The organism is Caballeronia sp. LZ032 (genome assembly GCF_031451315.1).
GTDB lineage: Bacteria > Pseudomonadota > Gammaproteobacteria > Burkholderiales > Burkholderiaceae > Caballeronia.
Genome location: NZ_JARUXP010000007.1, coordinates 1 through 57671 on the forward strand (window position 1 = coordinate 1; position 57671 = coordinate 57671).

Annotated in this window: 49 protein-coding genes and 2 pseudogenes (1 of these 51 running past the window's edge); 23 read left to right on the forward strand and 28 right to left on the reverse strand. The window is 59.8% G+C overall.

All coding sequences use genetic code 11. The features are described from left to right. Positions 1-1213: 1213 nt before the first annotated feature. Together QCE69_RS36490 and QCE69_RS36495 are read right to left on the reverse strand one after the other, a co-directional pair. Positions 1214-2011: a hypothetical protein gene (locus tag QCE69_RS36490; protein ID WP_309935784.1), complete on the reverse strand. Its 798-nt coding sequence runs from the start codon at positions 2009-2011 to the stop codon at positions 1214-1216. Between the two features lie 377 nt (positions 2012-2388). Further along, positions 2389-2754: a hypothetical protein gene (locus tag QCE69_RS36495; RefSeq protein WP_309935785.1), complete on the reverse strand. Its 366-nt coding sequence runs from the start codon at positions 2752-2754 to the stop codon at positions 2389-2391. Between the two features lie 456 nt (positions 2755-3210). Between QCE69_RS36495 and QCE69_RS36500 the strand changes: the two genes are divergently transcribed. The 14 genes from QCE69_RS36500 to QCE69_RS36565 all read left to right on the forward strand — a co-directional run bounded on the left by QCE69_RS36500 (position 3211) and on the right by QCE69_RS36565 (position 20150). Then, complete coding sequence (locus QCE69_RS36500; RefSeq protein ID WP_309935786.1) at positions 3211-3783, forward strand: hypothetical protein; 573 nt, start codon at positions 3211-3213, stop codon at positions 3781-3783. Continuing rightward, a complete protein-coding gene (locus tag QCE69_RS36505; RefSeq protein ID WP_309935787.1) occupies positions 3780-5144 on the forward strand; it encodes a hypothetical protein in 1365 nt (454 codons plus the stop codon). Before QCE69_RS36500 ends, QCE69_RS36505 begins: the two co-directional genes overlap by 4 nt. Positions 5145-5511: 367 nt before the next feature. Then, positions 5512-6135, forward strand: a complete 624-nt coding sequence (locus tag QCE69_RS36510) for a hypothetical protein (protein WP_309935788.1) — start codon at positions 5512-5514, stop codon at positions 6133-6135. A 73-nt stretch (positions 6136-6208) separates the two neighbouring features. Beyond that, entirely contained in the window at positions 6209-7021 is an 813-nt protein-coding gene (locus tag QCE69_RS36515; RefSeq protein WP_309935789.1) for a TnsA endonuclease N-terminal domain-containing protein, read from the forward strand. Further along, positions 7018-9201, forward strand: a complete 2184-nt coding sequence (locus QCE69_RS36520; protein WP_309935790.1) for a hypothetical protein — start codon at positions 7018-7020, stop codon at positions 9199-9201. Before QCE69_RS36515 ends, QCE69_RS36520 begins: the two co-directional genes overlap by 4 nt. Continuing rightward, positions 9201-10667: an ATP-binding protein gene (locus tag QCE69_RS36525; protein ID WP_309935791.1), complete on the forward strand. Its 1467-nt coding sequence runs from the start codon at positions 9201-9203 to the stop codon at positions 10665-10667. Before QCE69_RS36520 ends, QCE69_RS36525 begins: the two co-directional genes overlap by 1 nt. A 114-nt stretch (positions 10668-10781) precedes the next feature. Continuing rightward, on the forward strand, positions 10782-12587 hold the full coding sequence (locus QCE69_RS36530) for a TniQ family protein (protein ID WP_309935792.1): 1806 nt from the start codon (positions 10782-10784) through the stop codon (positions 12585-12587). Between the two features lie 445 nt (positions 12588-13032). Further along, positions 13033-14370: a Na+/H+ antiporter NhaA gene (gene nhaA, locus QCE69_RS36535; RefSeq protein WP_309935793.1), complete on the forward strand. Its 1338-nt coding sequence runs from the start codon at positions 13033-13035 to the stop codon at positions 14368-14370. Positions 14371-14779: 409 nt separating this feature from the next. Next, entirely contained in the window at positions 14780-16264 is a 1485-nt protein-coding gene (locus tag QCE69_RS36540) for a SulP family inorganic anion transporter (RefSeq protein ID WP_309935794.1), read from the forward strand. A 362-nt stretch (positions 16265-16626) separates the two neighbouring features. After that, positions 16627-16998 carry a response regulator gene (locus QCE69_RS36545; RefSeq protein ID WP_309935795.1) on the forward strand — a complete coding sequence of 124 codons (372 nt, stop codon included), beginning with the start codon at positions 16627-16629 and terminating at the stop codon, positions 16996-16998. A 578-nt stretch (positions 16999-17576) separates the two neighbouring features. After that, positions 17577-17840 (forward strand): hypothetical protein, encoded by a 264-nt coding sequence (locus QCE69_RS36550; RefSeq protein WP_309935796.1) that lies wholly within the window; start codon positions 17577-17579, stop codon positions 17838-17840. A 564-nt stretch (positions 17841-18404) separates the two neighbouring features. Beyond that, positions 18405-19226 (forward strand): CsgG/HfaB family protein, encoded by an 822-nt coding sequence (locus tag QCE69_RS36555; RefSeq protein WP_309935797.1) that lies wholly within the window; start codon positions 18405-18407, stop codon positions 19224-19226. Positions 19227-19324: 98 nt separating this feature from the next. After that, positions 19325-19519 carry a hypothetical protein gene (locus QCE69_RS36560; protein WP_035510755.1) on the forward strand — a complete coding sequence of 65 codons (195 nt, stop codon included), beginning with the start codon at positions 19325-19327 and terminating at the stop codon, positions 19517-19519. Between the two features lie 238 nt (positions 19520-19757). Further along, positions 19758-20150: a hypothetical protein gene (locus QCE69_RS36565; protein ID WP_309935798.1), complete on the forward strand. Its 393-nt coding sequence runs from the start codon at positions 19758-19760 to the stop codon at positions 20148-20150. Between the two features lie 120 nt (positions 20151-20270). On the opposite strand, the gene QCE69_RS36570 is transcribed toward QCE69_RS36565, so the two are convergent. Then, positions 20271-20981 (reverse strand): SOS response-associated peptidase family protein, encoded by a 711-nt coding sequence (locus QCE69_RS36570; protein ID WP_309935799.1) that lies wholly within the window; start codon positions 20979-20981, stop codon positions 20271-20273. Positions 20982-21175: 194 nt separating this feature from the next. Here QCE69_RS36570 and QCE69_RS36575 point away from each other — a divergent pair, with 194 nt between their 5' ends. From QCE69_RS36575 to QCE69_RS36595, 5 genes are read left to right on the forward strand one after another with little or no spacing between them, the layout of a single operon-like run. Beyond that, positions 21176-22120, forward strand: coding sequence for a Ku protein (locus QCE69_RS36575; protein WP_309935800.1), 945 nt, complete (start codon positions 21176-21178; stop codon positions 22118-22120). A 1-nt stretch (position 22121) separates the two neighbouring features. Continuing rightward, positions 22122-22946 (forward strand): tetratricopeptide repeat protein, encoded by an 825-nt coding sequence (locus tag QCE69_RS36580; RefSeq protein ID WP_309935801.1) that lies wholly within the window; start codon positions 22122-22124, stop codon positions 22944-22946. Between the two features lie 9 nt (positions 22947-22955). Continuing rightward, a complete protein-coding gene (locus tag QCE69_RS36585) occupies positions 22956-24260 on the forward strand; it encodes a cation:proton antiporter (RefSeq protein ID WP_309935802.1) in 1305 nt (434 codons plus the stop codon). Between the two features lie 57 nt (positions 24261-24317). After that, positions 24318-24527 (forward strand): hypothetical protein, encoded by a 210-nt coding sequence (locus tag QCE69_RS36590; RefSeq protein ID WP_035967815.1) that lies wholly within the window; start codon positions 24318-24320, stop codon positions 24525-24527. Positions 24528-24585: 58 nt separating this feature from the next. Then, positions 24586-25095, forward strand: coding sequence for a hypothetical protein (locus QCE69_RS36595; RefSeq protein ID WP_309935803.1), 510 nt, complete (start codon positions 24586-24588; stop codon positions 25093-25095). Between the two features lie 54 nt (positions 25096-25149). Here QCE69_RS36595 and QCE69_RS36600 read toward each other — a convergent pair whose 3' ends face one another. From QCE69_RS36600 to QCE69_RS36610, 3 genes are all read right to left on the reverse strand, one after another. Beyond that, a complete protein-coding gene (locus QCE69_RS36600) occupies positions 25150-25671 on the reverse strand; it encodes a hypothetical protein (protein ID WP_309935804.1) in 522 nt (173 codons plus the stop codon). 625 nt (positions 25672-26296) lie between these two features. Continuing rightward, the gene (gene ligD, locus QCE69_RS36605; protein ID WP_309935805.1) at positions 26297-28246 is read right to left on the reverse strand and encodes a DNA ligase D; all 1950 of its coding nucleotides are present in this window, start codon (positions 28244-28246) and stop codon (positions 26297-26299) included. Positions 28247-28701: 455 nt separating this feature from the next. Further along, entirely contained in the window at positions 28702-29028 is a 327-nt protein-coding gene (locus tag QCE69_RS36610) for a hypothetical protein (RefSeq protein ID WP_309935806.1), read from the reverse strand. Positions 29029-29226: 198 nt separating this feature from the next. On the opposite strand from QCE69_RS36610, the pseudogene QCE69_RS36615 reads away from it, so the two are divergent. After that, positions 29227-29932 (forward strand): annotated as a pseudogene (locus tag QCE69_RS36615) (MASE4 domain-containing protein); the annotation flags it as partial. 30 nt (positions 29933-29962) lie between these two features. Then, the gene (locus QCE69_RS36620; protein ID WP_309935872.1) at positions 29963-30598 is read left to right on the forward strand and encodes a GGDEF domain-containing protein; all 636 of its coding nucleotides are present in this window, start codon (positions 29963-29965) and stop codon (positions 30596-30598) included. Here QCE69_RS36620 and QCE69_RS36625 read toward each other — a convergent pair. Next, positions 30588-30860, reverse strand: a complete 273-nt coding sequence (locus QCE69_RS36625) for a hypothetical protein (RefSeq protein WP_309935807.1) — start codon at positions 30858-30860, stop codon at positions 30588-30590. The genes QCE69_RS36620 and QCE69_RS36625 overlap by 11 nt on opposite strands. 230 nt (positions 30861-31090) lie before the next feature. Between QCE69_RS36625 and QCE69_RS36630 the strand changes: the two genes are divergently transcribed. Beyond that, positions 31091-31348, forward strand: a complete 258-nt coding sequence (locus QCE69_RS36630) for a hypothetical protein (RefSeq protein ID WP_309935808.1) — start codon at positions 31091-31093, stop codon at positions 31346-31348. 36 nt (positions 31349-31384) lie between these two features. Here the strand turns inward: QCE69_RS36630 and QCE69_RS36635 are convergent, their stop codons facing one another. From QCE69_RS36635 to QCE69_RS36650, 4 genes are all read right to left on the reverse strand, one after another. Then, positions 31385-33289: an ATP-binding protein gene (locus QCE69_RS36635; RefSeq protein WP_309935809.1), complete on the reverse strand. Its 1905-nt coding sequence runs from the start codon at positions 33287-33289 to the stop codon at positions 31385-31387. Between the two features lie 135 nt (positions 33290-33424). After that, entirely contained in the window at positions 33425-34696 is a 1272-nt protein-coding gene (locus tag QCE69_RS36640; protein ID WP_309935810.1) for a hypothetical protein, read from the reverse strand. Positions 34697-34963: 267 nt separating this feature from the next. Continuing rightward, a complete protein-coding gene (cadR, locus tag QCE69_RS36645) occupies positions 34964-35395 on the reverse strand; it encodes a Cd(II)/Pb(II)-responsive transcriptional regulator (protein WP_244797922.1) in 432 nt (143 codons plus the stop codon). A gap of 118 nt (positions 35396-35513) precedes the next feature. After that, positions 35514-35834, reverse strand: coding sequence for a hypothetical protein (locus tag QCE69_RS36650; protein ID WP_309935811.1), 321 nt, complete (start codon positions 35832-35834; stop codon positions 35514-35516). Positions 35835-35990: 156 nt separating this feature from the next. Here QCE69_RS36650 and QCE69_RS36655 point away from each other — a divergent pair. Then, a pseudogene (locus tag QCE69_RS36655) lies at positions 35991-38059 on the forward strand (heavy metal translocating P-type ATPase). Positions 38060-38074: 15 nt separating this feature from the next. Here QCE69_RS36655 and QCE69_RS36660 read toward each other — a convergent pair. The 17 genes from QCE69_RS36660 to QCE69_RS36740 form a co-directional block, all read right to left on the reverse strand. Continuing rightward, on the reverse strand, positions 38075-38524 hold the full coding sequence (locus tag QCE69_RS36660) for a DUF2933 domain-containing protein (protein ID WP_244797920.1): 450 nt from the start codon (positions 38522-38524) through the stop codon (positions 38075-38077). 2 nt (positions 38525-38526) lie between these two features. After that, positions 38527-38823 carry a hypothetical protein gene (locus QCE69_RS36665; protein WP_244797919.1) on the reverse strand — a complete coding sequence of 99 codons (297 nt, stop codon included), beginning with the start codon at positions 38821-38823 and terminating at the stop codon, positions 38527-38529. Between the two features lie 128 nt (positions 38824-38951). Continuing rightward, positions 38952-39305: a hypothetical protein gene (locus tag QCE69_RS36670; protein ID WP_244797918.1), complete on the reverse strand. Its 354-nt coding sequence runs from the start codon at positions 39303-39305 to the stop codon at positions 38952-38954. A gap of 438 nt (positions 39306-39743) precedes the next feature. Continuing rightward, on the reverse strand, positions 39744-40094 hold the full coding sequence (locus tag QCE69_RS36675; protein WP_244797917.1) for a copper-binding protein: 351 nt from the start codon (positions 40092-40094) through the stop codon (positions 39744-39746). Beyond that, on the reverse strand, positions 40091-43297 hold the full coding sequence (locus QCE69_RS36680; protein WP_244797916.1) for an efflux RND transporter permease subunit: 3207 nt from the start codon (positions 43295-43297) through the stop codon (positions 40091-40093). The genes QCE69_RS36675 and QCE69_RS36680 overlap by 4 nt, the downstream gene beginning before the upstream one ends. Further along, positions 43294-44844, reverse strand: coding sequence for an efflux RND transporter periplasmic adaptor subunit (locus tag QCE69_RS36685; RefSeq protein ID WP_244797915.1), 1551 nt, complete (start codon positions 44842-44844; stop codon positions 43294-43296). Before QCE69_RS36685 ends, QCE69_RS36680 begins: the two co-directional genes overlap by 4 nt. A gap of 11 nt (positions 44845-44855) precedes the next feature. Then, on the reverse strand, positions 44856-46151 hold the full coding sequence (locus QCE69_RS36690) for a TolC family protein (protein WP_244797914.1): 1296 nt from the start codon (positions 46149-46151) through the stop codon (positions 44856-44858). A gap of 92 nt (positions 46152-46243) precedes the next feature. Next, positions 46244-46606, reverse strand: coding sequence for a hypothetical protein (locus QCE69_RS36695; protein ID WP_244797913.1), 363 nt, complete (start codon positions 46604-46606; stop codon positions 46244-46246). Between the two features lie 157 nt (positions 46607-46763). Next, positions 46764-47147 carry a DUF6262 family protein gene (locus tag QCE69_RS36700; protein ID WP_244797912.1) on the reverse strand — a complete coding sequence of 128 codons (384 nt, stop codon included), beginning with the start codon at positions 47145-47147 and terminating at the stop codon, positions 46764-46766. Beyond that, on the reverse strand, positions 47144-49198 hold the full coding sequence (locus tag QCE69_RS36705; RefSeq protein ID WP_309935812.1) for a hypothetical protein: 2055 nt from the start codon (positions 49196-49198) through the stop codon (positions 47144-47146). Before QCE69_RS36705 ends, QCE69_RS36700 begins: the two co-directional genes overlap by 4 nt. Positions 49199-49210: 12 nt before the next feature. After that, entirely contained in the window at positions 49211-51733 is a 2523-nt protein-coding gene (locus tag QCE69_RS36710; RefSeq protein WP_244797909.1) for a hypothetical protein, read from the reverse strand. Between the two features lie 188 nt (positions 51734-51921). Next, the gene (locus tag QCE69_RS36715) at positions 51922-53352 is read right to left on the reverse strand and encodes a site-specific integrase (protein WP_244797908.1); all 1431 of its coding nucleotides are present in this window, start codon (positions 53350-53352) and stop codon (positions 51922-51924) included. Positions 53353-53444: 92 nt separating this feature from the next. Next, a complete protein-coding gene (locus QCE69_RS36720; protein ID WP_309935813.1) occupies positions 53445-53981 on the reverse strand; it encodes a hypothetical protein in 537 nt (178 codons plus the stop codon). Between the two features lie 66 nt (positions 53982-54047). Next, entirely contained in the window at positions 54048-54863 is an 816-nt protein-coding gene (locus QCE69_RS36725) for a hypothetical protein (RefSeq protein WP_309935814.1), read from the reverse strand. After that, positions 54860-55045, reverse strand: a complete 186-nt coding sequence (locus tag QCE69_RS36730; protein ID WP_309935815.1) for a hypothetical protein — start codon at positions 55043-55045, stop codon at positions 54860-54862. Before QCE69_RS36730 ends, QCE69_RS36725 begins: the two co-directional genes overlap by 4 nt. A 92-nt stretch (positions 55046-55137) precedes the next feature. Further along, complete coding sequence (locus QCE69_RS36735) at positions 55138-55524, reverse strand: hypothetical protein (protein WP_309935816.1); 387 nt, start codon at positions 55522-55524, stop codon at positions 55138-55140. A gap of 303 nt (positions 55525-55827) precedes the next feature. Beyond that, positions 55828-57671: the 3' portion of an SMC family ATPase gene (locus QCE69_RS36740; RefSeq protein ID WP_309935817.1), read on the reverse strand. Its footprint extends 478 nt past the window's final position; only the last 1844 of its 2322 coding nucleotides appear in the window; its start codon lies beyond the right edge, outside the window — the gene reads right to left on this strand; it ends in the stop codon at positions 55828-55830.

The window sequence follows — 57671 nt, forward strand, 5'->3', positions numbered from 1 at the left end:
CACAATCTCGGCCACTTTGGTTCCCGTCAAAACATTTAGTGGGAACCAAATTACCCCCGTTCACTGCTGCCCGGAGAACGGCCGACGTGAGACGCATACGCGATGTCCACTTACCCCGGCTTATCACCTACGGTCGACTAACCTTTCCTCACTCGGGGTCGGGACGTCTGACAAAGGTTCTTCAAGCGTCTCCGCCGCGTCGAGATGAGCTGCACAATGGCATCCGTTAGCGGCTCCCCGTTGGGCATCTTGCGTGACTCAGCAAAAGCACGCAAAACGTTAATCGCTGCCCGCAGATCAAGCGCCGGAGTCAAAGTGGACATGGTTGCTCTTCCGTGTTCAATCGGTGCGCCGAGTTGGTACGTATTTGCGCTCGATGACGCGCTCGCAAATGACGCCGCCAATCACAACGGCGACAGCCGCCGGCATACCGATCCACCACGACAACCCGGCGGCTCCGCACGCCCTCAAGGCCGCTCGAGCGGTGAAGCACCCGGCCAACGGCAACAGCAACGTCCACCAGGCGGCGGTCATCCGCCGGACGCACTAATAGCTAGATTGGGCGATATCCCAACCGCCCCATCCCCAAGCGGAAAGCGTCAAATGAATGAAAGTCGGATTCTCCTTGGTCACTTCGACGACTGTCTCCGATTTCGGTTTCGGACTTCCGAAGGTGCCAACAATCCGTCGCCCAACGGGCAGATACACCACTAAAACCTCTCCGTTCCCAATAGAGGCAATCTGCTTTCCATCGGAGTAGACCTGCAAGCGGTATGCATGCCCTGGCCAACTGTCCCGCTTGAAGATCACCTTTCCGGTATTGTCGTGCGGCGCGAGGACCGTCTTATCGAGGATATAGCTGCCCGACGTTTGCGTCGCTGTTGCGACATCTGGGACAGACGCGCATCCCCCTAAAAAAGTGCAAGCAACTGACAGTGAAGCGGCGACAACGATGTATCTCATTATTTTTGTTTTTCCAAAAAATGTCGGTAATGCACGACATGGCATTCCATCTACGTGGGATGTTGTTGGGTCTGTTGTCGTGCTTACGCGTCCTCTAGTCGCTTGAACAGCTCTCGGTGTTCAGCGTAGATGGAGGACATTCGTGATCGATTTTCGTCTCGCGCATATCGCTTAATTCCGGCGGCAAGCCCACGGGTCGAATACCACCGAGCCTGTCGCCTCTGGACCAGCTTTAGCCGTACGCGTTGTTTCATGGCGTGGATAACGCGACAGTGGAGGGGCCCGCGTCGGCCACTGACGTGACAACCGGCAGGCTCCGGGGTAGCGTCTGTGTAAGGAGGTCTAGTAGGTGTCGACGAGCCTTCGCCGCTTCAACCCCGGCCTTCCCCCTCCAGTTTGCCGGGTGTTGAATGCGGTAGCACAAAATCTTGCCGTACATCTCGAACTCCCAGAGCTGCGAATTGGGAACCCCCACGTCTTCCCAGTCTCTGCGCCCAACGCAGACTCTTCCGACTCCCTTGGTCGGAAAGAATTCACGCCTGACGGCAGCCGACGCTGAGCCGTGAGCGAAGATAACGACGTCTGGCTGGAAGTGATCAAACTGTACTTCCAGCAGTGCTTTGGAAAGGCGCTTGATCTCGGGAAAGTGTTCCGAGCCGCTGGGATCACCTCCGCGCGCATCGATGCAAAACAGGTTGGAGTAGATCAGTCCGCCGGAGTCGAACCGATCTGCTAGAGCACGCATGAAGTTGAAAAAGGTGGTGCCGCCGTCCCCACCTTTCTGAAGCCATTCGTCGAAGGATGCGCGATGCTTAGCAAGTGCCTTCGCCACGTATGCTTTGACTCCACCACCCTCCGCGCTTATGTGCCAATGTTTTCCGCCGAATTCCCTGCCGATCACCATAATGCGCTGTGCGCTCGGGTCTTTGGGACCGTTCACGAGAAAGGGCGTAGAAAGCCCTCGCGTCTTAGCTACAGAAGGATCTAGGAAAGATGGGTGCGTCGTCGCTAGGATCTCAGCGTAGCGCGCTTCAAGCTGTTCGTCCATATCGCGTCTTATGTTAGGGAAAGCAATTCAAAAAACGACACGCTTAACCGCGTTCGCGGAATCGGTGATGTCCCGCCCGAAACCGGCCACCGTATTACAAGCCGTCAACCAGCAAACCGCCGAAACAGCGGCCAACAAACATACAAGACCCCGGACCATTTCCAATCTTCCTTGTGCAGTGAATGTCGAAGCGCGCGCCCCGCGACCCGACGGCGGGTTCATTATTGCTTAGCGCGCTTCCGTTCGATACGTTTATCGGCCATCAAGAAAAATCACTTTAGTGCTTGTCGTCCCGCGCCATTACGGTGGGAACGTCGAAGGCGGCTGGCGCAAGATCTACAACTTGTTCGAGGGGTACTTCTCGAAGTCTGGTGCGATCAGTTTGCTGATTCCATCTGTCTCGACGGCGTCATCAATACGCTTACGGCCCTCAACGACGAAGCCAAGAGCAGCAATACCGAGAAGACGAAAGCGATCATCGACCACGAAAAAACCGATCGCGACGTAGCAGCTGCGTCAAGCATCCTTTCCACATCGCGCTCGCCCATACCCGATTTAGCGGTGATGGCTCCAATGCGTGTGGCGCGAGCGAGCCCCGCCTGTTTCATCCTTGCCGCACCGACGGTCGCAGCCAATGTTGCGTTCGAACTCGCAGAGAGCGATGCGACTGCTGTCGCTGCGCTGGCACCGGTTGCACCAACGGCGACCATCAAAGCGATCGCGACGACTCTATTTCCGACCATTTCCGCTCTGCCTCGTCAATCTGGGATTTCGCCTGCGCTTTCAAGGAGCGCAACGCCTGCTAACCCTGTTATCGGTCGTTTGATGCACATGCTTTAGCGACTATCCAAGCGTCAATGGCCGCCGGCTGCCCGATAACTAGACGGTACACCGCCGGCGCGTGTCACCTTGGAGCGAAAGGCGCTCCAAAAACGGCAGCTTTCGGCCGCGCAAGAACTAGCGTTCCCTTCACCATGCTCCTGCCGATCACGGCAGCGCGCCCGCTTCGAAGAACTCGGGCGCGCGGTGCATGACGGAAGCAGACGCCTCCGCTAAAGCTATGGGCGGCGAGAAGCAGTTCTACGTTGTGCCTGAGTGACGCTGACGAGCAGGCTGCTTCAGAAGCGGAATCAAGTTGTCTCGGAACATAGAGGCCCTGTGTACTTGCCTAGAAAGTACGCGATCGTTGGAGTCCCATTTTGCAAAAAAGCATTCTTTCACGCGCTGCGCTGCTGGCAACAATGACCGTATTCTTGAACGCTTGCAGTGGAGGCGGAGGCGGGTCGGGCTCCGGCAACGACCCGACATCACCTGGTGGCGCGGGGGCATCTGCTCCGACGGCGGCCTCTGGCACGTACACCACCAAGGGCAATCTGGTGACCGTCGAAGGCGTGGATTCGGAACGTCGCGGCTATCGGGATGACGTTAAGCAACTCATCATCGAGCAGTATTCGGGCAACCCGGCGGTAAGAAGCGCGGCAGAGGTTGCTGCCAGGAACTTCCAGACCAGCATCACGTCCGCTGTCCTAAATCAGGCCGACACGAGCGGCGTCGTCCTGGCGGCTGCTCAGAGCTCGGCATGCGCCGCTGACGCGGCAGGCCCAGCCAACGTCGATGCTGTCGTTGAAGCGGTGAACGGCGTCTACGCTCGCACTTTCAACACCCTCGAACGGCTGGCTGCGCGCAAGAAGTTTACGCAAGCCGCAAAGAACGCCGCAGTTCTGAAATACGACCTGTCGGCGTGCCCGAAGTCGGGAGGCGCGCAAGGATGAAGAAGATGTGGACGCACTTCGTTTCCTGCATCGTCGGATTGGCGGTTATGGCAACCGGACCATTCGCGCATGCCCTGCCTCGCGAACCTCAACCGTCATCGCAGTTCTATGTTTGCACGACTGCACCAAACGTCATGTATATCAACGGCATTTGGGGCGGTTCTCCCGATGCTGCGACAGGCTCATCCATCGCATTGCGCGACCGCATGGACGCGTATGGCATCCCGCACTGGCACGACGTAGTCGGGATCTGGAACAAATCGGAGGGCATGCTTGCTGATATCTTCGTCAAGCTTGTTCAGCAGAAGGTGGCTGAGGGACAGGCCGCGGACGAGGCATGGATTGAGCAGGTCACGCGCTACGCTAGTGGCTTGCAAAGCAATCTGTCCGACTCCGACAAGCAGCTTGTGGACAGCCAGCTAGGAGACTCCATTCTTGCTCAAGGCGCCCCGGATGATACGGATGCCGCCGCAACTCTCGACCAGGCGTCACAATACCTTTTCGTCACCAGTTCATTCGGCGGCAAGGTGATTCTCGTCGCTCACTCTGAAGGTAACATGTTCGCGCAGGAGTTGTATGCCCGAACCCAACTTCCCGTACCGAACAGCTACAACCGTTTCGCGAGGGTCGCCGCTAACGTCCAGGTGGTCAATGTCGCGACTCCCGCAATGGCGCCCAACACGGGCAAATACGTGACGCTTAAGCAAGACAACGTCATTAACGCGGCCCGGGCTCTCGCCGCAGCAACGAGGACGTATCAACCCGCTCCCGCAAATGCTGATGGAGGCATTCTCGCGTATTTCGGTGTCAACCACGCGTTCGTCGGCACTTACCTCAGCTCCAAGGTGCCCACGAACAATGCGAACATGGCACCGAATTTGGAAGCGGAGGTGATGCGCTTGGTACGCAACGCGCGCGATGATGCCGCCTCCTTCGGAACAGCCCCCGACGGTGAGCTGAAGGTAACCGGCACAGTCTCGCCGGGGACGGCGTCTTACACGGTCACCGCACCGGACGGCTCGCTTGCGACGACGCAGATGACCTCTTCCGCGACCACTGTCATTGCTTTGCCGTGCGACACCATTCAGACCGGCGTCTATCACATCGACATGGCAGCGACGTCAGGCAAGTTGGTCTCGTTCCCCGAGGTAACGTATGGATACTTTACGTCTCTTGCGGTGCCGACTGAAGGGGTCCTGACCAACATGTTTGAGCCGTGGGCATTCCTTGGCAGCGCTGGCGGCAGTCTCACGCCGTTCTCCGACAGCTCTGGGGCGCTTGACGTTCAGGTCGAAAAAGACGACCAGAGCAAAGGTTACCTAGTGCACTTATGGCACTATCGCGCGCTGCCGACCACGTAATCGCCAGCTGCTATCTCATCTATTACCGTTCGCAACGTTCTTGATGCCTTGCTCGTAGAGCAAGGCATTTTTTTACCTGCTCGGAAAAAAGAAGCTGCGATGAGGAGTCGTCGGGGCTTCAGCTGTGTCGGTGCCTATGGACGAGCGAGTTTCGCTCGCTCGTCGCGCGTCCTCAAGGCAACGTCGGGCCGCTCGGGCCTGCTATCGGCGTTTTGGCCGTTGCTAACCTGCGTTACTTCTTCGTTCGGCTTTCTCGCTTGGTCTGCAAGGATTGAGAAAGTCGGTTGCTTGACTTTGCCCTTGGCTCGCTAGTCTGGTTCGTGACGCGAATAGATCCGCGTCGCTATCGTCACTCAAGCGAGGTCCCATGGAACCCAACAAGAAAGAGCCCCTCGACGCGATGAAACTTATCAAGTCGCTCATCGACGTCATTCAAGCATCCATCGCGGCCGCGTGGAAAGCGGTCCTCCTTCTCGGCGGTGCGGTGTTGATCGCCTACTGCTATTTCGAAAGCATCGTGCCCGAGGGCTTGTCGCTCGGCGATGCCTTCTTCCTCGCCTCCGCCGCTTTCTCCTTCACTTGCATTGCGCTGATTGGCATCGGCTTCGGTGCCTTCGCGGCGTTGTGGGCGCTCAAGCTTGTCGTCGTCGCAAACAACTTCCGCCTCAAGCGCCGCGGGGAGCCACCGGCAGCTTCGTTGCATCGTGCAGTCGATAACGGAGCAACGGTCTTCATGTCGTTGATCGCAACACTCGCGTTCGCCTCCACGTTGGTTTTTCTGAAAGATCAATCGCCCGATGCGCGCATGCACGCGACGTTGTTGTTTTTCGCGGCAGCTGGACTGATAGGCGGGATCCTCCTGTTGATCGTCCCCACCACGGCACAGCGACCCAGCATTCGCCTGACCGTGAGCTTTCTTGCGATGACGATCTTCGGCTTGCTCGTAGCAACCCGCCCCGCCTTGTTGAATCTGGCAATGGTCAACCTCTGATGAGACAAAATAAAGTTGTATAGCAGAAAGAATAAAGTTGTATAGTGACGGCTTTTTGAGGGCGGTTTTCGTCGTGAGCAGATATCGTGCAGCCGAGACGCGAGAGGTTCGTGAACGACTGATCAGACAGGGTCGAGGACAAGGTCACGGCGCGGCCTATCAACCGTGGATCAGACTGGGCGAGTTCCCCAACCGCGGCAACTCGTTTCGCCTACAGTCACCGCTCACCGGCCGCACACATCACTACCTGTCGAATCTCGAATACCGGCATCACCTGCTCTGTGAATATCTGGGCAATGTGATCGACATCCGCGAGCAGTATCCGATCCATCCGATTACCGAGACGCTTGCGCTCGCCCATGAACTGGGTATCGCGCACCCGGAATTCGGCGGCCACATCTGTTCCGTGACGACAGACTCCCTGCTGACCATCGACGACGGCGACACCCGGCGTCAACTTGCGAGGAGCCTGAAATATACGAGCGACCTGACCGATGCCCGGGCGCTGGAGAACCTCGAGCTGGAGCGGCAAGCCTGGCTCATGCGCGGCACGACATGGGAACTGCTGACTGAGCACGACCTGCCAGACGTGCTGGGATTAAATTTGCGGTGGCTTCGCGGCTGGAATAAAGACGGTCGCGGCGCACCGTCCGCGGCGCTGCAACAGTACTTTATGGGCGCACTCGCCGAACAGTCCTTTTCAAAACCGCTCGGTTCGATCTTGGATCTCCTGGCCGACCGGTTTCGCATTGCCCGTTTCATGTCGATCCACGTATTTCGGTATCTGGCTTGGCAGCGGGTGCTAGAAGTTGACCTGTATGTGCCTCTACACCTGACCAGACCACATCCGGCGCTCGCGTCGAATTTCCGGAAGTTCGCCGCATGATCAGGCTGAAGATCAATGCAGTTCTGGTGCCGGCCGGCGACGAACCGCTGCGCGGACCGCATCGCATCCTCGCCCGGATCGCCGATGATCTGGTTCTGTTCAAACTCGACCGGCCGCACCGCAGGCCGTTCGTCGTTCCTCGCGCCGTCGTAGGCCAATGGGTTGCCGATCAACTTGTTTCGATCGGACCGGACCCTGCACCCGACTACATACGTCGTACCGATAACGAGATACCTACCATGCATCGCACGAAGCGTGACTCGCTTTGGGCAGCAATAAAGCCCCTCGTCACCGGCGAGGACGCCGACCTGATTTTCGACGAGGGCCATCGCTGGAAGGTCCTGACGCTGCGGGCGGCAGAGGTCAAGGTCACCGTCGCCTACCTGTACCGCGTGCTGCAGCGATACTGGCAGTTCGGGCAGATCCCCAATGCGCTGGTCCCCGCATATTCAAACAGCGGCGGCGCTGGCAAGGTTCGGGCATCTGTCGAGGGCAGCAAACGCGGGCGACCGCGAAAGGTGCTTTCCGCAGGGCACGACCCGGGCGCTGTCGGCGTCAATGTCACCCCCGACGATCTGAAATTCATTGCCCTGTCCGTCAAGGTCTTTCACCTGCGCCGCGGCATGACGCTGAAGGAAAGCTATGACGAAATGGTGCTGCATCACTATTCGACGCGCGAACTGGTTGACGGCGAGGTGCGCAAAATTCCGTTCCCTTCGAATCGGCTGATTCAACTTCCCACTTACCGCTACTGGGCGGCCAGGCTGATGGATGACATGAGCCTTCAACGGGAAGTGCTCGATGATCTGCTTTGGCGCAAGCGTCTTCGAGGGCGCGCAGGTCGCGCGCGGGACACTACGATCGGACCAGCCGACATTTTCGAGATCGACGCAACGGTCGGCAACTTCTATCTGGTTTCGGAATTCCATCGCAATCACCTCATCGGCCGACCCGTGATTTACTTCGTGGTCGACCGTCGCTCCACGATGATCGTAGGGCTGCACGTCGGCCTGGTAGGTCCATCGTGGAATGCGGCCCGCATGGCGTTGCACTGCGCATTCAGCAACAAGGTGAGTTTCTGCGCACAGTACGGCATCACGATTCGTCCTGAAGACTGGCCGGCGCAGGAACTGTGCAACCTGATCGTCGCCGACAATGCCGAACTGCTCAGCCGGCACGCCGAGAAGTCCTTGCAGAACCTGCTGCATATCGACTGCAACATCAATCCCGTTGGCCTGCCGGTCGCCAAGGGCACCGTCGAGAACAAGTTCGCCACGGTCAACGACTCCGTGGCCTGGGTGCCCGGCGCGTGGAAAGCGCGAGCGCTCGAACACGATGCGCGCAACGATCTCGATCTGCGCTGGGACGCCACCCTCACGCTTCGGGAATTTACACAAGTGCTCATCGACGAAGTTCTTTATCACAACAATGCAATAGCGATCCCGGATTTCCTCACCAAAGAGATGATCCAGGCCGGGGTGAAGCCGTATCGCCGGAACATCTACCTTTGGGGCCTCGAACACGAGTCCGGAGAACGGGCTCGCCATTCCGATCCGGCGGCGCTCTATCGGTGCCTTTTGCCATCCCGACGCTGTTCAATCACCGAGAGCGGCCTGAAAGTCGACGACATGCATTACCTGCCTGAAGGAGGTAGCCATGAGTTGCTGCTTGCGCAGGCGAAGCGATCACGCCGGTCAGTCACCATCCACTACGACGACAACTGTACAGATTTCGTCCATGTCATTGATGAGGCCGCGGGCAAATGGTCCCGCTGGCAACTGAACACATCATCCTCGGCGCGTTACGCCCGGCTGCGCTTCGAAGACATGCTTGAAGTGCAGGCATCGCTTCAGTTCGCAGCGCACGACGCAGCCGATCATGAGAACACGCAAAAGGCTGTCAGGAAACAGAAACAACAAGCCGTTGTGGCAGGCGCGAAGTCAGCGAAGCACAAGGCACCGCAACTTCCGACCAAAAAGGAATACCTGAACTCCACCAAAACCAACCGGCAGCGGGAAGTGGTAATGCAGAACGTCCTCCAGTCGACGGAGCCATCCACGCTGCAGAGTTTCGCGGCACGTGAACGCGAGGCTGCAACAAAGCACCGAAGCGAGATGCGCTCCCGGCGCAACAAGGTCGTCGCCCTGCGACGATCGATGCCGAAACCGGGGAAATCCTGATGCCGCGCGCACCATCGATTTCGGCCATCTACCGGCCCACTGGCGTGATTGCGTACGACGGAAATCCGCTGATCGAGGCACTGCCGCCGATCCATTCGACGACCGATATCGCATCGATGATCGAGTGGCTGCCACCAGCACCGCAGATCGGCGATCGCGAGACGCCCGCTGAGCTGCGTATTCACTCGCTGCCATCGATCAGAAAGCTCGTATATCTCTTGCCCGAATACGGGCTGTACAGTTCGATCTTCTCCGTTGTGCTGCGGGAGGGTTATACGACGCGCAACCCCGTGCGAACGGAAACCTGGCAGCACCTTCACTACGTCAACAGCGGCGGAAAAGCCGCCTATGGCGCTCCAGAGCCGGCGGCGCACAGATCATCTGGCATCCTGTTCTCCGGCTTGAGCGGAACCGGTAAATCAACGTTCATCAACCGGCTCCTCCAAACGTATCCGCAGGTTATCCAGCATACGCGGTACAACGACCAGCAGTTCATTCATCCCCAACTCGTCTGGATCAAGATCGACTGTCCACACAACGGGTCGCTCTCCGGCCTCGCACTGCGATTTTTTACGGCCGTTGACAAGGCACTGGGCACTTCATACGCCCGCAACAATTTTCCAGCAAGCGGTCGTTCGCCGAAGCTCGCGATGCTCCTTGAAGAGATGGCAGCGGTTGCCGCAAACCATTTTCTCGGCGTGCTGATAATCGACGAACTTCAGAATCTCAGTCGCGCGAAGACACAGGGCGATGAAGGGTTTCTGACGTTCCTGAGCAGCATGGTCGAACAGATCGGCATTCCGATCATCGGCATCGGAACGCCCGGCGTGACCAAGGTCTTCCGCAAGACACTGCAGGATGCGCGTCGTGCAGCGGCGATGGGCTACTATGAATTCCAGCGTTTTGCCGAAGATGAGGATGCATGGGACGACTTTGTGCGCACGGTTACCCAGTACAACTGGACGGACCACCCCATTTCAGACGATCCCGCCTTCAAGGCAGCGCTCTACTATCACACGCAGGGAATTGCGGCGATCGTCATCGCACTTTTCATCCTCGCCCAGTTTCGCTGCCTCGCAGCCGGCGAACCGCTGACAACCGACACACTCGACAGCGTATCGCTGGGCGAGCTTGCGCCTCTTCAGGCCGCACTGCGCGTGCTCCGCTCAGGCAGCGCCGATGGAATGCAAGAATTCGATGATCTTGCCACCGACAAGGCATGGGCCGAGGCGGTCGAAAACCTTGACCGTGCAGTTTTGGATTTCGTAATGACGCGAAAGCCGCGCAAGTCGTCAAAGCCGAGCGCGAAGAATACTGGTCCCAGGAAGGGTAAATCCCAACCATCGGACGATCCCCGCGATCTGCGGAATCTTGAAGACACCCTGAACCTGCATGAGCAGTTACGCGAACGCGGCCTGACACCCATCAACATTTTCGCACTGGGTAAGGATGCCAAGCCAGACTAGCTACAATGAATGCTCCCGCGAATCTAGGATCGATCGAGGTGCCCGTAAGCAACGTCCATCCGATGCTTTTCGGGTTGACTGTCAACTCCCGCCACTCACAGCCGTTTCCCGTACATGACTTCCGGTTCGGACCTGCTCCTCTTCCCCGCATCGCTGCCAGATGAAGCGCTCGTTTCCCGCGCGAGCCGCTATCACATTCTCACCCGCAACCGCAAAACGCGCGACAGCTTTATGCAGCTGTTCGGCAAGCCCCGGGTAGCACTCACTGACATCGTACCGCCCGATATCCCGTATCTGGCCTTGCGCCTGCCGGGCGACAGTGGCGACAACCTCGAACGGCTGCTCAACGACAACACGATGTTTCCGCTCGTCACGCTTTTCAACAGCTGGACGCCACCGACCGACTGGCTGAACGCCGCAGCGATGCCCACTGCGATGCGGCGGCGTACGCTTGGCCTCGCCGCCTTGACGAAGATGTGTGAGCACTGCCTGCGGGAAGATTTCAACGCCCTCGGATCGACCTATATTCACCGTGCACATCAGGCGCCGGGCGTGATTTGCTGCTGGAGACACGGGACGTTGTTGATCGAGCGGTGCCCGGAGTGTTCCTGCCCGTTCGAGCAACCTCGCGAGCTCCTTGAGGTTCCATGGCAGCGATGCGCGTGCGGCTACCGCCTTGGTAGCGATGTAGCTCCCCTAAACGAAGCCGCCAAAGCGGTCGACGCTGCGCGTGGCTATGCCGTATTCGCCAGGGATCTGTTGCTCGCAGCACCAGGCTCATATTCCACGCCGGTGATCGCCTCGACGTGCCGGAAAAAGTTGTTGGAGCTGGGGCTATTCCGTGGGCGTCAGGGAATCGACCGTAACGCAGCCGCCGCGGCACTGGAAGACTACTACGGCACAGCCCTGCTCCGGCAGATGGACCCCGCCTACGCCGCAGGCAAGCGCGATCAATGGTTTCGTGTGGGGAGCCGGAGTGGCACGCCGGACGTCCCGCTCAGCCGCCATCTGCTCACCGCGTATTTCCTGTTCGTCGACGTGAGCCGATTCATTCAGGCGCTCGACACGGCCGCAGCGGAAGCCCTCGCGCCACCGATGCCGGGGCAGGCCACCCTGGACCCTGACGGCTACGCTCAAAAGGCAAGTGACAAGGTTAGCCGCGCAGTCAACGAACTACGTCGGGCGCTCGAGGAAAATCCGCGCTATACCCTCGAAGACCTGTGGAGCCGGTATCGCGGCACGCTCACGCGTCTGTTGAAATGGGACCGCAAAGCTTTCGCACAGATTCGTGACTTCGCACAGAAGTCACGCAGCAAGCGGCCGATCGCCGCGCGGGTCGTCTCGCCGCACCGGCTCGACGGCGAGCGCGCCGACCAGCTTCGCCAAGCTGCGTTAAAACTCTATGGGAGCACCGATTGGCCCGCGAAAATTTCAAGGTACAGCATCGGGCGCGCAGCGAAACTCTCCAATGTCGTATGTGCCCGCGCAACTTACCCACAGTGCAATCAGGTGCTCGATGATTTTGCCGAGACGCAGTGGCATTTCTATGCGCGGCGCTACCTGTGGACGCTGGCGCATCTTCCTGCCCGAGCTTCGGCAACGGAAGTCTTGAACCGGGCTGGTATCTGGTACTACAAGTTTGTTGAACTGGACGCGTACTTTCGGGCGCGCTCACTCACACAAATAATGCGTCTTCGAGAAGGACAGATCGTCGCACTCCTGCGCGATCAAGGAGTCGACCTGAAATGGGAAGGCCCCTGCCCGGACAAGACATTCGCCCGATCGGGACGTGCGTACGTTAAAAAAGGCATGACAACGTCCAAGTCAATGCCCGACATTGATCGGCATGTCACGGCGGAACGAATGGAGATGGATATCTCTACCCTTGCGCTCGAACCCTCACAGCGAAGGCGCGCGTGACTCCGATACGAGCAAACCGAGACCTCATTGGTTGCCTGGTATGCAGCGACTCGATCTAGTACTGTAGGGCCGAAATCGCCCCCCTAATGCGATGTACACACTGACGAAACCGAGTGGCCGAAGTCGGCGCGACTACAGTCGCTCGCTAGTCTTTCATGCTCGTCTGAAAAGAAACGCCTCAGCGTTCGCGCAAGACGTCTCCGGCAAAGCGCGCTTATATCGGAAAATCGCGGTGCTGTGTCAGCCACCGGCCTCCTGCACGCCAAGCGGCTGCAATAAAGCGTCCAATTCACCACGACCCGGCAAGCGTCATTGTGTGGAACGAAATCCCATAAAGATCACCTGTACAATAAATGTAGGGTGTCAGCTGCCAGTGGGCGGCCGGACAGGATTTCGCGTCGGTCGGGCCGCCACGCGGGACCCCTGACGCCCTCTCTAATTTCTCATGCTCCAGCAGTCCGCTCGACAATTCCGGCACATCGCCCGTAAAGCCCGCACTGCACTGGAACACTTCCTCCAGATCGAGGCTGCAAGCGGCATCATTCTTCTCATCTGCGCCGCTGCTGCCCTGTTTTGGGCGAACTCCCCGTTCGGGGAGGCTTACCATCATCTTTGGGAAGCACCGGTCGCATTTAAAGTCGGCTCGTTCGAGTTTTCCAGATCGCTGCACTTCTGGATTAATGACGGGTTGATGACTGCGTTCTTTCTCGTTGTGGGGATCGAAATACGGCGGGAAATGCACGAGGGGTCGTTGAGTGAGGTTGGCCAGGCAGTATTGCCGCTCGCAGCCGCCGTCGGAGGCGTCGTCGGGCCCGCTCTCATCTACGTCGCGATCAACTATCCGTCCGGTGAAATCCGCGGGTGGGCGGTCCCAACGGCAACCGATATTGCGTTTGCCGTTGGCGTTCTCGCGCTCCTTGGACGATCGATTCCCGGCAATCTCCGGATTTTCCTTCTTACCTTGGCCATCGTCGACGACATCATTGCGGTTCTGGTCATCGCGTGCTTTTACTCTTCCGGACTCAACTATGCAGGCTTCGGAGTGGCCGCCATCGGCGTCGCAATGGTGCTCATCATGCAACGGGTCAGCATCGGTTCCGCGCCCGCGTACATGGTTCCGGGAGCGATAATCTGGGCGGGATTGCTTGTCAGCGGGGCACATCCGACGCTCGCCGGCGTCGTCCTCGGGTTGATGACGCCCGTTATGCCGACGCTCCGCCGGGAGCGGGCGCTGGTCGAGATGTCGCAAGCTACCGGCAACATGGCGCAACAGGATGCAGCATCAGATAAAACCGACGGACTGGCCAAACCGCTACAGGTGCTGCGCCAGGCCCAGCGTGAAATGCTTGCGCCCGTGGTGCGGGTGCAGTGGTCGCTTCATCCCTGGGTGGCCTATGGCATCATGCCGCTGTTTGCGCTGGCCAATGCTGGCGTGAGTTTCAGCGGACTCAGTTTGACCGGCGGTCAGGCGCAATACGTCCTGATTGGCATCATCACCGCCCTGGTACTTGGCAAGCCGATCGGCGTCTTTCTGGCCACGTGGGCGCTTGTGAAAACCGGAATGTGTCGCCTCCCAGCTGGCGTGACCTGGAGCGGTATCGCGCTCGTCGCTCTTCTCGCTGGCATCGGTTTTACGATGTCTATATTCATATCAATGCTCGCCTTTCATGATCCGCAGTTACTCTCTGTCTCCAAGCTTGCAGTGCTGATCGGTTCGGTTACCGCCGGTGCGCTCGGGCTGGGATGGGGCGTGATCCACACGCGACGCGCAGCTGCGGCGTGATCAATACGGATTTCAGCGATCTCTCGTGCAGTAGATGCGGCCGATCTGCGGTTCGCGAGCTTCTCGCTGCCGGCTTCCGTTGATTGGAAGCGCCAGCACGGCCTGTGATAGACAACCTGCACAGCTCCAGATTACACTATTGCAGTGCAGCGTAACCGCACTCCGATCACTTCCCCGTCCCCCGGATACCCATGTAAGTCATCGCAAACCCTTCCTAGTCACACAGTTTGACCGACAGGGTTTGCGGGCCTATTGGCAGCGTCGCGCGTTCGCAACGACGCTTTCCCGACTTGAGATGTTCACCCCGGCTTTGACTTCTGGAGAAGCCGCGCGGGTGGCCTTCAGATCTTCCCAGTAGCGCCGCGTCCCGGTTGGCCTGTGTCCGCATATGCTTTTTCAAGGCCTTCCAATGAAGAACAGTTCCTTCCGCGATGAGTGGCTAGCAAACCCTCGCGCCGATATTCTTGCCGGCATCGTTGTCGCGCTCGCGCTCATCCCTGAAGCGTTGGCATTCTCGATCATTGCAGGCGTCGACCCGAAGGTCGGCCTCTATGCAGCTTTCAGTATCGCCGTAGTCTCAGCCATCGCTGGCGGCCGCCCAGCCATGATTTCGGCCGCTACGGGCGCCGTCGCCCTGGTGATTGTCTCGCTCGTCAAATCGCATGGCGTCGAGTACGTGCTTGCCGCCGGAATTCTGGCGGGGCTTCTGCAGATCGTGGCGGGCTACCTGCGGCTCGGAGCCCTTATGCGGTTCGTGTCGCGTTCCGTCATCACGGGATTCGTCAACGCCCTTGCCATCCTGATTTTCCTGGCGCAGTTGCCGCAATTGCAACACGTGCCGCCCTATGTGTATCTGATGGTCGCGGGCGGCCTGGCGATCATCTACCTGCTTCCACGTGTGACTAAAACCGTGCCCTCGCCTCTGGTGTGCATCATCGTCCTGACGGCAATTTCGATGGTCATGCACCTGAAGCTGCGCACCGTCGGCGACATGGGCTCATTCCCCGACGAGCTGCCCATACCGGCGATACCAAAGGTGCCGCTCTCGTTCCAAACACTCGAGATCATTTTTCCTTACTCGCTGGCTATCGCAATAGTCGGCCTTCTGGAATCGCTGATGACGGCTGCCATCGTTGACGATTTCACCGATACGCCGAGCAACAAGAATCGCGAGTGCCGCGGTCAGGGCCTTTCCAATATTGTCGCGGGCTTTCTCGGTGGGATGCCCGGCTGCGCAATGATCGGTCAGACGGTCATCAACGTAAAGTCGGGCGGTCGCGGCCGGCTATCGACCTTCGTAGCGGGCGCTTTCCTGCTGATTCTGGTGGTCTTTCTTGGGCCTTGGGTCAAGCAGATTCCAATGGCCGCGCTGGTCGCTGTCATGATCATGGTGTCGATCAGTACCTTTAGCTGGCAGTCGCTCAAGAATCTGCGGACGCATCCCACGAGTTCGTCCATCGTGATGGTCGCCACCGTCATCACGGTCGTGGCCACGAACAACCTTGCGATTGGGGTTCTGGTCGGTGTGCTACTGAGCGCGATTTTTTTCGCCTCCAAGGTCCAGCGCGTCCTGTCCGTCACCTCGTCGCTCGACGAACTGAAACATGAGCGATCATACGAGGTGCGAGGTCAGGTCTTCTTTGCTTCCTCTGAAGCGATGGTCGCCGAGTTCGACTTCAAGGAGCACGTCAAGTCGGTCAGGATCGATTTGTCTCACGCGCATTTCTGGGATATCACAGCAATTGATGCGCTGGACCGGATCGTCAACAAGTTCAGGCGTAACGGGATTGCCGTAGACGTCATCGGTGCCAATCGGGCAAGTGCGACGATGATTGAAAAGTATGCAACGCATGACAAGCAGCCAGCGTCGGTCCATTACGAGCCGTCTCATTGAATGTGAGGAACCAGCACCGATGAATGTCAGCTGCAGATCGCTCTTCGGACGGCCGGGTGTCTTCCTGCGGCGGACCTCAATGTCTGAATGTACAGCCCCCTGTACGCTGGCGATCTGTCCAAAAATGGCTTAATCAATTACTGCAGATATGATCACTTCAGGTGCTCATCAACATCAACGCGTTGCAGTCGATGGCAACCGTGCCCAGCGGGCATCGGCTGGCCGGCTCTCAGGGACAACCCGCTTATCCGATCGTATCATCGCGCCGGGCGCACCTGTAAGGTAGGCTGTAGAAGACAAGACGGACGGGCGCGACTTACCGCCCAGTCCTCCCTGGGAGAGAAAAATAGAGGGCCTCGATTTTGCAGACGACGCCTGTAGTATCCATTGTCTACGACGACTTGGCGGTGCGTCGCGCGCTTGGCAGCCTTGTGCGCTCACTTGGCTGGGAGGCGCGACTCTTTGAGTCAGCCGAAGCGTTCCTTGCATCCGGGGAAGCTGCTGCCACTGCCTGCCTGATTTCGGACATCCGGATGTCTGGTATGTCCGGTGTCGAAATGCATGAACGTCTGGTCGCTCAGGGCGCAGCGCCCGCGACAATTTTTATCAGCGCCTATCCCACGCCGGCTCTGCAAGCGCGAGCAACCGACAATGGCGCCCTTGTTCTTCTTCAGAAGCCCTATCAGGCTTCTGCGATGATGCATTGGCTTTCCGTTGCACTCGGAAACCCATAATTCTGCTGCCACACCGGGCGAAGAAGGTGGATGGGTCGTCGAGCTTTTCCCCCTGGATTTTTACTTGGCCCGATGAGGGGTTGGACGCGTGTCTCAGGAATGTATTGGCGCTCCTTTCTCCACAAATACCGTCACGGCTTCGCGAGTCATCGCGGCGAACGGCTCAAAGTGGCTGTTTCCTGCCTATCCTGGTCGATGAGCATCTGGGAAAGCGGCCTACTCGAGATTCTGCGTATCGGAACGCGCACACCATTGGAACCAATCACGGCAACACCGAACCCGCAATTCGGTCGCGTTGCATGCGAGGACGCGGTCGAGGTGAGTTCTTGCGGGTCTTTCTCCGAAGGAGCTGATTACCCGCAAACAGAATTTAGGAATTTGCCCTTCGTTTTTTGAGGATTTTCCATTTAAAATCAATGACGGCACTATACAACTTGCGTCGACCGAAACTCCCACACTCCCAGAAAATCCGTTGAAATCAACGGAGGCACTATACAACTTTATTTTGCTTCATCAACCTCGGCGTGCGCTCGGCGCCCGGTCAAGTCGTCGTCTTTTCCGACACTGAGCACACGCAATTGGCGGCGATCGCAGCGGCCAGCGGAGTCAAGGTCCAGTTTTGCAAACTGCCGACGACTGACAAATGGGGCACGCGCGACGCCCGCGCCGTGTGGCACGGAGTAGGCGGCAGTTCCTACGTCCGGCTTTTCGACGAGACCAATGCGACGCGGGATGTTCTCGTGCGCGCCAACCGCGCCGACGTCGAGGTCCTCCGGGGCGAACGTACAGGCTTTAACTGTGCACCGACGCTGGCTGCCGCTCCTGTCGGCAAGTCGTCATGACGCGGACCTACGCCACCCTCAAGAAACGCTACACCACTGAGGCACTGAAACAGATGGGGTTCGTCAGAGACGGAAGCATGATGGTCCGCCGCGGAGCCATGCGCCGTGTCCGGGCACAGGCCACAAGCCTCGACGGAGTGTGGTGGAGGGTCACGCCGCTTGAGCGCCAGTGGCGGTAGCCAGTCATGGTCGGCGAAAGAGCATGAAAAAGACGCATCTTTCCAGTCCTGCGGCACTTTTACGGCCGGTAGCCTTGTCGTTGCCCTGGGAGAGATGGTGGGCAGCACATCGCCTCGCCATGAGCTCCCCGGCACGCAGCACCCCGGCCCCTCGACTCCCGGCTCCAGCCGGCGGGCCACACCTCCCTAAACGAGCGCAGGACCGGCTTGCTGGAGCAAGCCGGTGTAGTACCGAATTCGACGAGGTTTCGCCCGCTGCCGCCGCCCTGACTGAAACACGACGCCAGGCACGCTGAGCCGAGATAGCGAGGCCCAAAAGTGGTTTTGATGAAAGTCTCTTTGGCATCGACGCCAACGCAAAAGACTGAACACCCAACGAGGAAATATGAAGCTCAAGATGATCGGCCTTGCCGCCCTCTCCATTTTTGCCCTGTCCGCTTGCTCCGAAATGCAGATGGGTGCGCAATCCGCCAAGACGGCGGCGACCGGTTCCGCTGCCGGCGAAGCGTCGCAGAACGCCAACGCAGGCCTGCAGCACTGCACCGCGCCGCTCGGTACGGTCGCGATTGTCGAGGATACGGAAGCACCGTGGTACGGCCTGCTCACCGGTCAGTACCAGCTCGGCTCGACGGTGCCGGTCCTGAAGCTGCTCGTCCAGCAAAGCAATTGTTTCGTGATCGTCGATCGCGGCCGCGCGCTCGGAACCGCAATGGGCGAGCGCTCGCTGAACGCGTCCGGCGAACTCCGGAAGACGTCCAAGATGCACAAAGGCCAGATGGTCGCAGCCGACTACACGATCAGCCCGACGGTGACATTCAGCAATCGCGACGCGGGCGGCGGCGCAGCGGGCCTGCTCGCCTTCGTGCCCGTGGTTGGCGGTGTGCTCGCCGGTGCCGCAGGAACGATGAAGGCGCAGGAAGCCTCGACGATGCTCACGCTCGTCGACAACCGCTCCAGCGTCCAGTTGGCGGCTGCCGAAGGTTCGGCGCGTAACGTCGACTTCGGCATGCTCTCGGGCGTGTTCGCGGGCGGCTTCGGCGGCGCTGGTGCTGCGGGCGGCGGTGCCTACGCACGGACCGCGCAGGGCAAGGTCGTTGTCGCAGCGTTCACCGACTCGCTCAACAACCTCGTTGGCGCTGTTCGTCAGTACCGCGCACAGAACGTCAAGGGCGGCCTCGGCAACGGCGGGACCCTGGTCGTCAACTAATCGGACTGCGGCGGGAGGCCGAACGCCAAACCGCCCTGTTCAAGATCCATTTGAGTGGACCGTTATAGCAGGCTCATCGAACCAATAAGGAACTCATCATGCGTCTTTTCCTCGCCATTATCATCCCGTGGCTCCAGTTCTTCACGATCGGCCGTCCGATCGCCGGAATCATCTGCTTTCTGCTTCAGATCACGCTGATCGGCTGGATCCCGGCCGCCATCTGGTCTGTTTTCGCACTGGGCCAGTACAAGACGGATCGCAAGATCGAGCGCGCGCTCGGCAGCCGCGCCTAAGTCGGCCTTTTAAGGGCCGGCGCCGGGGCAGTAGCCTCGCGTCGGCCATACAGTTAGATAGGCAGGATGACTCGCCAGGAAGCGGTCAACATCGACTTCGGCGGATTCTCGTCAGTCGTCGGCGAATCGTTGGAGCTACATTTTGCAAGAAGACGTTCTTTCACGCGCTGTGCTGCTAGCGACAATGACCGTATTGCTGACCGCTTGCGGTGGAGGCGAAGGCGGAGGCGGATCTGGCTTGACCGTCGAAGGCGTGGATTCGGAGCGCCGCGGCTATCGGGATGACGTTAAGCAACTCATCATCGAACAGTATTCGAACAATCCGGCGGTAAAAAACGCGGCGGAGGTTGCTGCGAAAAACTTCCAGACCAGCATCACGTCGGCTGAACTCAATCAGGCCGACACGAGCGGCGTCGTCCTGGCGGCTGTTCAGAGCTCGGCATGCGCCGCTGACGCTGCAGGTCCAGCCAACATCGATGCGGTGGTTGAAGCGGTGAACCGGGTCTACGCTCGCACGTTCAACACACCCGAACGGCTGGCTGCGCGCAAGAAATTTTCGCAAGCCGCAAAGCACGCGGCCGTGTTGACGTACGACTTGTCGGCGTGCCCGAAGTCCGGAGGTGCGCATTGATGACGGAGACATGGACGCGCTTCGACTGTCGCATTGTCCGGATTGGCGCTTTTGCAACCGGGACACTCGCGCAAACAATCCCGTTTCCCTATTCTCCAGAATGAGCTTTCCCGCCCCGGCTTAGCCGCCGTCGTCCGCGAGCAGTGACGCTTGAGCCAGATCGACGTTGGGCGCTGCTTTCGGCTTGGCAGTGCGCGGCGGTAGCGGGAATGGCTCGGCGTGCATCGCCTCAGCCGGATATAGCTGCAAGAACGAGCGCGCTTCGTCCGTGCTTTTACAGGACAGCCAATCCTCGTATTCCGTTGGCGGGATGATCACTACGGACCGCTTTTCCGCACCGGGCCTGTGAAACCGCTTCATCAGCGGATGATCGTCGGCGTTGACCGTCAACATCGTCATCGACAGGCTCGTTGAGCCGTCGGCGGGATCTTTCCATGCCCGCCACAATCCAGCGATCGCCAGCGGCGCGCCATCGGCCATCCCGATGCGCCAGCGCACTGCCTTGCCGGTCTCGTAGTCTGGCTCGTAGAACCGGCGGCAAGGAATAAGAGCGAGTTGCAGCTTGTTCCACGCAGTGCGAAAACTCGTCTTCTGCCCCACTGATTCGGATCGCGCGTTCATCGTATCGAAGGCTTTCACGCCCGGTGCGATGAACTTGCGGGGGACCATGCCGAACGTCGCAGCGTCAGTCAAATACTCACCATCGACGCGGCGGAAGATCGGCGCAGCATAGTCCTTGTAGATTTCCGGCTTGTATTCGAACTTCGGCACCGGAAACAGACTGAAGACGTCGAACGCGTCTTTCGGATTAGACTCGTAGCTCGTGCACACTGTTTTCGCCCTCCGTTGTCGAAAATATACACGGAGGCGGAGGAGTCCCCGCCTTCCTCGTTGTTGCGGCTTGGGTTGGGAGGTGTGGCACCCGTTTTGCGCAAAACGCCCGTTGGCCTCGCCGCGTGACTGGGATGCGCCGCCAAGAGCGGCATCGACTGTGGCCGGCCAGATAACCTACGCGAGAGGTTCCTATGGCTGCGCGTTCTATCGCTTCAATGACGCTGAGTTTCGGTCTGGTATCCGTGCCGGTGAAGGTCTACACGGCCACGGAGAGCAAATCAGGCGTCGGTTTCAACCTCATGCACAAAGAGTGCGGCACCCGGCTCAAGCAGCAGTACGTCTGCCCGCACGACGGGAAAGTCGTCGAGCGCGCCGATATGGTCAAAGGCTACGAGTTCCAGAAAGAGAAGTACGTGATTTTCGAGAAGTCAGAGCTGGAGGCGCTGGAAGCGAGCGCGAGCCACACAATCGACATCGTGTCGTTTGTGCCCACCGAGGCGATCGACCCGATCTACCTCGACAAGCCCTACTACCTCGCCCCGGACAAGCGCGGCGGCAAACCTTACCGGCTGCTGCAGGAAGCGATGAGGGACAGCGGCACGTGCGCCGTCGCCCGTTGGACGTGGAAGGGCAAGCAGCACATGGTGCAGGTGCGCGCTGGCAACGACGGCCTGATTCTCCAAACCTTGCTCTACGCCGACGAGGTACGTTCGCAGGCCGATATCGGCATTGAAGAGACGGACATTCAGCCGACGGAGCTACAACTCGCCGAGCAACTGATCGAGCAGTACCGCGTCGACAGCTACGACGCGGGCGCGTACAAGGACGAAGAAAAAGAGCGCATCCTATCCGAGATCGACAAGAAGATCGCGGGCAACAAGATCACCGCCGCGCCTGCCGTCGAACAGCCCGGCGCGCAAGTCATCGACCTCGTGGAGGCACTGCGGGCGAGCTTGAAGAAGAAGCCGTCTGCCGAACAGCCAGCCGCACCGCGGGCGGCACGCAAGAGCGCGCGCACCGCCGCGCCAGCGGAAGAAGCAGCCGAAGCCGCGCCGGCGCCCAAGCGCCGTGCCGTGCGCCGTGCGGCCACTGAAGAACAACCGGCACCCGCGCGCAAGACTGGCACGAAACGGTGAAATGCAAGACGACGGATACAGCCTTCGTGATGTGCAGCGCATGCTCGGTGTGTCGCGCAGCGTCGTTGAACGGTTGATCGCGGCGGGTTTCGTATCACCGCTAAGCGGCGAAAAAGGCGAGCGGCGCTTCACCTTCCAGGACATCGTCATGCTCAGGACCGCGCATGCGCTCCGCGTGGCGGGTGTCTCCCCAATGAAAATCGTCCGCGCGCTCGACCACCTCCAGAAGAGCTGGGGCCGTGAAGGATCGCTCACTGGCGTGCGCATTGCTGCTGTCGGCGATCGCGTCGCCGTGCGGGACGAGGCAAGCCGCCAGTGGGATGCGGAGACCGGCCAACTGCTGCTGGATTTCGAGCCGGGACACGCAACCGGAAACGTCTCCTCCCTGCAAGCGCCGCGCGAGCAGCGGGCACGCGAAGAAGCCGTTGACCTGTTCCGGCAGGCGCGCGCTCTGGAGGACGATGACCTCGACGCCGCAGAAGCGGCCTATCGGAAAGCGCTCGAACGCGCGCCCGACTATACCGACGCATCGCTGAACCTCGGCGGCATCCTGATGGACAGCGAGCGGTTCGACGAGGCGATAGCGGTGTACCAAGACGCGCTGCGATACCGGACGAACGACCCGGTGCTGCTTTTCAACATTGGGGTGGCGCTTGAGGATTCCGGCCGCTTCCGTGAGGCACTGCAGGTTTATGAGCGTTGCATTGAACAGGACCCCGATTTCGCTGATGCCCATTTCAACGCCGCGCGCATCCATGAAGAACTGGGCGAAGCGACCCTCGCGATTCGCCACTTCAACCAGTTCCGCAGACTGCAGAAGCTCTAGGAGACGCTGATGACGATCGAAGCCGTTTGGTTCTTGATCGTCGGGGCATTGATGGTGCTGATGGCGCTGGGCCGCAAACTGGTCGAGCGGCTGCCGATGACCGGCGCAATGGTGTACCTCATTGTCGGCTTCCTCCTTGGTCCGGCGTGCGCCGGGCTGTTGACCATCGACGTCGAGCGCGACGTACGCCTGCTTCGCACGCTTACCGAAGCGGGACTTGTGGTGTCTCTCTTCGCCATCGGGATGTATCTGCGCGTCGAGCTTTCCCGGCCGCTCTGGCGACTGACGTTACGCCTCGCCGGTCCAGCCATGCTCATTACCATCGCGGTCATGTTCGCCGCCGCGCGGTGGGGGCTTGGACTGGCCGCAGGCCCCGCGTTGCTGCTGGCCTCTGCGCTCGCACCCACGGATCCAGTTTTGGCCAACGAATTGCGCGTCGAGGAAGCGGGCGACGATGAGCCGCTGCGCTTTTCCCTGTCATCAGAGGGCGGACTCAACGACGGCGCGGCCTCTCCGATGGTCTACATTGCGCTCGCACTTTGCGGAGTCGGCAGTCTGGGCAGCGGGAATCCCTGGACGTTCGCCCTTGCAATCGCGTGGGGACTGGCGAGCGCGGTGCTATTTGGTTGGGCGTTGGGCACCGGTGTCGTTGTGATCGTGACGAAGCTGCGCACGAAGTACGACCATGCGCTGGGTCTGGAGGGGTTTCTTGCGCTCGGAATCGTTGCCTTGGCTTACGGCGCGACGCTTATCGTCGATGGCTACGCGTTCATTGCCGTCTTCGTCGCCGGTGTCGCGCTGCGGCGGCAGGAAATGAAGTCAACGGGTGAAAAGCCGCCAAGCGAGGTGTTGCAATCGGTCGAGCGGGGCCAGCGGGAAGAAGCCGCCAAAGATCCGAAATTGGCTCACGCGTATATCGCGGAGAACATGATGGGCTTCTCGGTCGAGATTGAACGATTCGTCGAACTGGGTCTGATGGTCATCATCGGCAGCTTCGCATCGGCGCACTGGCGCGACTTACTGCATTGGTCCGTTCTTTGGCCAGTCCTCTTCCTGTTTATTGTCGCCCGCCCGCTCGGCACCACGCTATCACTCGTTGGCTCTTCGTTGGACAGGCAGCAGCGCGTCCTCTCGGCATGGTTGGGGCTGCGCGGCGTCAGCGCGTTTTACTATCTGCTGTTCTCCCTCGAACAAGCCGGGCACGACCGCGTCGGGCCGCTCCTGCCAATCCTGCTCGCGGCCATCGTCCTGTCGGTGTTCGTGCACGGCGCCAGTGCCACGCCCCTCCTCAATCGCTATCTCAGCCGAAAGTAATCGGGCCGGAACAATCTTTGCTCTTTCCACGCTATAACCGAAAGCGCGGAGGAACTCATGGCAGACCAGCACAAGCCCGGCGAGAAGGTCCAGACTTCGGGCATCTACAAGGTGGTGAAGGAAGGCGACGGCGGCTCCGGCTTCGAGGTGACGTGCGTCGAGGGTGAGCACTTCCCGCCGACGCGCAGCGGCAAGGGCGCGCACTACGAGCTTGTCCACGCTGCGACGCATTCGCACAAACATAGCGAACTGGGCTCCGGCGACTAACCGGCCGTGCCGCGGCTTTTTTCTTCGCCCACAGCCAGTCCTTCGTGGCGCTGACGCTATGGGCAATGCGGACCGTGCTCTCGCTTCGAAACTTTCACCCGCACCGCTTTCCATCAAACCGGCGCGAGTCAGGCCGGGCACGCCTGCTCACGTCACCTTCGCCGTCGAGAACGCCGGCATGTACGACGTCGAGGTCGTGAGCAGCGCATTCGAAATCAAACGGACGATGATTGGCTCACGCCACGCATTGCCGAAAGCGGGATGGGGCTATGCCGTCACCAATGCGATCGTCCCCGGAACGGTACTCCCGGCTCATAGCGAGCTCTGGACGAGCTTCGAGGCCGACCGCCGTACCACGTTTCGCGGCACCGTACCTATCGATCCACCGCCCGATACCGAGCCACAGTACTACTTCTCCGGACGCTTGCTTTACCGGCGCACTCGCGGCGAGCTATTTGAGACGACCGTCTACCGCCGCCTCACCTACCCGGACTGGGTCGGCTCGATCATCGAGCCGGGCGACACCCACCTCAATAAATCCGCCAGCGTAATATTCGCCGCAGCATAAAGCGATCGAGCGACAGTGCGCCGCCCCGCCCATCTCCGACGACTGCCAACCCGCTTAGCTGGTTCCTTCAATCGGATTCACCGGTAAAGCTGCATCGGTGTCGGCTGTCTGCGCAGGTGGCCAGATTGCGGTCCGCTCCGGCTCGACTGACGCCTCGCTGACCGGCCCCAACTCCTCGCCGAACCACGGCACTTCACCACGCATCATTTCGACGTAGGCGTCCCACCCGGCCTGATTGCCGGCGAAGAGGTCATGCTGAACCGTGTGCGCCAAAAGCTTGCGGTTAAGCGGGACCTCAAGCAGCTCCTTCGTCCAAAGGAAGTAGGCGGACGCGGCGCGCGCCGCGAAGTCGCGCGGCATCAACTGAGGCGCGACGAAGCCGAGAAGCGGAAAGCCCGCGAGAGAGTCCTCAGTAGCGGCAGCCTCACCGATAGTCTGATGGCGGTCAGAGCATTTCAAGACGCAGCCGATTGATTCCACCACATCGCCAAAGTGCAGCAGCAGCGCGCGACGCTCCCTCGCGTCATGCGGCTCAACGGCCTTCTCTTCGTTGTTGTCTCGGTTTATCTCGCTCATCTCATCCCCATTTGCTCATTGAGAACGCGGCCGGCGGCCACGGTTGCATTGAACTAGCGCGGAAGATACGCAAGAGGCGCGCCACTGATCTGGCTGCGGGGTACGACCGAATGGGGGAGCCCGGGAACTACACAGTAGCCAGACATCGGCTTGTGGCGACAGGAGCGATGCGCCGTGCCGTCGAATGGCAAGACCGAAAAAAAGAGCCTCGACCGATTTCCCGGGGCGAGGCTCACGTAACACCTATGAACGTGACAACGAACTTTGCTGCGATTTCTCAACTGCTGCGCTTCAACGACTACGTCCCTACTGCGTCTCCTGCTTACCGCTAGACAACGACTGCTTCCCCGGAACGACTGAATGCGAATGAGGAAGCGATGAACGTGAGACGCGCGTGCGGCAACCGCTTGTCCGGATAGGCGTGGAGGTTGGGCCGGAATCTCGGTGACTGCCTCCGTGCGACTCGTGCTGTTCATCGCCACGAAAACAAGTGTAAATGTGCGACGCCGATCACCAAACGACGAAGAAGCGGGGAAACGAGGCTCTGTCCGCGCGATAGGACACGCGTCGTCTGCCGATAAAGCGGCGACCGAAGCGACGACTTAATGCCCTGGAGCAGCCCGAATCAGCGCATGCCGACCGCGCGACGCATTGCCGCCGTGATGCCCTGCCGCGTTCGATGGAAACCCTCCCACGGATCGGTCCTGAGGGAGTGCATACGCTGCGCGGCCGTCTTGATCGTCCACTGATCCGCGCGGCCGATGTCTTGTAGCTCGTCCCACGCAATCGGCATCGACACGCCCATTCCTGACCGAGCGCGTGCGGAGAACACCGCGACCGTGCTCGCCCCTTTGCTGTTGCGCAGGTAGTCGATAAAGATCTTCTTGACTCGGTTCTTGGGGCCAAGGACGGCGGAGAACCGCTCAGGCATCAGCCGCGCCATGTAGCGCGCGACCGCATGCGAAAAGTCTTTCACTTCGTCCCACTGCTGCCGGCGCGTGAGCGGCACGACGATGTGAAAGCCTTTGCCACCGCTCGTCTTGATGAAGCTCTTGAGTCCGATCTCGTCAAGCAACACCTTTGAGAGCGTCGCGGCATCGACCATCATTTGCCATGACAGCTCGGGGTCTGGATCGAGGTCGAGGATGAATCGATCGGGATGGTCGAGGTCGGGCTGCACGGCGTTCCAGCTATGCAGTTCGACGACGTTCATTTGCGCGAGGCTGATGAGCGCTTCGTGATGGTCGACGACCAGCAGCGGCGGATGGCCGGGGTGCAGTTCGATCGGCAGCCGCGTGATACCGGGGATCTTCGAGCGCTCCTCGTGCTTCTGGAAAAATAACTCACCGTGGATGCCGTCCGGTGCCCGTACGAGCGACACCGGCCGATCCTTCAAGTACGGCAACGCGAACTCCGCAATCTCGTCGTAGTAGCGCACGAGATCGATCTTCTTCATGCGCGTTACGTCGTCAATGATCCGCTCGGCGTTGGACACCTTCACGCCTGCAATGACGAGCGTTCCGGCCCGGCCAGGTGATACCCGCGTCGTTCCCTTGGCCTGCGGCAGGCTCTCCGGTTCATCGACGTCGACGACCGTCTCTTCGGTCACGGCGGTGGCCGGCTTGTCCTCGCGCATGCCTTGGAAAACGGGATGACGAACCTCGCCCGACGGCGTCCATTCGAGAAACGACGCTTCGACAACGAGTTCGGGCGCTAGCCAGACGAAGTCGCGATCCTTCTCGCGCGGGGGCGGATTGTAGAAAGGCGGATCGTCGCGAAGAAGCTTCGCCGCCTTCTTCTCAAGCTCGGCGAGCGGGCGCGGCTTCAGCTCTGCCTTAACAGTTCCGGCGAAGCGTAGGCTGCCGTCTCGCTCGTGCACGCCGAGCATCAGCGACCGCATACCGCTTTTTGCGCCCGCCAGTCTCGTGTATCCGCCAACGACAAACTCCTGGCGTTGGAGGCACTTGAGTTTTATCCAGTCGGTCGAGCGGCCCGAACGGTACGGCGCATCGGCGCGTTTGCCGATGATGCCTTCGAGCCGCATCCGGCACGCGGACGCCAGCAGCGATTCCGGGTCTTCGGTGAAGGACTCACTAAAGCGGATACGCTCGCTCGACGTTTGGGCGATCAATTCGCCGAGTAGTTCCCTGCGCTGCGAGAGCGGCACTTCCCGCAAATCACGCCCGTTGAGAAAGGGGAGATCGAACGCGAAAAAGGTCAGTTGCGCGGTGCTGCGGCGGTCAAAAGCATTCTGCAGCGCGTTGAAGTCGGGGGTGCCACTCTCGGTGAGCACGACCACCTCCCCATCAAGCCACGCGTCGTCGACCGGCATCTCGTCGACGGCGGCCGCGAGCGCCGGCAATCGCCCTGTCCAGTCGTGTCCCCCGCGCGTGATCAGCTTCGCGCGTCCGCCCTCGATTCGGCACATCAGGCGATAGCCGTCGAACTTGATTTCATAGAGCCAGTTGCCGCTCGCAGGCGGCCGGCGGGCGAGCGTCGCTAGTTGAGGAGCAATCGACTCCGGCAATAGCGCATCAGCGGTTGGCCCGCCTCGGCTCGGGGAGCGCTTTTTCATGTGCTGACCGGAGGATCATCGACCACGCGAACCAGCGCTCTAGGATAGAGCTGTGCCGCGAGGTCTAGCGCCTCTTGCTTTCGGGCCACAATCATCACAAAGACTCCTCCGGGGCGGTCGGCATCGGGAACCTCAATGCGCCATCCAGCGTGTTCGTTGGGCCGGACGACCACCTCGTCTACGGGTTCATTTCCGATCGTCATAGCGCGATACCCGAAAGCATATTGCGCACTCAGAGCGCAAAGCCCTTGCCCGCACTAATCCACCCTTCCTAGAAGTTCTCTTCTATCCACGCCTTTGCCCATGCGATGGCGCGGTCGTGCGCCGCGCGCTCAGTGTCGAAGTACCCGATATCGGAAAAGTGGAAGATTTGGCCGTCAGCCTCGTCTTCGGTCGGTTGGCGCTCGACTTCGCACCATGAGTGCCAATGGTGGCCGTTTCGTTCAGGCCGCGAGTCAATGGTCCATTCGCGGTACTCGATTTTGTTTGTCGATTCGTCTTGGGGCTGCGGCATGTGCGGCATCGTCGGCGTCGTTGTCATTCGTATAGGTCGTACTGATCAGATTGTCGTAGTCGGGGCGTTCCGTGCTGACGATTGAGCGGAGCATCTTGGTGACGGCGTCGTGGCGGTCCAGGTTCTCGACGATCACGCGGGCGGTGCGCAGCGTGATTTCGTGGCATCTGGGCGAGCCCGAGCCGTCATCCGCTTCGAAGCGGAACCGATGGAGTTCCTCCGCCGATCCTGGTGGTGGCGGCTCATGCGAAACAATGGTCACTTTCATGCCGATTGAACATAGCTACCGTTGCTGGACAATGATAGCAATCGACGAACCTACGGTCCAAGAACCATGGCCCGCGGCCGTTATAGGAAGATTAGATTCCTTGGGCGAGGGGCTACAGCGGCAGCGGCCGCACTTACGCCTTCTCCTGCAATGCAAACCACGCTCATTCACCTGTCATCCACGCCGCGGCATCGAGCCATGGCCGCCGCCGCAGCGGCTTTCTCAATTTTCGCGGCCGTGCTCGTCTGGCCGCACGCCAAGAACGCTGGGCCTGTCATTCCCGCCTTTTTGCCGGTATTCGCCACCTGGGTCACTCTCACGGAGGGGCTGACTGCGCTGCTGCTATGGACGCAGTACGTGGTCTCGGGAAGGTTGCTGTTTGCAGCGCTCAGCGGAGCGTACGCGTTCACCAGCGTCATCGCCGCCATTCAGTTACTCGTCTCCAGGCATCTTCTCGCCGACAGGTCTGCTTGGTGCGGGGCCGCAAACGGCGATCTGGATCTGGGTGTTCTGGCATGGGGGCTTCCCTGCTCTGGTGACGGCCTCGTTGCTTTCCCGCTCGGTTCCATCGAGATTGAACCACCGGGCGCGCGGCAGAGCCGTGGCCGTGGGTGCGGTAGCCCTAGCGGTCGGCCTGTGCGCGCTTGCAACTGCCGGGCAATCGCACCTTCCGTCGTTGGTCGCGCGGTCCGGCTCCTATGCGCAGCTATCAAGCAGCCCCGCTGCACTCATTGTCGAAGCGACGTGTCTGGCCGCGCTCGGACTCCACGTCTCGACCACTCGCCTGCGGTCCCTGATGGACCTGTGGCTGGGAGTCGCGCTGCTCGGCGCGCTGATCGATGTGACGCTGACCCTCTCGGCGAGCGCCCGTTACAGCGTGGGCTGGTACGCCGCACGCGGAGCCTCGATGGTGTCATCGAGCGCTGTACTCGGAATGCTGGTCTATGAGACGACCAGTCTGTACCGCCGACTGTCTGAAACTCACCGGACGCTAGTCGAGACGTCGGCGCGTGACGGCCTCACGGGCGTCTTCAATCGCGCCTACTTCGATGAGCGCTTTGCGCAGGAGTTTTCCTTGGCTTCCGCCAGCAGTCAGCCGTTGTGCGTTCTGCTGATCGATGTTGACCACTTCAAGCCATACAACGACACCTTCGGGCATCTGGCGGGCGATAAGTGCCTGAAACAAGTCGCCGACGCGCTCGCGAGCACCTTGCGTCGTCAAAGCGATTTCATCGCACGATATGGCGGTGAAGAGTTCGTCGTCGTCCTGCCCGCATGTGAATCGGAGGCGGGACTGCGCGTCGGTCAGTCGCTGAGGGCAGCGGTGGAGAAGCTCGCGATTCCATCGGCATCGCCGCGCGGCGGACCCGTCACTGTCTCGATCGGTCTGGCTTGCACGTTACCGAACCAGCCTGAGTCGGGCCAAGCGCTGCTGGGCCTTGCAGACGCCGCCCTGTACCGAGGGAAGTCGCGCGGGCGCAATCGAGTGGTCGATGCCGCAGAGATTGCCGACCACGGGCCGATGTCAAGCCCGGCACGGCTAGGCATCGCTTCGAGCACTAGGCTTTAGAGCGGTGCCCGGCACGAGGCACTGCAATCCGCATTGGCCAGTCTGGCATCGGCGGTTCGCGGTGGTCAACGTCCGCCATTCCGTAGGCGAGCGCGTACCGCCGAGCTGATAGCGCGCACGCGAATTGGCCGAGCGCGCCGCTCGCACGAATTTCTCCGTCGGCGGCACCGATAATCACCATCGCGGTGTAGTAGTTCCCTTCGTCGACAGCAATCGGTGACAGGGTGAAACCCTTGTAGCGCACTTCGTAGTCCGCTTGCATTGCAGTCTTCTCTCAGGTCTAGTCGTTCTTAATACTAGTCCAATTTGCGGTAAATAATACCCGCCATTGAGAGAGAGAAGTAATTCCTTCATACACGCTGATTGTTGCTTTCGGCAAGCGTCGACGAGCTTTGCATCCCTCGAAGATTCGGGGGAACGACGGCAACCACTGTCAGTGGGTACAGCCCGTGCGTGAGATAGCCATGCGCTGCGGCGTCAAGGAGAAAAGCGATGAACCCGATCTTCGATGAAAAGACGCGCGATGGCGAAATCGCAAGGGCGCTAAACACGGCTCTGCACGCTCTGAGCGTTCATTCCGGCGCAATCGTTCTGCTCGACGACAGCGAACCGGTGAGACTAAATTTCAGCTACGAAACTGCGGCGATCCTGCGCGCCATGGAACTGCTTGGCGTGAAGCCCGGGGAAACGCTGCCTGCGCCGAACTTCGGCGATCACAATCTCCGAAATAAGAACGTCCCGGGGTTTTAGGCCCCGGGACGTGCGAATGAACTACGCGGGTTTCGGTTAGGCTGCTGCGACCGCACCTTCAATAGCTTGGCTAAGCTGGCCTACGTCAACAGGCTTGGTGAAGTGGAAGTCGAATCCGGCGTCTGCGGTGCGCGCCCGGTCTTGAGGCTGGCCCCAGCCGGTAATGGCGATGAGGGTGACGTCTTTCATAGAAGGCGTCCCCCTGATATGGCGAGCCACGTCCAGTCCGCTCATTCCCGGCAAACCGAGATCAAGCAAAATCACCTCGGGGCTGTACTGGCCAAGGATCTCCACCGCCTCCTCGCCTGAATAGACGGTGCGGACTTCATGGCCCTCCAATGCGAGAAGCGCCGTCATCGCATCGGCGGCATCGACGTTGTCATCAACGACTAGAATGCGGCGCGTCTTAATCGACGATGGGATCACAAGCGCATCGCGCGCCGGCACCTCAGGTGGCACTACCCTGCAGTTTGCCGGGAGGTGAATGGAGAAACAGCTCCCTTTGTCTTTTCCGGCGCTTGATGCCGTTAGACGGCCTCCGTGCAGTTCGATCAGTGATTTCGACAGCGCCAGTCCGATGCCCAGACCCCCTTGCCGGTGATGATCCGGGTTCACTTGTGAGAACATCGAGAAGATCGCTGACAACTTGTCCGGCTCGATGCCAATGCCGTTATCGCGGACTGCCAAAACAATCTCCGCCTCGACAGAGGTCACCGTCAGTTCGATGTGCCCGCCCGGTTGAGTATATTTCGCCGCGTTGGTGAGAAGGTTGGCGATCACCTGCGCGAGCCGTAGGCGGTCCACCTCGAGATGGACCGGCCGGGCGGGGAGCTTGACGACGAGCTCATGGCTCTTGCCGTCAAGCATCGGCCTCGCGGTTTCGACCGCATCGTCAATCACTTCCTTGAGCGCCACCGCTTCCCTGCGCAACGACAGAGCCCCGCGTGTAATGCGCGAGACGTCCAGTAGGTCATCCAGTAAAAGTGCCATCGCGGCCGACTGTCGGCGCAGCAACGTCGTGCACCACCTTCTTTGCCCGTCCGTCACACCGGGCTGTTCGAGTATCTCCGCGACCTGTCGGATCGGCGCGAGTGGATTGCGCAGTTCATGGGCGAGCGTCGCGAGGAACTCATCCTTGCGGCGATCAGCTTCTGCGAGCGCCTGTTCTGCTCGCACCCGCGCCGTGACATCACCGAACCACGCGACGACCGAACCATCGAGTGACGCGGCGACGACGTGAAACCATTGATCGCCGTTAGCTCCTTGAACACGGACGTCGAAGGCGTCGCGCCCTTGCCGTTCAACTAGGGGGGCGAGTCGTTCAAGCAAAATATCGGCATCCCACCCGGGCGGGCGGACATAGGAAGTCGAACTACCGACCACGACCCCTGAGCCTTCGTTAAATAACTGCGCGGCCGCCTCGTTCAGGTAGTCCCAACGAAGTTCCGTGATGTAACCGCCGCGCATCACCGGCGTGACGATGAAAAACGGCACGCCGGCGCTATTCAACGCCACGTCGAACCGATGTCGCGCATCGCGCTCGACCTGCAATAGGCGCCCCGCTGCGTCCTGCGTCGCTGCTTCGGCTGTCCCCGCGCGCCTCGCCACCTTGGCCAATTGCTGTCCGGCAATCACCAGCACCGCGCCGACGACTGTGTAAGCCAGCAGCACAATTTGTTCGTTCGACCGCGGCACCTCCAAGCGGCCGATAGGGTCCATCCACAGCGCGCCAAACCCGATCCCGGTTAGGAGAAGCAATGCCCCCGAGAAAGTGCCGAACAGCACGGTGACAAACGGCAGCGCGGCGCTAATGAGAAGGAATGGCAGCCGGCCTTGTGCAAGCATGGTCAGCATTTGCTGCGCTACTAGGATAGCGGCTGTCGACGCGAAGCCAAGTAGAAGGCGCGTCTTGAACGGGTATTGTGCGATACGAACGATCATGACTGAGGCCCGAGTGTAAAGCTTTTGTCCGGCGCATTATCCATTCCTCGTATATAAAAAGGGGATGCACCGCACTGCAGGCGAAAAAAAAGCTCCGGGGGCGACCCGGAGCTTGAACACAGTGAAAATTGGCGGCTAAGCCGCTTCCGCAAAAAGACTTAGCTGCGTCGGGTCGTATCCCAACAGCGAGTCGTGCTCCTCGTCATCGATCGCGTTCGCGATCAGATGCGCATCGAGCCCCGCCGGTGCCAGGTTCAACCGCTGAGCGAGTCGCGAGAAGTACTGCCCGCGCTTGGCCATGTCCTGATACCGCTGCGCCATGCCAGTCGGCAGTTTCACGATGCCCTCGTTCAGCCAGAAATGCGCTGAGTCAATAGCGTCGCGATGCTGCGTGTCCAACAGGAAAGCAGTGTCATACGTGCACGTCACGAATGCACAGGCGGCTTGCGCGTCCACCTCAAACTGCGTGGCTTCCTCGAAATACACCGTCTGCTCGCCACCGGTCGTCCTCGCATATCGCCCTGGCCGACTGGGATGCCGGTAAGGATTCCACTGCTCTGCATCGAACGAGCGCAGTCCGAGCGACGGCGCGTCCCGGTCATACTGCCCGACCGGATACCAGCCGTGCAGGAGGATGTCGGTCTTTGGCAAGCCGTCGAGCTTTGGAACCGGATACCGACGCCCAAGCACGTTCACGTCGTGCCAAACCGCGAGCGCCGGAAACGCATGCGGCGCGTAGTGATGCATCGAGAGAAAGAAGTCGATGGCCACCAACTGCTGCGGTGTCACGAACTCGAACTGCGGCTCGCACAGCAGCCGATTCTCTTCCGTGTCGGGAATCAGCCCGGTTGCCAGCGCACCCGAGTGCGCTTCGGCGCGGTCGCGCTCGGCCGCGTCGATACTGCAGAGCTTCTTGAGCAAGTCGACTCGCGTCGCGTAGCTGTAGGTGTCTGCCTGGATGCGCGTGTATCCCGCATCGCTCAGCGAACGTCCCACCAACTCCCGGCGCGACATGTCCCACTGGATTGCTAGCAGATAGTTGCGAAAGTCGTTCAGCGGCCGAAGATGCCCGTACTGCTCATCCTCGATCATGGCCTCAAGTGACTTGTCCCGGTCACCGGCGACGCAACAAAATGCGCACCCGAAACGCGAGCCGCACGCGGCGCGAGCACCCGATTCACCCACCACGACGCCGCACGTACCACCGTTGCCAGCGCGGTAGATCTCCGACAGGCGGTGGATAGTCGCGGGCAGCAACGGCGAAACGAACGGCATGCATTTTGGATCGGCTAACAACGCGAGCATCGTCCACACATCGTCAGACGTCCATTCGCTTAACGGGCTGAGGGTGAGCGCCCCGGTTCGGCTTCTAACCGCGTGATCGGCGCTGTCGCGTCGCTCAGTCATTGCGACCGCACGCGAGGTGCTTTCGTCCCTGCCAATCACATCTACAACAGACCGGCAAAGTGTTACATGCCATGCCGCATTGGCGAATTCGCACAGGTAACACTTTCGACGCGTAATTGCCTACGATTTTTCGAAATCCCGCTGCAGGTTTCCAGGAAGTGTTACCGCTCGATTCGATGGTGTAGCGCGTCGTGACCGACTGGCCTCTGAAACGTGAATGCGACTTTCGTTTTGCCGCTCATCCGTCGTGCGGCGCCTGCCTGACGCCTATCCCAAGTGAGAAGCTTTTGATTTCGGCTTGGCCGTTTCCATTGATGTCAGCTCGTGAATGATCCCGCAGTTCTCGACCGGCCGCGCACCACCACATCTCTCGCGCAGCTTGGTTAATTGCGCCCGAAGTTGAAGCAGTTCATCGATACGCGTGTTGACGTGGTCAATGTGTTCATCAATTAGCGCGTCCACGGCACCACAGCCGATGCCTGAGTTGTCAGCGGCCTCAAGCAGCGAACGAACTTCGTCGTGCGTAATGTCCAGTGCGCGGCAGTTCCGGATGAAACGCAAGCGGTCGACGTGGCCCTCGTTATAGGTCCGATAGTTCGCCTCTGTCCGGTCCGCCACGGGAAGCAACCCTTCCTTTTCATAGAATCGGATCGTGTCGGTGGTGCAATTAGCCAGTCGCGCCAGTTCACCGATTTTCATGTTTTTTCCGTTCCACCTTGACCTTGGAGCCACTCCAAGGTGTTTACTACATCATAAATCAAGGATGGATACCACCATGTCGGATGGAAACGTTTCGAAAAGGCGCCAGGAGCACGGCTCAGACGCTGTAACTGCACATGAGCAGGACCGCGGCCGCATTGCCAGGCGCGCAGAGCGCCATGATGACGAGGAACACGAACGCGGCTCCTCGAGCGGTCACGCCCACTGCTGCGAAGACGCAGACGACCGAAAGAGTGGCCACGACCACGACGATAGCCAGGCTAACGAACATTCGGGTGGAAAAAGCTGTTGCGCGCCTTCCAACGCCGACAGCTGTTGTGGCGCCGAGACCCGGACATTCGGAGCGCTTGCCGAGCCAATCGCGGATGGCTCGAATCAGCGAAAGCGCGGTCATGGTCACGAACACAGCCAAGACCATTGCGAGAGTGACGCTCCCCGACCTGCGGCCGGCAATAGCTGCTGTGCGACTGCCGCTAGCGATAGCTGCTGCGCACATCTTGCCTTATCTCTCAGCGCATTAGCCGCGCCGACTTCGGTTGGCGGCACGGTTCGGACACAAATCCGCATCCTTCAGATGGACTGCCCGACAGAGGAAGCGTTAATCCGCAAAAAACTGACTGGCATGCAGGCGGTTACCGCGATGGAATTCAATCTGATGCAGCGCGTGCTGACGGTTGCTCACAAGCCAGAGGCGCTTGCCCCCGTACTCGATGCCGTACGGTCACTGGGCTTCACGCCGGAGCTGGCTAGCGCAGATGGGCAACCTGAGAAGGTGCCGGAACCTGAGCACAAATCCTGGTGGCCGCTGGCGCTTTCCGGCATTGTGGCGATTTGCGCGGAGGTCGCCAGTTGGCTCTGACAGCCTTCTTGGCTCGTCGCCGCACTCGCTTTGCTCGCGGTATTTGGCTCGGGGCTGACGACATACAAGAAAGGTTGGATTGCCGTCCGCAACGGTAACCTGAACATCAATGCACTGATGAGCATCGCCGTCACGGGCGCGCTGCTGCTCGGCCAGTGGCCGGAAGCAGCGATGGTCATGGTGCTTTTCACCATAGCCGAACTCATCGAGGCAAAGTCGCTCGACCGTGCTCGCAATGCTATCCAGGGCTTGATAAGGCTGGCGCCGGAAACGGCGACCGTCAGGCAGTCGGATGGGTCGTGGGCTGAAGTGGAAGCGAGCTCCGTCACTCTCGGTGCGGTCGTCCGCGTGAAGCCTGGCGAGCGCATCGGTCTCGACGGCGAAATCACAAACGGCCGTTCGAGCATCAATCAAGCGCCCATCACTGGGGAGAGCCTTCCCATCGAAAAGGCGGAGGGTGACGCGGTGTTCGCTGGAACCGTCAACGAGTCGGGTTCGTTTGAGTACAGGGTCACTGCCGCAGCAAACAACACGACGCTGGCGCGCATCATTCACGCAGTTGAAGAGGCGCAGGGTTCGAAGGCTCCAACACAGCGGTTCGTCGACGAGTTCGCTCGCATCTATACCCCGATCGTTTTCGTCGTGGCGCTCGCAGTTGGGGTAGTACCACCGCTTTTGTTTTCGGGCGACTGGTTCGACTGGATTTACAAGGCGCTTGTCCTGCTCGTCATCGCTTGTCCCTGCGCGCTAGTTATCTCGACACCGGTCTCGATTGTCAGCGGCCTCGCGGCAGCGGCGCGCCGAGGCATCCTTGTCAAGGGCGGTACGTATCTGGAACAGGGACGAAAGCTCGAATGGCTTGCACTGGACAAAACCGGAACCATCACCCACGGCAAGCCGCTCCAGACAGAGTTCGAACTGCGTGTGACGGACATTGATGCCGCACGCGTTCGCTCACTCGCAGCAAGCCTGTCAGATCGTTCCGACCATCCGGTATCGACGGCCATTGCACGAGCCGCGGACAATGACGACATAACGCGGTATCGGGCCGAAGAATTTGAGGCAATTCCTGGGAGAGGCGTTCGCGGCGTTGTCGATGGGAAAGGTTATTCGCTCGGCAACCATCGGCTGGTCGAAGAACTTGGTCGCTGCTCCGCAGAGATGGAGGAGCGACTCGATGCCCTTGAACGTCAAGGCAAGACGGTCGTAATGCTGATTGACGACAGCCGGGTGCTCGCGCTCTTTGCGGTGGCAGACACCGTCAAGGACAGCAGCCGCGAGGCAATTTCAGAGCTTCACGAGCTCGGCGTGCGCACGGCGATGCTGACCGGCGACAACCGTCACACCGCGCAAGCCATCGCGAAGCAGGTCGGAATCGACCAGGCTGACGGAAATCAATTGCCGGAAGATAAGCTGCGTGCAATAGAGCGGCTCTCCGCGAACGCAGTCATAGTCGGCATGGTTGGCGACGGCATCAACGATGCGCCTGCGCTCGCGCGTGCTGATATTGGCTTTGCAATGGGCGCCATGGGAACTGATACGGCAATCGAACGGCAGATGTCGCGTTGATGGACGATGACTTAAGGAAGCTTCCTGCGTTTATTCGTCTGTCGAAGGCTACCCACTCAGTTCTTGTGCAGAACATTACGCTAGCACTCGGAATCAAGGCTGTATTCCTTGCATTGACGGTGGTCGGCTACGGAACCATGTGGATGGCCGTATTCGCTGACGTGGGAGCCAGCCTGCTCGTTGTCGGCAATGGCCTTCGTCTGCTGCGCAAGTGACCGGGCGAACCTTTGCTAGTACGCTTTGAATCGACCGGAGGTTGCGATGGGATAGTTGCAATGTATGTTGCACGGGCATTTTCTCTGCCTTTCCGTTCGACATGTCGATCCTGCACTACGCAAGGACTCGGCGCGAAGTCCATTCATGCCACACCGGCCCTGCGTAACACCATCAGATGGCTGAACTAGGAGCCGCTTTTTCCCGCGCCTGACCAGGCTTCCCCGGCCCATCGACGGGGTCTGCATGCCGCGCATCATGAATAGCATCGAGAGCGGACAAATCAGTACGCTGGCCATCGCTACGAATGTGCTGAGCTCGCCCAGTATCTGAGGCAGAGCCCAGTAACCGATTGCTAGAATCAGTGCGAGAGCAAGCGCAATAGTCACCGTCGACTTCGTGTTGTACTTCGAGGTTGAATCCTCGCGGCGATGTGTTGAGATATTGTGGGAGAGAACGAAACACATATTTACTTCGACGGAGCAGCTGCGGCCTGGTCCGCGTACTTGAGCATAATGTCGCCCATCGCACGCATCATCTCGCCGTGCATCTTCATCGCGGTTTTCGGGTCCATACCGGCCGTACCGCCCATCATCGGGCAGTTCCCCATCATTCCGCCCATGCCCATCATCGAGCCGTGTTCCCGACTCGGCGATGACGAGCCGGGAGACGTATTCACTCCTGCTCCTGCTGCCGCCATGCTGACGGCACTTGCACCGAGAAGCACTGCCGGAAAAATCAATGCGCCTACAGTTTTAGTGTTCATGGAAAGCTCCGAAATTCAATTGAATCGTGTCGCTCGTGAAGCGTTCACGCGCAGGTCGACAGTCGTTGCGCGTAGGCGAACGTGTGCGAGCGACGGCACACAACCGATCAAACCTGGTTGAAAGGGAGTTACACCGAACGAGGCGGAGGCGCGGGAAGTTCCGGAATGAACTCTTCAGCGAAGTTGGGAGTAACCGCCCGATAGACAGGTGACGAAGGCGCGTCGAGGAGCGAATGCTTCACGGGTATGGGCGGCACACCGCAAAGGAAACCGCTTGCGCCGCCCGGGCAGACGTGATGGACGTTCACGGCGTTGTGTTCCACGTCGTGTCCGCAGGGTGTCGAGTCAAAGGCATCCGACACGCTGGCTTGCTGTGATGCCATTGCCGTCATTTCCGGGCATGACGTCGCCCATGCCGGGTCGCCAATCAAAGGCAACCAGACAATCAGCAAACATGCGACGAGTTTTACCCAAAATTTCATGAAGTTCAGTATAGGCCTGGTCGCGGCGCACCGCTAAGACAACGTCAGGAGACTCAGGCGTGGCTTCATGTCACTGGGGCCCATTTCTCCAGGTGCGGCAGGAACGCATCGGCGCCGACGAATCCGGCGAGTAGCGCGTCGAATTGCGGCCGCTGCGTCGAAAAAGGATGGCTGGCGGTTCAAAAGTCTGAAGCGCCTCGCCATCGCTCGGCGACCACCTCGTGCGCCGCGCCGAGCGACACCCGCTAACAGAAACGCTGCTCGGATGACAGTAGTGCCGACTCGTTGACAGTTGCGCGGCCAGCGACGTCAGAGAGACAGCAAGCCGAGCGCAATGCGCAAGACATGTCTGACCGTCTCGTTCCACGCTTCAACTGATGTCGCTAGCATCGCGGGTTCTGTCTATTACGAGCCTGCGAGTACGGCGTCAATTCATCGTCAAGATTGTTTTTCCAGCCTCACAATGGTCAGGTTGCCGTTGACGTTCTCGATGCGAACCCTGACCTTGTCGCCCTCGTGGACTCGCTTGACCATCGCAGCATCCTTTGCCTTGAAGGCCATCGTCATTGGCGGCATGCCGACGTTCTCCAGCGCGCCGTGCTTCAGCGTAATCATGCCGGTCGTCGCGTCCACGTTCTTGATTTCCGCATCGGTCAACGCGGCGTTCGACGACGCCTTCGCGGCCGAAGATTTTGTGGACATATTCATGCCGGCCATGTCATCGCCAGCAAACGCGAGGGTGGCGACAACGGCTGCAAACGCCGCTGTCGCGACAATCAGTTTCTTCATTGAATTTCTCCAGTTTCGGTTGATGGCACTCTCGCGCCGGAAGGTACTTCACGACGAAAACGGGCCGCGCTGGCCTTTCGTGCTTGACGGCGCTGTGACAGGAACCAGGCGGCGGGAATCACGAACATCGACAGAAGGGGCGCGGTGACCATGCCGCCGACCATCGGCGCAGCGATGCGCTGCATGACTTCCGTCCCCGCGCCCTGTCCAACCATGATGGGCACGAGACCAGCCAGCACGACCGCAACCGTCATCGCTTTCGGCCGCACCCGCAGCACAGCGCCTTCGAGAATTGCGTCGAAAAGCAGCGCCTCTGTCAGAGGCTTACCGTTTTCCAGCCGACGATTAAGTGCCCCCTTGAGGTACAGCAGCATCACGACGCCAAATTCAGCAGCAACACCGGCGAGTGCGATGAAGCCCACAGATGTCGCGACCGACACGGCATGACCCAATATCCAGATGAACCAGAGGCCGCCCACCAGCGCGAAAGGCACCGTCGACATGAGCAACAACGCGTCAGCCGCGGAATTGAAGGTCAGGAAGAGCAGCACGAAGATGACGACCAGGGTCACGGGAATGACCGTCCGCAGTTTGGCCGCCGCGCGCTCCAGGTACTCGAACTGTCCGGACCACGCGATTGAGTACCCGGCGGGAAGAACGACCTTTTCCGCAACGGCACGCTGCATTGCTTTCACGGCTGACTGCAGGTCCGTGTTTCGGATGTCCACGTAAACGTAGCCCGAGAGACGCGCATTTTCGCTGCGAATCATCGGGGGACCGTCGGCAATTGCAATATGTGCGACATCGCCGAGCTGTATTTGCGCGCCCCTGTCGGTGATGACTGGCAACTGGCGAAGCCGCTCGAGCGAATCCCGGACTTCGCGTGGATAGCGGATATTGATGGGAAACCGCTCCCGACCAGCAATTACTTCGCCGACGTTGTCACCCCCTACCGCCGACGAGACGACCGACTGGATGTCGGCCACACTCAGCCCGTAACGGGCCGCCGCAAACCGGTCGATATTGACATCAATATAACGACCTCCGTTTAGCCGTTCGGCCAATGCGGACGTCACGCCAGGCACGTCCTTCAAGGCTGCCTCGACCTGCGTCGCAATCCGGTCTATCTGCGAGAGGTCCGCACCGGAAATCTTGACCCCGACGGGCGTCTTGATGCCCGTCGACAGCATGTCCAGGCGATTGCGGATGGGCGGCACCCAGACGTTCGACAAGCCAGGGACCTTGACTGTCGCGTCCAGTTCGTCGACGAGCTTCTCCGGCGTCATGCCCGGGCGCCACTGGTTGCGCGGTTTGAACTGAATTGTGGTCTCAAACATTTCGAGCGGTGCCGGGTCCGTGGCAGTGTCGGCGCGGCCCGACTTGCCGAACACGGTCGCCACCTCCGGCACGGTCTTGATGAGCCGGTCGGTCTGCTGCAGCAGTTCGGACGCTTTCTCGGCCGAAATGCCCGGAAGCGCCGTCGGCATGTACAGAAGGTCGCCCTCATCAAGCGGAGGCAGAAATTCCCCACCGAGATGCGAAACCGGGACTACCGTGGCAGCCAACGCAATCACGGCGAGCCCAATCACGAACCACGGGCGTCGAAGCGTTGCTTCGAGCAGGGGCCTATAGAGGCGAATGAGCACCCGGTTGATGGGATTGGCATTTTCGTGCGGGATGCGGCCACGTATGAGGTAGCCCATCAGGACGGGCACGAGCGTGACCGACAGTCCCGCAGCAGCCGCAATCGTGTAGGTCTTAGTGAATGCCAGCGGCGAGAACAGCTTACCTTCCTGCCCTTCCAGCGAGAAGACCGGAATGAACGACAGCGTGATGATGAGCAGCGAGAAGAAGAGCGCCGGCCCTACTTCGGCCGCAGACGTTGCGATGAGCTCCCAGCGTTGCGCGGCAGAAATCCGCACGCCAGGATACTCATGCTCGAATGCTTCCAGATGTTTGTGAGCATTCTCTATCATCACGATAGCGGCATCAATCATCGCGCCAATGGCAATCGCAATACCGCCGAGCGACATCAGGTTCGCATTGACACCCTGATAGTGCATCACGATGAACGCGGCGAGAACGCCGAGCGGTAACGACAGAATCGCAACGAACGCACTGCGCAAATGAAACAGGAAGGCCGCACAGACAATCCCGACGACGATGAACTCTTCAATGAGCTTGTCTTTAAGGTTGTCTACTGCGCGCTCGATGAGCTGGGAGCGGTCATAGGTGGTTACAACTTCCACGCCGGCGGGTAGAGAACGTTTAAGGTCGGCGAGCTTCGCTTTCACGGAGTCGATGGTCGTCAGTGCGTTCTTCCCCGAGCGCATAACGATGACCCCACCCGCGACTTCACCCTGCCCGTTGAGCTCCGCAATGCCGCGCCGCATCTCGGGTCCAATCTGGATACGCGCCACATCGCCGAGCAGTACCGGTGTACCCGCATCGTTTGTGCGCAGCACGACGTTGCGGAAGTCATCCAGGGAATGAAGATAGCCGGAAGAGCGGACCATGTATTCGGACTCCGCCATCTCGACCACCGAACCGCCCGATTCCTGGTTCGCCTTGGCCAGTGAATCGGCCACCATTGCCTGGGTGATGCCAAATGCGCGCAGTTTGTCCGGGTCGAGGACGACCTGATACTGGCGCACCATGCCGCCGATGCTGGCCACCTCCGACACATCGGGCACCGACTTCAACTCGAACTTCAGGAACCAGTCGTTCAGCGCCCGCAGTTGCCCAAGGTCGTGATGCCCGGTTCTATCGACCAGCGCGTACTCGTACACCCAGCCCACGCCGGTCGCGTCAGGACCGAGCGAGACCGTCGCTCCCGACGGCAAGCGGCTTTGCACCTGATTCAGGTATTCGAGCACGCGCGAGCGTGCCCAGTATTGGTCCGTCTTGTCATCGAAGAGCACGTACACGAACGCGTCGCCGAACGACGAATAGGCGCGAATGGTTTTTGCGCCCGGCACGCCAAGCAGTGTCGTGGTGAGCGGATAGGTGACCTGGTCCTCGATGACCTGCGGTGCCTTGCCCGGATACGATGCTTTGATGATGACCTGGGTGTCGGACAGGTCAGGCAGCGCGTCGAGCGGCGTTTCGCTTACCGAGTAGGCGCCCCATGACGTGACCAGCACGGTCGCAAGCAACACGAGGAATCGGTTGCGGATGGACCAGCGGATAAGACGCGCAATCATTTGGCGCCTCCGACCGGTTCGACCTTTGTCAGCTGGTAGCCGTCTCCAGACTGCCGAAAGACGAAGTGCTTGGTCTCGCCCGGCTTTACATCCGGAAACGCGTCTGGCGCGGGCTTACTGAATGACATAGTCATTGCGGGCCAGTTCAGGGCGGGAACGGGCTGGTGCGAAAAGGTGATGTCGCCTGCAGTTACTTTCTCGACCTTCCCGGTGGTCTCATACGTCTGAGTCGCCCCCGAAGATGAGGCTTCAGCCGAACCGGTCGCGGCCATGACGTCCGTTGCGCTCGATGCGCGGCGACCTTCGAGCCTCGGCAGAACCGATTTGAGGCTGGCTTCGGAATCGATGAGGAATTGGCCGGAAGCGACGACAGTCTCGCCCTCCTTCAGACCACTGACGACCGCAGTCTCGTTACCAATGTCGTTGCCGACGGTGACATTGACAGGTTGCAGGCGTCCGTCGCCGTTCTTCACGATGACGACGGAGCGTTTGCCGGTTGTGATAACGGCTTCTGAAGGCACTAGCAGCCGCGGCACTGCCTTCTGGCCGGCGACGTGCACTCGCATGAGCATGCCCGGCGTCAGCTTGAGCGCTGAATTGTCGAGTTCAAGGCGAGCCTGCAGTGTGCGGCTGGTCGTGCTGATGCCAGGCAGGATTTCCCGAATCTGGCCTTTGAAGCGCTGGGATGGGTCACCGCTAAACGTCGCGTCGACCGCCATGCCAGGTTGCACGGACAACGCGAGCGCCTCTGGGATTTCGACGACGAGCCACAGTTTCGAGAGCCCCGCGATTTTGGCGAGCGTCTGCCCAGGAGTGACCATCGCGCCTTCCCTGACGTTCAGTTCGCTCACGACGCCCGTTTCCGGCGATGACAGCACGACATGGGTCTGCGCCTTAGCGGTCCGGTCGAGGGCCGCGATGACGCCGTCCGGAATCGACAACGCCCGCATGCGCGCGCGGGACGCTTCCAGCATGTTGCTGTCCATTCCACTGCGCTTGAGCGCAAGGTACTCTTCCTGCGGTGCCAGCCAGTCCGGAACGAAGAGCGACGCAATCGGTGCGCCCTTTGCAATCCGCTGCATCGGGGCGCTGGCGTTTAGGTGGTCGATGTAACCCGTCACGCGTGATTGCACGACGTCTGCTCGCGACTCGTCGAACTGTGTGGTGCCGACGGCGTCGAACCCATCCGAAGTATCCTGCCGGCGCACGGTCGCGTAACGGATACCGAGGTTCTGCTGAAGGCCAGGATCGATGCTGACACCCGGCGCGCTACCATCTTCGTCCGCGTAGACGGGTACGAGTTGCATGTCCATGAAAGGCGACTTGCCCGGCTTGTCGAAATGTTGTGCCGGAACCATCGGGTCGTGCCAATAGAGGACTTTGCGACCCGCTCTCGCGTCGACCTTGTCTGCTGACGTTGACACCGGGGCGAGAGCGCCTGCTCCCCCCGAAGCCGGACGCTGGGTGCCTGCAACATAGCCGACGGCGAGTAGGGCCGCTGCCGCAAACACCGCCAAGGCTGCGCGTGCCAATTGTTTCTTTTGCATGCGTTTCTCCTTCACTGACCTGCGGTCATCGAAGCCGGGACGACCTGGTATTCAAGCTGTGCCCAGGTCTGTGACACGTCTCGCCGCAGGTCAAGCACCTGAAGTTCAGCCTCTAATTGCGCGCGTCGTGCTGCAAAGGTGTCGGCGAGTGAGCCGGTGCCTGCCTTATAGGCGGCAGCCGCCAGTTGTACGCGCTGGCCAGCAGCGGGAAGGAGAGAGTCGGAGAGATTGGCAATGCGCTCGCGACCGCTCTCGAGGGTGGCGGACTGCGTACGAATGTCGGCTTCGACCTGACGCTGCGCGTCCTCGTACATCAGGCGCGCCCTAGTGCCAAGCTCCGCCTTTTCCGCTGCATCCCGGTCCTGGCGATTTTTGCCATTGATGGCCAACGGGATGCTGACGCCAATCGACACCATGTTCGAATACGCTCCGCCGCGCTGTTGATACGCAACGCCCCACGTCCAGTTCGGGCTTCGGTTACTGTTCGCGACAGCCGTATCGGCATCGGCGAGCGCGATGTCGCGCGACGCAGCGACGAGCGCCGGCTGCACCTCACGCAGTTCCTCCGGAGGTAGCGTCGAGACGTAGGACAAGGGCGCAGGTGGCTCGCCTGTCACGTCGGACGCGGGCATTGCCGTCCATCGCGACAGCCCAATGAGTGCCGTCCGGAAGGTCTGGCGGGTCTTGAGCAACTGGTCCTGGGTCTGCGCGAGCATTACCTGCGCTTGCGTGACGTCAGCGGCAGTCGCCTTCGCCCCACGATATGAAGCCTTCGTCGCGGCGAGCTCATGACTCATATGGTCAACGAGTTCCTGCTGCAACGAGACGGTCTTCTTTGCGTAGGCCGCGTTCAGCCACGCAATGGCGGTCTGCTGACGCGTGTTCGCGAGCTGCGCCAAATAGCCCGCTCGCTCCCGGTCAACGACGTCGTTTGCTAGAGCGGATTGGAGTCGGCGCTTCTCGCCCGACACCCATTCCTGCTCGATGCCGACGCGACGCATGGTCATGAAATCCTGACCGACCGTGAATTTCTGCTGCCCGGTCACGGGCAAATTGTCGATGCCCGCCTTAAGCGTCGGGTCGGGCAACTGGCCGGCCCGGACGGCTGCCTCCGAGCTCGCGCGTACCGAGGCCTGCGCCGCACCCATGACGGCGGAATGGTCCGTCGCGGCCTGAAGTGCCGCATCAAGCGTAAAGGGTGTTTCCTGAGCGTAGGAGGCTACGCTCGTGAGAATAAGCGCGGCGAAAAGTGAACGCGCGCGCAGAGATGCACGCCGGCATGACGGCGTGCCAATGATTGAAGGCATGTTCTAGTCCCAACGGCGGACTCCGATAAGGAATCCACGTCCTGGATGCAGGACGACCTCGCCGCGGATGCGGCGAACCTGTCAGCGAGGGATTAGATGGAGCGAGGAGGTCGCCAGAGGCCGGCCAACTCACGGACGGCAAGCGACTGTGCGTAGTGAAATACGACCGGACTGGACAGCGCGCCGGGACGGATTATTTCAATACGTGGTACCGGATGATAAAGGCTACCAAGCTGGCACTGAGCAGTCGTCTTGCACGAGATGTCCTTGACCTTCTCGTGCTTGGACGGATTCGTCATCTCGCAACCGGGCATCTCTGACGACATCGCGCTGCTTTCGTCGGAACCCGCGCTCATCTGCATCGGACATTCTCCGGTCAAGCCGCTTGCTGCCAGCCCACTGATGGGCAGCACAGCGCAAAGCAGCAGAAGAAGCAGTGTCCGGAGGAATCTCATGGCCGAGATGATAGCGAACCTATTTTAGTCACGTTTTCGCCAGCTTGTCCCAACGCTTTCATGCAGCGCATGGAATTTCACACCGTCTTTCAACGCTTGGCCTTCCCACCACGGGAAGATGCATGCCGAAATGCTTCACCTTTGGCGTCCCACTGAACTATTTGTCTGAAGCCAGCTTGACCGCCAACCGGTTCCTTTCTTCAAGAAGACCGTCATACATCGAATACACTTGCTGCAGGTGTGCGAGAAGCGACTTGAACATTTCCTTTGCGTCAGCCTGCTTCGCGGCGTTCGCCTTCGTCTGCAATGCTTTCGTCTCAGACATCAGTCTCGCGATAAGCGCTTGATCGTCGTCGGCCTTCCGCTGTTGCTTCTGCGCGGTCTTGAGTTCCTTGATATTTTCCTTCAGGTCCGGGTAGCGGTTGTAAATCAGCGAATGCGATACGCCACACCGTGCCGCGACCGCGTGAATGCTGATACTCTCGCCGGCCTCACGCATCTCGCGTATCGCCGCAATAATCCGGGCTCGTGTGTCCATCATCGGGCGTCCACCGTAATCAATTGCTCTGAGGTGAGTTGGTCAATGATCTTGTTCGCCGCAAAGAGGTTGTCTTCCAGGGACTGCCGGAACGCCTGAAACTGGTCTTGCGCTTCGTGCGGCATGCCGTCAATCCGCCCGATTTTGGCCTCGCAACTTGCACTAATCGCTCTCCAATATGGGAGATGCTTCGGTGTCGCAAAGTAAGTGTCGCAGTATAGGCAGTGGGACGGATCGGCCGCATTCCTGATCTTGCATGACGGCCCCTTTGTGCAGTAGCCATGCGGCAAACCGCGGATCGACTCGCTGTGTCGCGTTGTGAAAGTGATAACATCTTTCATGCTTTTGAAATGCGGCTGCTGCTCCGTCCCAAACGCTTCGTCATTCATTCCATCGTTCAACGACATCAACATCCTCTTGAGACGTTCGCCACCACCGCCGGCAACACGACCGGTGACCGCCGACTGAACAATATCGTTGACTGACCGGCCATTGACCAATGCCTCAAAGTGCTCGATCACGCTCCTCAGTTCGTTGAGTGACTTGAATCCGCGTTCGGTATAAACGAAGGTCATCGCGCGATGTAGATGCTTAAACTGATATTTAATGTCGTCGAGATCGCCCAGTCTGTTCGCGATAATGAACCAGGCAAACGTATGCCGGAATTGGTGGGCAGTCAGATTGAACGGGTCTCCGACGCGATACGGTTTCCCGCGATTCCCGCTGTTGCCCGCCACCGAACGGTAATTGCATTCCATCTCCTCCAGCTGAACCATGTCCGCAGCGGTAAGGGGAATCCGGTAATGTGAGAGCTTGAGCGCACGTATGCCGTCGGCGCCTTTTGTATAGCGAACGAAATTCGCCGTAAAGACCGTCAGGCGCAGACCGAATAGCCATCGATTGGCCAGCCCGTGCGCGAACGTGTTCACGTCGTCGTCGGTGAGGTGATCGCCGTAGTGTTGCTGGAGCAGTCGGGCGCGTTCATAATAGAGTTCGTTGACCTTGGACAGTAGCGTCACGCCGCGCCATGCAGACTCATTGGCGATCCAGTCGAGGCTGATTGCATTGTCGTCTGTCTTTGACAGTAGGCTCTTCAGATAGAAAACCGTCTCCCCTCCTTCGGTCCGCTTGCCTGCACAACCCGTTTGTAGCGCACCTGCTTCGCCATCCCGCATGCCCGTGAACGCAAGGACCAGCGCATACGTGTGCAACTGAAGGTCACGAAAGTAATCGTAAAGAAGAGTTTTCAGCCGCCTTGCTGCCCTTCGCGCCGTCGAATAGACGGCTGCCGCCGGATCGACGCATTTCGCTGCGACAATACCCCGATGTGTCTCGCGAAAAACAGCAGCGAATTCGTCGAACCTTGCTTCCGCCTGCTCGACATACCCGGTGGCTTCGGCAATCACACGCTTCATCACGCCCGTCGGGACGATCGCGTGCCGAAGCCGGTTTTGCGCTTCGTGCTGGTCGATTGCCGGCAGCGTTAATTTGTTCACGAGTTCTGCGAAGTCAGTTCTGTCAACTAGCGCATACATTGACAGGCACTTCAGCGCGTCGCGAGCCGACTTGTAGCCAGACGTGAAGACCTTGGCATTCATGCCTCCATCTTTTTCGCTGTCCATCAGAAACCCCAGCAGGATCGTACGCAACTTGAGCGACGGGAGCTGGTCGAGGGTCCGAAACGACTGCAATCCACGTTGGGCACAATAGCGAGAGAACCGTGCTAACGAACGAACGCGCTGCGTAACGGATAGCCATTTGTACGGCGTGCCGCCTTCCCGGGCGCCCGAGTGAAGCAGGAGGAGCATGAGGGCTTTAAGCTCATAATCGAATTGCACACTTCCAGTGGCCACCACCAGCCCCTTCTGGATTCCCCGCTGGCGAAAATCCTGCCCGCCGAACGTATAGATGGCCCGCGGCGCCCGCTGGTCACTATAGGCCCAGACGATCTTGTCACGAAGCGAATCAATTTCGCTGACCGACAGGTCGTTGATGGCGATCCGGCCATTTGCCGTTGAAATGACATCAATAATTTCCGGGAGATCGGTTTTCATACACATCGCCCTTTATCCACTGAGGCCCGTCGTCGCGTCCGTGATCGCAAAACCCCAGTCTGGGTGCATCCCCTTGCTCGACAGCAGCATCTGTCCTTTCTTCGTGACGCCAGGCACCATCGCGTCGAGCCTGGCGAGCATGTCCGCCACGCGATCCTTTAGCATAGCGATATTTACCCTCTGTTCCTCGGTATCGTCCCATTCGAGCGCAGACGATTCCATCGACCGCAGTACGTACTCGCGATAACTCAACAACCGCCAAACGTGATCAGGATCGGCAACAAGACGGAAAAACCTGCACCAGATGCAACTCAGAAAGTCTGCGCAAAAGTGCGCTGTCGTCCCTCTTTCCCCGAGCAGTCGCTTGTGTTCGAGCCCGTATCGCGCCGCCTCGTCATCGCGACCAGTCGACGCGCATTCGCCTGTCGGCGTATGCTGCAGCCGAATCTGCGGGTCCGTAACGATCACGATTCCCGCCTCGATCTCCTTCCCGCTAAAGTATTTGCCCATGGTGTCGACGGCTTTGCCCAACGTGTACCTGGACTGGTTCTCATCGATCCTGTAGTAGTTCGACTCGAACGTCGCGAAGTCATGTTTCGCCGCAGCCTCATAGTCACGCAGGTTCTTCTGCACCTGCCGGTACAGGTGATTGACGCCGCCCTTCCGGATTTTCGTGGAATCGAATGTCAAAGTGCATCCGCGTCTGGCCAGCATTTCGGTGACCGCCTTTGTCGCGGCCATGGACAGCCGCTGCACTTCACCCTTCCGCACAATGAGAAACACAAACGTACGGTGCGGATTGCCGTCGGGCAGAGAAGCCCGCAGATCCGCTGTCAGGTTGTCCCGGATATGCAGAAGGTCCGCGACCGCGCTGCGCATCGCGGATATATTTGTTGCGGGATCATCGAAAGTGTACGCATCCGATCGGTAGCCCGCCCGTGCTTTGCGGAGAACAACGGCAACCGCGCCCGGATTTAGCGGAGTCCCAGCACGAATAATGTCATCACATTCAATACCGAGAACAGGGGACAGATTCCATCCCGTCTTCAGCAGAATGCGCGCGAGATGAAGTGTGATTCTGTCTTCCCGCGAGCCGCCCTCGTCGTAGAGCATAGCCTCGATGTGGAATGCAAGTTCGCGGCATTGCTCGGCCGAATAGAAGTCGTCCGCATTGAGAAGCCTGAGATGCCTGTCCGTTCGACTGGTCGTAATCGGATACGCGTCGACGACAGTGAAGCCGTACCGCTCCAGAAACCACACGAGGCCTTTCCTGTAGGTGGAGGCGGTCTTTGTCGTCACTGTTCCTGCGCGAGCGGCATTCTGCAAAAGTAAAAAGATCGTCTTCTGAAGCCTGTGTCCCGGTAGATCAAAGGCCCGCATGCCGTGCTCCTGTAACTCGACACTGAATTCCTGTATGAGTCGCTCGCGAAACATCACGAGGACCGCCTTCAGTTGGGTATATTTGTGATACACCGTGCGCCAACCGAATGGTTCTTGTGGCAACGACGCAGCGAGGGCGGCAAGCAGTACCACGAGATCATCGTAAAGCGCGACAGAAACCATTCTGATCGGAGCGAAGTCGCAGAAGATGGGGCGGGACGAATAGTCGTTTACAAAAGCGAGCTGGTACGCCTGAAGTTCCTTCCTGTCGCGTCTGGCCGTCGGGAACAACGCATCCACAATCTCTTTGACTGGGGAAAACTGATCAGCGGTAATGCCATCAAGCCTGTGCGCTTTGGAAAGAAGCTCACAGTCATTTTCCGTGAAGGCGACCAGACCGCGCGAAATAACAGCAGCACCCGCACTACCCGGCAGCGCAGACAGTACAATGCGCAACCCGCGCTGCAGGCGCGTGAGCACGTCACGAACCGTTGCCGCCTTCCTGTATTTCAGCGGCTTGCTTCGTACGATCGCCGCAAATTTTTCAACATCGCGAAAGACTGGTTCGGACAGTGCGAAAAGCTCGGTGAGATCTGCGGTGTGCCCGAGCACATCAACGACTTTCCGTTTCCAGCGGATCGGGTCATGACGGGCAAGCAGATCAGTCATCGCCGCTGCCTGCTGCCACGTGCGAAGTTTCTCCGTCATCTCGTTCAGCTTCGGATATTTTGCAAACGCCTCAAATCCTTCGGCCACCAGCCACAACCTGGCACGGCTGCCTGCAATGAGTAAAGAAAGCAGGGAGTACGTTTCGTGCTTACGCAACATGCCGGATGACCGAGCCCGTCCCTCGGCGTCTATCGCGAGGATATAGCGCTTATACGTCAACAGGAATTCTGGAGATACCCGATACAGTTCCGAAATATCCGTGTGCCCTGCGCGAAGCTGAAGAAAGCTCGGAGGCTTCGCGCCCGGATCGTTCCTGTGCAGTGCAATGATCTTGTGCAAGGCGCCGACCACGTTTCGGTAATACGCCGCATTCCCGCCGGATCGATATGTCGCACCCACGAATTGCGCCCACGCGTCCTCATCCTCGATGGCGTCAACTCCACGCGTCAAAAACCGCTCGCGAAGCGCGCCGGGAAGGCGAGCCACGACCCTGCTTAGGGCGGGCAGGAGGTGCGAAAGACCCGTTCGCACCGTTGCAAGTGACCAACCCCATCGTTCAGGGTCTTCCCCGTATCGCCCCACGCCTGCGCGGATGTCAGCGGCCAGTTTCAGCGATATGTTTTCGGCATGCGTGAGACGAATTCCATCGCCTCTGGAATCAGGCCTGAGCGCCCTCATGCGTCGACCATTGAAGCGATCGCTTCGGACTCAAGCCCCGGCCGCAGATCCGCGAAAATCTGGCTCACCCAATCCTGCATCTGGCTTTCGAACGTTATAGATCTCGCGAAGTTGAGGTACTTTTGCGTCGTCGAGAAGTTCGCGTGACCCATCAGGCTCATTAGCTTGTACTGGATAAAGCCAAGCGGTAAGTGCTTCTCTAGCATAAACCTCGCAAGCGAGGTGGCGAAGGTGGCGCGTAAATCATGAAACGATCTGCCGAACCTGATGCCACCCTCGGCATATTTCCGCGCCACGCATGACGTGACATTCGTGAGCGATGCACTATTGATCGGCTTGCCGGAACGGTTCAGAAAAAGTGGACGACCAACGTCCGCCCCGTGCACAAGGTCCCATTTGGCAGCGCGTCGCATCCGCTCCGCCGAGTTCCTGTACTCCCACAGACCAAGCATCAGGAAATGCGGAAGCAATACCATCCTCTCCTTGTTGAACTTGCCAGTCACCCGAACCGGAAAGGCCGTAGTCGACGATAGCGACGGATTCACAACGGCGCTCTCGGAGAGCGCCGCCACTTCGGCCGCACGCAAACCGCATGCAAGCGCGAGTTCCGCCCAGAGCTTGCGGCTGTCAAGGCGCATATGGTCACTGTCAAAGAGCATTTTGAGTTCTTCTACCGTGTAGGGTGTTAGCCCCTCGTTCAACTCCGCCATCTTCGATTTGTATCTCTTTGGAATCGCGAGATCGGCGGTCTGGACCATTAGCGCCTTCTCGTCCTGAACCGCGCTGAACAGCAGGTCGAAGTCGCCATCTTTCCGCGGCTTCCTGACGGCTATACGTTTGTACGCAAAGGGAATGCGGTCGATACGCCGCATCTTGTGCGCCCACTCGTAGAACTGGCGAACGTGATTGACGTAAAGACTGGCTGTGTCTCGCGAAACCTTGCCTGCCTCGATTTCACCGATCAAGTGAACGCGGTATCGATATGGAGGCAGCCATGCCTTCGCACGGTCGCCATCTGCTGCTGCATAAACCTCGCGCCAATCCGTATCGGTGCGGTCGAGCCACGCGAGAAATCCCCGAAGAGAGTTGGCTATGCTCTTCAAGGTCTTGAGCGAAACACCGCCCTTCGGATTGCGATTGCGGGATGCTTTTGGACGTAGAAATTTGCCTCGGTAGCGATGCTCCATGAACAGGTTCATCTCGAGCGCATCCGGCAACCTCGATGCGCAATAGAGCAGTGGGAATCCCTCGACGACATGATCCCCGTGAAATCGCACCTGACGGACCGTGACATCGGCGCCACCGGTGTCGCGCGGTGCGAGGCTATCGAAATAGGGAAGATCTCCAAGGTTCATGCTTACAGGAACGACGAGGACACGTGAACCGATAGATTCGGTGTTGGATGGACTGCAGTGATTTCTTGTCATGACATTCGGTGCCAAAGATTCTTATAGTCTGAAGTCGTCCATCGCCAAGCGGACGAGACGGTAACACTCGCACCCAGATTCGACAAGTGGCGTTAGCAACTAAAACTCGTAGATGCGGTTACCCTGCGCAGCCCGAGTACCGTTATAACTTCACGAGCACCGTCATCCGCCGCTCGTCGTTCAAGCAGTGTTCGAAGCCGACCTCCCGGCCGTACCTTCCATTCGTCCGCGCACGCCCTAGTCCGTCGACCGTCACGCACGCCATTCTCAGGTGTGCGTACCAATGTTCCACGTCCAATCGTCGACACTACGAACTGGCTTGCCAACGAAGGGGTCGTCACATGAACCTGTACGGGCAACAGCGACGCTTCGATATACGACTGCAGCTCGTCCAGCACTGAGTGCAGGAAGTTGGCGATGGTCGGGTTCTCGATGGTCGTGTCGGCCGACTGGACATGGTGCGTGATCGTCGTGCCGCCGGCACGGCGAATCGCCTCAAGCATTAAAACCAAAGCACACGTGCTGTCCTTGCCGCCCGAATAGGCGCAGCTCAGGCTATGCCCTTGTTCGATGTAACGCTGCATAACGCTGATCGCAGCTTCCATCTTCGAGAAAACTTCTTGTTCCATCTTGTCGCTCCAAAAAATGGGAGCGACCCTTACGGGATGCGCTCCCGAAAGGGTTAATGGTGTAAATCAAATCAAAAGGTCAGCCGTCGCACGTTGCGCCTCTTCAAGGCCCTCGTGCGCTGCGGCGAACATGTCCGCTTGCCTCGTTGCGCGATCCAGCCGCGGGAGCGACTTCGCATACCGGCTCACGCTAGTACCGTCGAAGCTATCCGCACCGGCGGCCGCACAGATGCGGATGCGCCGCGCCGAGTTCACGCGACCGACGTGCAAATAGCAGTGACGCCGTCGCGCGAGGGACCCCCACACGTGCGCCGTCTGCTCTTTCCACTCCGTTGAACCGCCGATGGAGATGCCAACCGCAGGAGATAAGAGCGACGCTAGATCATCGACCTGCATACCGTTCTGAACGGCGATCAGCATCCGGCACGGCATCCCGCGAAGTCGTTCTAGCCACTTGAGCGAGTAGTCGAGCGAGGCCATGCCACCCATGACGATGTCCGGAAGGACGAGCCAATCGGCCCGTTCGCCGAGCCGTTCGACAGCAACAGAAAACGCGTGCTCATCGAAGGGCTGACCTTGCTGGTACGCGGTCCAAGCGCCGTTATCCAACGCGTAGCGATCGAAGCCCTCGGTACGCAACTCGCCCTTGGCCGAGACCAACAAGCGCCAGTCGGCGCCCTTGAGTGCGGCCAGGTTGCGGCGGGTGCCCGTTCGACTCGCGTAACCCACGAGCGGCTGCCGGTGCATGGCGATCCGTTCTTCGATTTCCGGGTCGTCGTCGGCAGTTCCATCGACTCCGTAGTAGTCGGCGTACGCCATCAGGGCTTGCGCGTAGCCGGTCTTCTGGCCACTGGTGTATTGCTCCAGCCACGGCGGCGTCATCGACGCACCCCGGTTTGCGGTTGCAATCTGCCGCCGATGATCAGGAAGACCTTCGTATCGACGTTCCGGACCCACGGGCGAACTTCACCCGCGTCCGTCGCGGTCCCGGCGATGTAGCCGATAGCCGCTTCGAGGTTGGGAAACTGCTCGGGCGATGCACCCAGCTTGGCTGCTTCGAACATAAAAACACTCCACAAAAATGAATGCGGAGCGACCCCAGCGGGTCGCTAGCCCGCAAGGGTTGAGAAAAGAAATTGAACAGCGTTTGTGCCGCTTACTCGATCAGCTTGACGCTCTGCCACCAGCGACCGCCCGAGGGCAGCCCTCTGACAAACGAGATTGCCTCCGCCTCGTCGCGCGTGAGCTCGATCACCCCGCCCTTCAAGATGGCCGTCTGTAGATAGACGACATTCGCGAGGGCAAGCGCGCCGTGCTGCTCGGCGATGGCGGTCAGGGTTTCGACGGCATCCAGCAGTTCGGCATGAAACTGCTTAGCGTCAGCGGCCAGACGAAGCGAAACGTCGGCATCGCCGATCGCGCCTAACACCGCATCGCATTGGGCTTGCGGGTCGTCGGGCCCGTACTGCTCGGGCTTGATCCAGCTTCGGATCACCATGTCATTGAGTACATCGTCGACAAAATCGGTGCAGGAATAGGCCATGGAGGCTCCGGTCAGAAATGAAGAAAAAGAGCCGCTGTCAGATGCGACGCAAACGGCCTGTTTCGAACGCAGACGCGCGACGCAAGTACGGCGGGCGCGGCGGCTGCGACTGGGCAGTCGCCGGTGCAGCTTGCTGCGCGGGCGGCTGGTGACGCACCGCATTCGAATGAGACGGACTGCCGGCTGCCGCGAGCAGCAGCATCAAAAGGTTTGCCATATGGGATAGCGCTGAAGGGCGCGAGAAAGAGGAAGAACGAGGAGCGCCCCTTGTGGGGCGACTCCCCACAAGGGTTTGATAAGAAATCAGGCGGCAAGCGCCTGAACGTCGATGACTGCGTCGGCCTCAGCGACAAGGTCGGGCGTCTGCGAGATGAAGAACTCCCGCTGATACCCGCCTTGGCGCAACACCTCGCGCTTCATTCGCATGAACTGCACTTTGCGCTCGGGATCGAGCGGGCCGTCTGACTCGTCGCTGAACAAGGTCTGATACGGCTGACCGGTGTTCTGCGCGAGATAGAGCGCGATGCCCCGCGTGAGGCACTCGTTAATCCAGACCTTCTGACCGCCGGACATGACGGAGACCGACTTGCTGCTGTCGGACTCGGCGTCGTGAACAAGGATCTCAAAGCCCTCGCGCAATTCACCGCTTGCGAGCGTGCGCTGCGTGCGGATCTCAACGGTGAAGCGCATGCCGTAGCACGCGAGCAATAGCTCGTTGACGGTGTGCGTCAGCGCCGGGCCCGCGTCATCGATGGTCAACGCGATCACGCCGTCGTTGCCCAAGCCCTTAGCCAGCAGCTTCCAATGAGCAATTTCATCGGAGAGGCGTTCGGCACGCGACTGCGTGGCCGAGAACTTCTCCAACTCCACAGCCAGGGCTTCCGCTTCGGCCTGCAACACGCTTTGTGATCGGATGGATTGCTCGATCCGACCATCCAGTGCAGCGACGGTCTCGCGGTTCCCTGCGATGTCACGATCCAGCTTCGCAATCGCGGCTGTCACATCGACGGCGGCCAGTCGCCCGACCTCCTGGGCAATGCGAGCAAGCTCCGCTTCCATACGCGTCTTCTCAGACTGGTATTTGGCGGTACGTGCGGCACTTTCCTCGGTGATCGAACGCAACTCAGCTTGCGCCGCTTCAAGTCCCGACACGGCTGCATCCAGCAACGGCTTAGTGGCGGCAAGCTCTGCCGCCGCCTGCAAGGCACGGCGCAACTGCGCGGCCGCATCGGTGATGGCGAGCATCTCTACACGCTTCGCCGCCAACTCAGCCGGCACGAGCGCCAAGGATTCGGCCTGCGCCTTCTTCTCGCGATACTCCGCGCGAAGATTCGCCACCGATATACGCTGGACCTCCGCTTGCTCTTTCGCTTGAAAGGCTTGCGCGAGCAGCGGACAGTGCGCATGCATCGAATGACCGACGCACGGCACTTGCTCCGCCACCGCAGCCTGCTTGTTCAACGTGTCGAAGTGCGCGGCTTTCGTCGTGCCCTGGCTCATCAAGCTGGTAAGCGTCGCATCGAGCGTGGTCAACGTCGCGCGTTTCACCTCCAAATCGGCAATGTCGCGCTGCAGGGGAGCAAACCTCGCTTCCTCACGCGCAATCGCCAACTCCGCCTCCTCGCGCTTCGCCGCCGCACCGAGGATAGCCTCACGGCGGGCCAGCGTTGCTTGGTGCGTGGCAACCGTCCGACTTAGCACGGCGACGCGCTGCTGACAGCGAACCGCTGCTGCTTGCTCGTCGCCAGCCGCGCTTTTCAGGGCACGCCCCAACTCATCTCGGCGCACGCCCAGCTCTCGCAGGCGCGCTTCGGTCGTGGCCGATTCGCTCTGCTTCGCCGCAAGCGTCGCCCGCTCTTGAGTCAGCTTGCTCGCATGCTCAAGCGCTGCATCGCGTTGCTCCCGAGCGGCACGCAAGGTGTTGCCCTGCGCGACGATCGACTGCTCAGCGTCCGCTTTGCGCTGCCGTTTGCTGGCGAGCGCACCAAGCTCAGACTGGATGCCTTCGAGCGACTTGCCGAGCACCTTCGCGACATCAGCGGCTTTCGCCGACAATGCCTTCAGGTGGTCGATGCCAAGGAGTTCAGCCAATAGCGTCTTGATCTCGCCCGCACCGTAGGACGCGAGCGGCCGCCGGTTCTGAGCCG

Coding starts and splice junctions, on each gene's coding strand:
- QCE69_RS36490 (WP_309935784.1), bottom strand. CDS start 2,011: ATGGACGAACAGCTTGAAGCGCGCTACGCTGAGATCCTAGCGACGACG.
- QCE69_RS36495 (WP_309935785.1), bottom strand. CDS start 2,754: ATGGTCGGAAATAGAGTCGTCGCGATCGCTTTGATGGTCGCCGTTGGT.
- QCE69_RS36505 (WP_309935787.1), top strand. CDS start 3,780: ATGAAGAAGATGTGGACGCACTTCGTTTCCTGCATCGTCGGATTGGCG.
- QCE69_RS36510 (WP_309935788.1), top strand. CDS start 5,512: ATGGAACCCAACAAGAAAGAGCCCCTCGACGCGATGAAACTTATCAAG.
- QCE69_RS36520 (WP_309935790.1), top strand. CDS start 7,018: ATGATCAGGCTGAAGATCAATGCAGTTCTGGTGCCGGCCGGCGACGAA.
- QCE69_RS36525 (WP_309935791.1), top strand. CDS start 9,201: ATGCCGCGCGCACCATCGATTTCGGCCATCTACCGGCCCACTGGCGTG.
- QCE69_RS36530 (WP_309935792.1), top strand. CDS start 10,782: ATGACTTCCGGTTCGGACCTGCTCCTCTTCCCCGCATCGCTGCCAGAT.
- nhaA (WP_309935793.1), top strand. CDS start 13,033: ATGCTCCAGCAGTCCGCTCGACAATTCCGGCACATCGCCCGTAAAGCC.
- QCE69_RS36540 (WP_309935794.1), top strand. CDS start 14,780: ATGAAGAACAGTTCCTTCCGCGATGAGTGGCTAGCAAACCCTCGCGCC.
- QCE69_RS36555 (WP_309935797.1), top strand. CDS start 18,405: ATGAAGCTCAAGATGATCGGCCTTGCCGCCCTCTCCATTTTTGCCCTG.
- QCE69_RS36560 (WP_035510755.1), top strand. CDS start 19,325: ATGCGTCTTTTCCTCGCCATTATCATCCCGTGGCTCCAGTTCTTCACG.
- QCE69_RS36575 (WP_309935800.1), top strand. CDS start 21,176: ATGGCTGCGCGTTCTATCGCTTCAATGACGCTGAGTTTCGGTCTGGTA.
- QCE69_RS36580 (WP_309935801.1), top strand. CDS start 22,122: ATGCAAGACGACGGATACAGCCTTCGTGATGTGCAGCGCATGCTCGGT.
- QCE69_RS36585 (WP_309935802.1), top strand. CDS start 22,956: ATGACGATCGAAGCCGTTTGGTTCTTGATCGTCGGGGCATTGATGGTG.
- QCE69_RS36590 (WP_035967815.1), top strand. CDS start 24,318: ATGGCAGACCAGCACAAGCCCGGCGAGAAGGTCCAGACTTCGGGCATC.
- QCE69_RS36595 (WP_309935803.1), top strand. CDS start 24,586: ATGGGCAATGCGGACCGTGCTCTCGCTTCGAAACTTTCACCCGCACCG.
- QCE69_RS36600 (WP_309935804.1), bottom strand. CDS start 25,671: ATGAGCGAGATAAACCGAGACAACAACGAAGAGAAGGCCGTTGAGCCG.
- ligD (WP_309935805.1), bottom strand. CDS start 28,246: ATGAAAAAGCGCTCCCCGAGCCGAGGCGGGCCAACCGCTGATGCGCTA.
- QCE69_RS36610 (WP_309935806.1), bottom strand. CDS start 29,028: ATGAAAGTGACCATTGTTTCGCATGAGCCGCCACCACCAGGATCGGCG.
- QCE69_RS36620 (WP_309935872.1), top strand. CDS start 29,963: ATGCTGGTCTATGAGACGACCAGTCTGTACCGCCGACTGTCTGAAACT.
- QCE69_RS36625 (WP_309935807.1), bottom strand. CDS start 30,860: ATGCAAGCGGACTACGAAGTGCGCTACAAGGGTTTCACCCTGTCACCG.
- QCE69_RS36630 (WP_309935808.1), top strand. CDS start 31,091: ATGAACCCGATCTTCGATGAAAAGACGCGCGATGGCGAAATCGCAAGG.
- QCE69_RS36635 (WP_309935809.1), bottom strand. CDS start 33,289: ATGATCGTTCGTATCGCACAATACCCGTTCAAGACGCGCCTTCTACTT.
- QCE69_RS36640 (WP_309935810.1), bottom strand. CDS start 34,696: ATGACTGAGCGACGCGACAGCGCCGATCACGCGGTTAGAAGCCGAACC.
- cadR (WP_244797922.1), bottom strand. CDS start 35,395: ATGAAAATCGGTGAACTGGCGCGACTGGCTAATTGCACCACCGACACG.
- QCE69_RS36650 (WP_309935811.1), bottom strand. CDS start 35,834: ATGGTCTTGGCTGTGTTCGTGACCATGACCGCGCTTTCGCTGATTCGA.
- QCE69_RS36660 (WP_244797920.1), bottom strand. CDS start 38,524: ATGTGTTTCGTTCTCTCCCACAATATCTCAACACATCGCCGCGAGGAT.
- QCE69_RS36665 (WP_244797919.1), bottom strand. CDS start 38,823: ATGAACACTAAAACTGTAGGCGCATTGATTTTTCCGGCAGTGCTTCTC.
- QCE69_RS36670 (WP_244797918.1), bottom strand. CDS start 39,305: ATGAAATTTTGGGTAAAACTCGTCGCATGTTTGCTGATTGTCTGGTTG.
- QCE69_RS36675 (WP_244797917.1), bottom strand. CDS start 40,094: ATGAAGAAACTGATTGTCGCGACAGCGGCGTTTGCAGCCGTTGTCGCC.
- QCE69_RS36680 (WP_244797916.1), bottom strand. CDS start 43,297: ATGATTGCGCGTCTTATCCGCTGGTCCATCCGCAACCGATTCCTCGTG.
- QCE69_RS36685 (WP_244797915.1), bottom strand. CDS start 44,844: ATGCAAAAGAAACAATTGGCACGCGCAGCCTTGGCGGTGTTTGCGGCA.
- QCE69_RS36690 (WP_244797914.1), bottom strand. CDS start 46,151: ATGCCTTCAATCATTGGCACGCCGTCATGCCGGCGTGCATCTCTGCGC.
- QCE69_RS36695 (WP_244797913.1), bottom strand. CDS start 46,606: ATGAGATTCCTCCGGACACTGCTTCTTCTGCTGCTTTGCGCTGTGCTG.
- QCE69_RS36700 (WP_244797912.1), bottom strand. CDS start 47,147: ATGATGGACACACGAGCCCGGATTATTGCGGCGATACGCGAGATGCGT.
- QCE69_RS36705 (WP_309935812.1), bottom strand. CDS start 49,198: ATGAAAACCGATCTCCCGGAAATTATTGATGTCATTTCAACGGCAAAT.
- QCE69_RS36715 (WP_244797908.1), bottom strand. CDS start 53,352: ATGACAAGAAATCACTGCAGTCCATCCAACACCGAATCTATCGGTTCA.
- QCE69_RS36720 (WP_309935813.1), bottom strand. CDS start 53,981: ATGGAACAAGAAGTTTTCTCGAAGATGGAAGCTGCGATCAGCGTTATG.
- QCE69_RS36725 (WP_309935814.1), bottom strand. CDS start 54,863: ATGACGCCGCCGTGGCTGGAGCAATACACCAGTGGCCAGAAGACCGGC.
- QCE69_RS36730 (WP_309935815.1), bottom strand. CDS start 55,045: ATGTTCGAAGCAGCCAAGCTGGGTGCATCGCCCGAGCAGTTTCCCAAC.
- QCE69_RS36735 (WP_309935816.1), bottom strand. CDS start 55,524: ATGGCCTATTCCTGCACCGATTTTGTCGACGATGTACTCAATGACATG.